Annotated in this window: 58 protein-coding genes (1 of these 58 only partly in view); 31 read left to right on the plus strand and 27 right to left on the minus strand. The window is 70.7% G+C overall.

Annotated elements, in window-relative coordinates:
• Positions 1-237 precede the first annotated feature (237 nt).
• Both FS769_RS06020 and FS769_RS06025 read left to right on the plus strand, forming a co-directional pair.
• Entirely contained in the window at positions 238-489 is a 252-nt protein-coding gene (locus FS769_RS06020; protein ID WP_144830695.1) for a type II toxin-antitoxin system Phd/YefM family antitoxin, read from the plus strand.
• Complete coding sequence (locus FS769_RS06025) at positions 486-881, plus strand: PIN domain-containing protein (protein ID WP_186325436.1); 396 nt, start codon at positions 486-488, stop codon at positions 879-881. Before FS769_RS06020 ends, FS769_RS06025 begins: the two co-directional genes overlap by 4 nt.
• A gap of 108 nt (positions 882-989) precedes the next feature.
• Here FS769_RS06025 and FS769_RS17050 read toward each other — a convergent pair whose 3' ends face one another.
• The 3 genes from FS769_RS17050 to FS769_RS06040 form a co-directional block, all read right to left on the minus strand.
• Entirely contained in the window at positions 990-1,841 is an 852-nt protein-coding gene (locus FS769_RS17050; protein WP_260979704.1) for a molybdenum cofactor guanylyltransferase, read from the minus strand.
• On the minus strand, positions 1,838-3,034 hold the full coding sequence (glp, locus tag FS769_RS06035; protein WP_144830703.1) for a gephyrin-like molybdotransferase Glp: 1,197 nt from the start codon (positions 3,032-3,034) through the stop codon (positions 1,838-1,840). Before glp ends, FS769_RS17050 begins: the two co-directional genes overlap by 4 nt.
• A 68-nt stretch (positions 3,035-3,102) precedes the next feature.
• Positions 3,103-3,567 carry a GNAT family N-acetyltransferase gene (locus tag FS769_RS06040; RefSeq protein ID WP_144830707.1) on the minus strand — a complete coding sequence of 155 codons (465 nt, stop codon included), beginning with the start codon at positions 3,565-3,567 and terminating at the stop codon, positions 3,103-3,105.
• A 38-nt stretch (positions 3,568-3,605) separates the two neighbouring features.
• On the opposite strand from FS769_RS06040, the gene FS769_RS06045 reads away from it, so the two are divergent.
• From FS769_RS06045 to FS769_RS06060, 4 genes are all read left to right on the plus strand, one after another.
• On the plus strand, positions 3,606-4,190 hold the full coding sequence (locus FS769_RS06045) for a DUF1990 family protein (protein ID WP_260979705.1): 585 nt from the start codon (positions 3,606-3,608) through the stop codon (positions 4,188-4,190).
• Between the two features lie 154 nt (positions 4,191-4,344).
• A complete protein-coding gene (locus tag FS769_RS06050; protein ID WP_144830710.1) occupies positions 4,345-5,304 on the plus strand; it encodes a carbohydrate ABC transporter permease in 960 nt (319 codons plus the stop codon).
• Positions 5,304-6,245: a carbohydrate ABC transporter permease gene (locus FS769_RS06055; protein ID WP_144830713.1), complete on the plus strand. Its 942-nt coding sequence runs from the start codon at positions 5,304-5,306 to the stop codon at positions 6,243-6,245. Before FS769_RS06050 ends, FS769_RS06055 begins: the two co-directional genes overlap by 1 nt.
• A 27-nt stretch (positions 6,246-6,272) precedes the next feature.
• Complete coding sequence (locus tag FS769_RS06060; protein ID WP_144830716.1) at positions 6,273-7,634, plus strand: ABC transporter substrate-binding protein; 1,362 nt, start codon at positions 6,273-6,275, stop codon at positions 7,632-7,634.
• A gap of 207 nt (positions 7,635-7,841) precedes the next feature.
• On the opposite strand, the gene FS769_RS06065 is transcribed toward FS769_RS06060, so the two are convergent.
• Genes FS769_RS06065 through FS769_RS06090 form a run of 6 tightly spaced genes read right to left on the minus strand, consistent with a single transcriptional unit; the run spans position 7,842 to position 10,968 of the window.
• Positions 7,842-8,729 carry an Asp23/Gls24 family envelope stress response protein gene (locus tag FS769_RS06065; protein ID WP_144830719.1) on the minus strand — a complete coding sequence of 296 codons (888 nt, stop codon included), beginning with the start codon at positions 8,727-8,729 and terminating at the stop codon, positions 7,842-7,844.
• Between the two features lie 20 nt (positions 8,730-8,749).
• Positions 8,750-9,337, minus strand: a complete 588-nt coding sequence (locus FS769_RS06070; protein ID WP_144830722.1) for a hypothetical protein — start codon at positions 9,335-9,337, stop codon at positions 8,750-8,752.
• Positions 9,334-9,915: a DUF6286 domain-containing protein gene (locus FS769_RS06075; protein ID WP_144830725.1), complete on the minus strand. Its 582-nt coding sequence runs from the start codon at positions 9,913-9,915 to the stop codon at positions 9,334-9,336. The genes FS769_RS06070 and FS769_RS06075 overlap by 4 nt, the downstream gene beginning before the upstream one ends.
• A complete protein-coding gene (locus FS769_RS06080; protein ID WP_144830728.1) occupies positions 9,915-10,307 on the minus strand; it encodes a hypothetical protein in 393 nt (130 codons plus the stop codon). Before FS769_RS06080 ends, FS769_RS06075 begins: the two co-directional genes overlap by 1 nt.
• On the minus strand, positions 10,304-10,492 hold the full coding sequence (locus FS769_RS06085; protein WP_144830731.1) for a DUF2273 domain-containing protein: 189 nt from the start codon (positions 10,490-10,492) through the stop codon (positions 10,304-10,306). Before FS769_RS06085 ends, FS769_RS06080 begins: the two co-directional genes overlap by 4 nt.
• Entirely contained in the window at positions 10,489-10,968 is a 480-nt protein-coding gene (locus FS769_RS06090; RefSeq protein ID WP_144830734.1) for an Asp23/Gls24 family envelope stress response protein, read from the minus strand. Before FS769_RS06090 ends, FS769_RS06085 begins: the two co-directional genes overlap by 4 nt.
• A gap of 299 nt (positions 10,969-11,267) precedes the next feature.
• On the opposite strand from FS769_RS06090, the gene fdhD reads away from it, so the two are divergent.
• A complete protein-coding gene (gene fdhD, locus FS769_RS06095; RefSeq protein ID WP_144830737.1) occupies positions 11,268-12,146 on the plus strand; it encodes a formate dehydrogenase accessory sulfurtransferase FdhD in 879 nt (292 codons plus the stop codon).
• Between the two features lie 50 nt (positions 12,147-12,196).
• Complete coding sequence (locus FS769_RS06100; protein ID WP_144830740.1) at positions 12,197-14,518, plus strand: FdhF/YdeP family oxidoreductase; 2,322 nt, start codon at positions 12,197-12,199, stop codon at positions 14,516-14,518.
• Between the two features lie 37 nt (positions 14,519-14,555).
• Here the strand turns inward: FS769_RS06100 and FS769_RS06105 are convergent, their stop codons facing one another.
• Positions 14,556-15,551 (minus strand): glycerate kinase, encoded by a 996-nt coding sequence (locus FS769_RS06105; RefSeq protein WP_144830743.1) that lies wholly within the window; start codon positions 15,549-15,551, stop codon positions 14,556-14,558.
• 226 nt (positions 15,552-15,777) lie between these two features.
• On the opposite strand from FS769_RS06105, the gene purL reads away from it, so the two are divergent.
• From purL to FS769_RS06120, 4 genes are all read left to right on the plus strand, one after another.
• Positions 15,778-18,117 (plus strand): phosphoribosylformylglycinamidine synthase subunit PurL, encoded by a 2,340-nt coding sequence (gene purL / locus FS769_RS06110; protein WP_144830746.1) that lies wholly within the window; start codon positions 15,778-15,780, stop codon positions 18,115-18,117.
• Positions 18,118-18,171: 54 nt separating this feature from the next.
• Entirely contained in the window at positions 18,172-18,309 is a 138-nt protein-coding gene (locus FS769_RS16780) for a hypothetical protein (protein ID WP_164481587.1), read from the plus strand.
• 94 nt (positions 18,310-18,403) lie between these two features.
• On the plus strand, positions 18,404-19,393 hold the full coding sequence (locus tag FS769_RS06115) for a hypothetical protein (protein WP_144830749.1): 990 nt from the start codon (positions 18,404-18,406) through the stop codon (positions 19,391-19,393).
• Between the two features lie 33 nt (positions 19,394-19,426).
• Entirely contained in the window at positions 19,427-20,200 is a 774-nt protein-coding gene (locus FS769_RS06120) for a hypothetical protein (RefSeq protein WP_144830752.1), read from the plus strand.
• 122 nt (positions 20,201-20,322) lie between these two features.
• On the opposite strand, the gene FS769_RS06125 is transcribed toward FS769_RS06120, so the two are convergent.
• Entirely contained in the window at positions 20,323-20,583 is a 261-nt protein-coding gene (locus tag FS769_RS06125) for a DUF3253 domain-containing protein (RefSeq protein ID WP_144830756.1), read from the minus strand.
• A gap of 47 nt (positions 20,584-20,630) precedes the next feature.
• Here FS769_RS06125 and FS769_RS06130 point away from each other — a divergent pair, with 47 nt between their 5' ends.
• From FS769_RS06130 to FS769_RS06145, 4 genes are all read left to right on the plus strand, one after another.
• The gene (locus FS769_RS06130) at positions 20,631-21,362 is read left to right on the plus strand and encodes a YqjF family protein (RefSeq protein WP_144830759.1); all 732 of its coding nucleotides are present in this window, start codon (positions 20,631-20,633) and stop codon (positions 21,360-21,362) included.
• Between the two features lie 137 nt (positions 21,363-21,499).
• The gene (locus tag FS769_RS06135) at positions 21,500-21,841 is read left to right on the plus strand and encodes a hypothetical protein (RefSeq protein ID WP_144830761.1); all 342 of its coding nucleotides are present in this window, start codon (positions 21,500-21,502) and stop codon (positions 21,839-21,841) included.
• Entirely contained in the window at positions 21,838-22,143 is a 306-nt protein-coding gene (locus tag FS769_RS06140; RefSeq protein ID WP_144830763.1) for a hypothetical protein, read from the plus strand. The genes FS769_RS06135 and FS769_RS06140 overlap by 4 nt, the downstream gene beginning before the upstream one ends.
• A 116-nt stretch (positions 22,144-22,259) precedes the next feature.
• Positions 22,260-22,439: a hypothetical protein gene (locus FS769_RS06145; protein WP_144830766.1), complete on the plus strand. Its 180-nt coding sequence runs from the start codon at positions 22,260-22,262 to the stop codon at positions 22,437-22,439.
• A gap of 62 nt (positions 22,440-22,501) precedes the next feature.
• On the opposite strand, the gene FS769_RS06150 is transcribed toward FS769_RS06145, so the two are convergent.
• The 4 genes from FS769_RS06150 to FS769_RS06165 form a co-directional block, all read right to left on the minus strand.
• Positions 22,502-23,407 carry a glycine betaine ABC transporter substrate-binding protein gene (locus tag FS769_RS06150; RefSeq protein ID WP_144830770.1) on the minus strand — a complete coding sequence of 302 codons (906 nt, stop codon included), beginning with the start codon at positions 23,405-23,407 and terminating at the stop codon, positions 22,502-22,504.
• A gap of 137 nt (positions 23,408-23,544) precedes the next feature.
• Entirely contained in the window at positions 23,545-24,522 is a 978-nt protein-coding gene (locus FS769_RS06155; protein WP_144830773.1) for a proline/glycine betaine ABC transporter permease, read from the minus strand.
• Entirely contained in the window at positions 24,519-25,829 is a 1,311-nt protein-coding gene (locus FS769_RS06160) for a glycine betaine/L-proline ABC transporter ATP-binding protein (RefSeq protein ID WP_144830777.1), read from the minus strand. The genes FS769_RS06155 and FS769_RS06160 overlap by 4 nt, the downstream gene beginning before the upstream one ends.
• A 429-nt stretch (positions 25,830-26,258) precedes the next feature.
• Positions 26,259-26,564, minus strand: coding sequence for a chorismate mutase (locus tag FS769_RS06165; protein ID WP_144830779.1), 306 nt, complete (start codon positions 26,562-26,564; stop codon positions 26,259-26,261).
• A gap of 80 nt (positions 26,565-26,644) precedes the next feature.
• Between FS769_RS06165 and FS769_RS06170 the strand changes: the two genes are divergently transcribed.
• Entirely contained in the window at positions 26,645-27,769 is a 1,125-nt protein-coding gene (locus FS769_RS06170; protein ID WP_144830782.1) for an AI-2E family transporter, read from the plus strand.
• A gap of 28 nt (positions 27,770-27,797) precedes the next feature.
• Here the strand turns inward: FS769_RS06170 and FS769_RS06175 are convergent, their stop codons facing one another.
• Together FS769_RS06175 and FS769_RS06180 are read right to left on the minus strand one after the other, a co-directional pair.
• Entirely contained in the window at positions 27,798-28,997 is a 1,200-nt protein-coding gene (locus FS769_RS06175) for a beta-propeller fold lactonase family protein (protein WP_144830785.1), read from the minus strand.
• Positions 28,997-30,283: an adenylosuccinate synthase gene (locus FS769_RS06180; protein ID WP_144830788.1), complete on the minus strand. Its 1,287-nt coding sequence runs from the start codon at positions 30,281-30,283 to the stop codon at positions 28,997-28,999. The genes FS769_RS06175 and FS769_RS06180 overlap by 1 nt, the downstream gene beginning before the upstream one ends.
• Positions 30,284-30,392: 109 nt before the next feature.
• Here FS769_RS06180 and FS769_RS06185 point away from each other — a divergent pair, with 109 nt between their 5' ends.
• From FS769_RS06185 to FS769_RS06210, 6 genes are all read left to right on the plus strand, one after another.
• On the plus strand, positions 30,393-31,100 hold the full coding sequence (locus FS769_RS06185; RefSeq protein WP_186325438.1) for a Pr6Pr family membrane protein: 708 nt from the start codon (positions 30,393-30,395) through the stop codon (positions 31,098-31,100).
• A gap of 26 nt (positions 31,101-31,126) precedes the next feature.
• Positions 31,127-31,795, plus strand: a complete 669-nt coding sequence (locus FS769_RS06190; protein ID WP_260979706.1) for a peptidylprolyl isomerase — start codon at positions 31,127-31,129, stop codon at positions 31,793-31,795.
• 81 nt (positions 31,796-31,876) lie between these two features.
• Positions 31,877-33,319, plus strand: coding sequence for an argininosuccinate synthase (argG, locus tag FS769_RS06195; RefSeq protein WP_144830791.1), 1,443 nt, complete (start codon positions 31,877-31,879; stop codon positions 33,317-33,319).
• Positions 33,320-33,734: 415 nt separating this feature from the next.
• On the plus strand, positions 33,735-34,340 hold the full coding sequence (locus tag FS769_RS06200; RefSeq protein WP_144830794.1) for a TetR/AcrR family transcriptional regulator: 606 nt from the start codon (positions 33,735-33,737) through the stop codon (positions 34,338-34,340).
• Positions 34,337-34,951 (plus strand): hypothetical protein, encoded by a 615-nt coding sequence (locus tag FS769_RS06205; protein WP_144830797.1) that lies wholly within the window; start codon positions 34,337-34,339, stop codon positions 34,949-34,951. The genes FS769_RS06200 and FS769_RS06205 overlap by 4 nt, the downstream gene beginning before the upstream one ends.
• The gene (locus FS769_RS06210) at positions 34,948-36,885 is read left to right on the plus strand and encodes a YhgE/Pip domain-containing protein (protein WP_144830800.1); all 1,938 of its coding nucleotides are present in this window, start codon (positions 34,948-34,950) and stop codon (positions 36,883-36,885) included. The genes FS769_RS06205 and FS769_RS06210 overlap by 4 nt, the downstream gene beginning before the upstream one ends.
• A gap of 288 nt (positions 36,886-37,173) precedes the next feature.
• Here FS769_RS06210 and FS769_RS06215 read toward each other — a convergent pair whose 3' ends face one another.
• Together FS769_RS06215 and FS769_RS06220 are read right to left on the minus strand one after the other, a co-directional pair.
• Positions 37,174-38,628: a cell wall metabolism sensor histidine kinase WalK gene (locus tag FS769_RS06215; RefSeq protein WP_144830803.1), complete on the minus strand. Its 1,455-nt coding sequence runs from the start codon at positions 38,626-38,628 to the stop codon at positions 37,174-37,176.
• Positions 38,625-39,359, minus strand: coding sequence for a response regulator transcription factor (locus FS769_RS06220; protein ID WP_144831977.1), 735 nt, complete (start codon positions 39,357-39,359; stop codon positions 38,625-38,627). Before FS769_RS06220 ends, FS769_RS06215 begins: the two co-directional genes overlap by 4 nt.
• 122 nt (positions 39,360-39,481) lie before the next feature.
• Here FS769_RS06220 and FS769_RS06225 point away from each other — a divergent pair, with 122 nt between their 5' ends.
• The 3 genes from FS769_RS06225 (at position 39,482) to FS769_RS06235 (ending at position 42,476) form a co-directional block, all read left to right on the plus strand.
• Positions 39,482-40,939 carry an ABC transporter permease gene (locus FS769_RS06225; RefSeq protein ID WP_144830806.1) on the plus strand — a complete coding sequence of 486 codons (1,458 nt, stop codon included), beginning with the start codon at positions 39,482-39,484 and terminating at the stop codon, positions 40,937-40,939.
• Complete coding sequence (locus FS769_RS06230) at positions 40,936-41,679, plus strand: ABC transporter ATP-binding protein (protein ID WP_396652407.1); 744 nt, start codon at positions 40,936-40,938, stop codon at positions 41,677-41,679. The genes FS769_RS06225 and FS769_RS06230 overlap by 4 nt, the downstream gene beginning before the upstream one ends.
• Before the next feature lie 254 nt (positions 41,680-41,933).
• Positions 41,934-42,476 carry an SRPBCC family protein gene (locus tag FS769_RS06235; RefSeq protein WP_144830809.1) on the plus strand — a complete coding sequence of 181 codons (543 nt, stop codon included), beginning with the start codon at positions 41,934-41,936 and terminating at the stop codon, positions 42,474-42,476.
• A 7-nt stretch (positions 42,477-42,483) separates the two neighbouring features.
• Here the strand turns inward: FS769_RS06235 and mnhG are convergent, their stop codons facing one another.
• The 7 genes from mnhG to FS769_RS06270 form a co-directional block, all read right to left on the minus strand.
• Entirely contained in the window at positions 42,484-42,864 is a 381-nt protein-coding gene (mnhG, locus tag FS769_RS06240) for a monovalent cation/H(+) antiporter subunit G (protein WP_144830812.1), read from the minus strand.
• Positions 42,861-43,127 carry a monovalent cation/H+ antiporter complex subunit F gene (locus tag FS769_RS06245; RefSeq protein WP_144830815.1) on the minus strand — a complete coding sequence of 89 codons (267 nt, stop codon included), beginning with the start codon at positions 43,125-43,127 and terminating at the stop codon, positions 42,861-42,863. Before FS769_RS06245 ends, mnhG begins: the two co-directional genes overlap by 4 nt.
• Entirely contained in the window at positions 43,124-43,738 is a 615-nt protein-coding gene (locus tag FS769_RS06250) for a Na+/H+ antiporter subunit E (protein WP_144830818.1), read from the minus strand. The genes FS769_RS06245 and FS769_RS06250 overlap by 4 nt, the downstream gene beginning before the upstream one ends.
• Complete coding sequence (locus FS769_RS06255; RefSeq protein ID WP_144830820.1) at positions 43,738-45,291, minus strand: Na+/H+ antiporter subunit D; 1,554 nt, start codon at positions 45,289-45,291, stop codon at positions 43,738-43,740. Before FS769_RS06255 ends, FS769_RS06250 begins: the two co-directional genes overlap by 1 nt.
• Positions 45,288-45,917 (minus strand): sodium:proton antiporter, encoded by a 630-nt coding sequence (locus FS769_RS06260; protein ID WP_144830823.1) that lies wholly within the window; start codon positions 45,915-45,917, stop codon positions 45,288-45,290. Before FS769_RS06260 ends, FS769_RS06255 begins: the two co-directional genes overlap by 4 nt.
• Complete coding sequence (locus tag FS769_RS06265; protein ID WP_144830826.1) at positions 45,914-48,841, minus strand: Na+/H+ antiporter subunit A; 2,928 nt, start codon at positions 48,839-48,841, stop codon at positions 45,914-45,916. Before FS769_RS06265 ends, FS769_RS06260 begins: the two co-directional genes overlap by 4 nt.
• Positions 48,842-48,937: 96 nt before the next feature.
• Entirely contained in the window at positions 48,938-49,987 is a 1,050-nt protein-coding gene (locus FS769_RS06270; protein ID WP_144830829.1) for a LacI family DNA-binding transcriptional regulator, read from the minus strand.
• Positions 49,988-50,045: 58 nt separating this feature from the next.
• Between FS769_RS06270 and FS769_RS06275 the strand changes: the two genes are divergently transcribed.
• Genes FS769_RS06275 through FS769_RS06295 form a run of 5 tightly spaced genes read left to right on the plus strand, consistent with a single transcriptional unit; the run spans position 50,046 to position 56,012 of the window.
• Positions 50,046-51,287 (plus strand): sugar MFS transporter, encoded by a 1,242-nt coding sequence (locus FS769_RS06275; protein WP_144830832.1) that lies wholly within the window; start codon positions 50,046-50,048, stop codon positions 51,285-51,287.
• Positions 51,288-51,296: 9 nt separating this feature from the next.
• Positions 51,297-51,995, plus strand: coding sequence for an endonuclease NucS (gene nucS / locus FS769_RS06280; protein WP_144783567.1), 699 nt, complete (start codon positions 51,297-51,299; stop codon positions 51,993-51,995).
• Positions 51,996-52,042: 47 nt separating this feature from the next.
• Entirely contained in the window at positions 52,043-52,729 is a 687-nt protein-coding gene (locus FS769_RS06285) for an HAD hydrolase-like protein (protein WP_144830835.1), read from the plus strand.
• Positions 52,722-53,909 (plus strand): hypothetical protein, encoded by a 1,188-nt coding sequence (locus FS769_RS06290; RefSeq protein ID WP_144830838.1) that lies wholly within the window; start codon positions 52,722-52,724, stop codon positions 53,907-53,909. The genes FS769_RS06285 and FS769_RS06290 overlap by 8 nt, the downstream gene beginning before the upstream one ends.
• 39 nt (positions 53,910-53,948) lie before the next feature.
• Positions 53,949-56,012, plus strand: coding sequence for a bifunctional lysylphosphatidylglycerol flippase/synthetase MprF (locus tag FS769_RS06295; RefSeq protein ID WP_144830841.1), 2,064 nt, complete (start codon positions 53,949-53,951; stop codon positions 56,010-56,012).
• A 95-nt stretch (positions 56,013-56,107) separates the two neighbouring features.
• Here the strand turns inward: FS769_RS06295 and FS769_RS06300 are convergent, their stop codons facing one another.
• Positions 56,108-56,283 carry the 3' portion of a cold-shock protein gene (locus tag FS769_RS06300; protein WP_144830844.1) on the minus strand. 31 nt of this gene lie beyond the right edge of the window, so 176 of the gene's 207 nt are visible here — the last part of the coding sequence; the start codon falls outside the window, past its right edge — the gene reads right to left on this strand; it ends in the stop codon at positions 56,108-56,110.

A 56,283-nucleotide genomic window follows, 5' to 3' on the forward strand; every position in this document is an offset into this window, starting at 1 on the left:
GGAGGTCCCCGAGCCTGTCGAAGGGAGGTCCCTGAGCCTGTCGAAGGGAGGTCCCTGAGCCTGTCGAAGGGAGGTCCCCGAGCCTGTCGAAGGGAGGTCCCTGAGCCTGTCGAAGGGAGGTCCCTGAGCCTGTCGAAGGGAGGTCCCTGAGCCTGTCGAAGGGCCCGGCACCAACTGACGGCACCACCGAGGGTTAATTCTCTTCTTCCTCGCCAGGAAGCTGGCTAGCCTGCCGCGATGATCTACAACGTGCTGGAGGCGCGCAACAACCTTTCGAAGCTGATCGCCGAGGCCGAGTCGGGCGTCGAGGTCACGATCGCGCGGCGCGGGGTTCCGGTCGCGCGGATCGTTCCGATCGACGTCCAGCCCCCGCGTCCGCGCAACGCCTTCGCGAAGTGGTTGGAGGAGAACCCCCTGACGCCCGAGCTCGCGCGACCGGTCGAAGAGATCGAGGCGATCATCGCGGAGAATCGCGCGGCAGGGGCGTGATTTACGTCGACAGCTGCCTGGTCATCTATGCGGTCGAGCGCGACGACAGTGTCGGCGACCGCGCGAGCATGGCTCTCGCTGCAGCTCGTGCCCCCTTGGCGGCGAGCCCGCTCGTGATGCTCGAAGCGATGGTCGGACCCATGCGCGAGCGAGGCGCCGAGTCGCAGCTTCACATGTGGAGCGTCTTCGATCGTTTCGAGATGTTGCCGATCGAGCCCCACGCCTATGTCCAGGCTGCACGTCTGAGAGCTCGCAATCCCGGCCTGCAAACGGCAGATGCGCTGCACCTCGCCGTCGCGCAAGAGGAGGGGTGCTCGCTGCTGTGGACGAACGACTCGCGCCTGGCCGCGATCGCGCCGGGATTCGCGGTCGACGTGCTGCGGGCCGCCTGATCTTCACCGAGGGGCGCCGACCAGCGCCAGCAGACTCCGCTACCCTCGGCGGGCCAGTGCCTCTCGGCCCGCGACCACCCCGACGACCACCCCCTCAGGCATCGCGGCTCAGCGGTTCTCCCACCCGCGGGCCATCTCCACCACGGCAGCGACCGCGGCTTCGGTGTCGGCGGGTGAGCCGCCGGCGCGACCGGCCACCAGACCCGCGACGAACGCGCTGAGCGGTGCCGCCGGGCGGGCCACCCCGTTCGCGACGTCGCGCGCGAGGTCGAGGATCAGCGAGATCGGAATGTCGCCCTCGGCCAGATCGAAACGCTCCGCGAGGGCGGCGCTCCAGTCGTTCAGCGCCTCAGGCGGCAGCGTGCGGGATTCGGTCATGACTCCTCCTCGGGCCGTCGGGCGGGTCGACGACCGCGCCTGCGTCAGATCGTCCCACGTGTCGACGTCGCGCGTCAGGGACTCGTCCGCGGCGATCGCCGTGATGCGCAGCCCGCCCAGCAGCGCGCGCATCGAGGCATCTCGTCCGTCGTCGGGCAGGGCGGATGCCGCCTCCCGCAGCGCCCCGGTGCGGTATCGACCGATCAGCCACTGTCGACGCCCGTCGTCGAGGCAGGCGCCGTCGGCATCCGGAGTCATCTCGTCGGGCAGCAGATCGACCGCGGCGCGAGCGGTCGGCAGATCGCACGCGAGCACGTAGACCTCGTCGGCACGCACGCGGCCGAGGGCGGCGACGATGCCGGCGACCGGTCCTCCGAAGGGCGGGTCTTCGCGCACCCACTCGACGTCGGGGTCGTCAGCGAGCACGGGTGCGGCCACGACGATCCGCTGTGCGCCGTGGGACCGCACGGCCGCGATCGCCGCGTGCAGCAGGGTCGTTCCGTTCACCTCGAACAGCGGCTTCGTCGCCCCGTCGACGCGTGAGGCGCGTCCGCCGGCGAGCAGGATCGCATCGACGCTCACCACAGCAGCACCTCGACCGGATCGGCCGCGGCGACACCCCGCGTGCTCGGGGGGATCACGGCGAGACCGTTCGCGTCGCCGAAGCCGCGTGTGCCGCGCTCGACCGGCTCGGCCACCGGATGCGCGGGGTCTGAGCGGTCGATCCGCACGGGAACGTACTGCGCCCGCTCGGGCCGTGCGCGCCACTCGACGGCGAACGGGACCAGGGCGCGGGAACGGCCGAGCTCGCCGTCGCCCTCGAGCGCACGCAGGGCGGGACGCACGAAGAGCTCGAACGACACCGCCGCGCTGACCGGGTTGCCCGGCAGACCGAACAGCAGCGTGCCCGCCGCCGAGCGACCGAAGCCCTGCGGCTTTCCGGGCTGCATGCGCACGGGCTCGAATCGCATGAGGTCGCCGAGGGTGTTCTTCACGACCTCGTAGGCGCCCGCGCTCACCCCGCCCGAGAACACGACGACGTCGGCGCCCGCGGCCTCGGCGGCGGCGATCGCGCGACGCGGGCCGTCGCCGCTGTCGTCGACGCTCGTGCGCAGCACGACCTCGGCCCCCGCCTCCTCGGCGAGACCGGCGAGCAGCACGCTGTTCGATTCGGGGATCTGTCCGCGCCGCAGCGGTGTTCCCGCCGGTCGCAGCTCGGATCCCGTCGACACGATCGCCACCCGCGCGGCGCGCGCGACCGAGACGGTCCCGACTCCGGATGCCGCGATCGCACCGACCCGTCCCGCGGTCAGTCGCACCCCGGCGGCGGCGACGAGCGATCCGGCCCGCACGTCGGAGCCGCGTCGACGGATGTGCGCGCCGGGGCCGCGGGGCGCCGTGAGCACCACCACCGGGCCGAGCCCGCCCTCGAGCCCCTCGGCGGTCTCTTCGAACGGCACCACGGCGGTCGCGTCGGTGGGCACGGGGGCTCCGGTCATGATGCGCACCGCGTCACCAGGCCCGATCGACGGGTCGAGCTCGGAGCCGGCCGGCAGATCGGCGACCACCCGCAGGGTCGTCGGCCCTGCGGTGATGTCGTCGGCGCGCACGGCGAAGCCGTCCATCGCGGAGCAGTCGAACCCCGGCACATCGACCGCGGCGTGCACCGCGGCCCGCAGCACGCGGCCGCGCGCGGCCGCGACGTCACGCGGCTCGGATTCCAGCGGCACGACCGCCTCGAGGATCGCGGCGAGGTGCTCGGCGACGTCGATCACGCGAGCGGACCGGGGACTGTCGAGACCATGCCTTCAGCGTAGGCGTGGCCACCGACACCGCCCGCGCGTCAGAGGTCGAACCGGTGCGGAATGCCGCTCTCGCCGTCGCCCTCGCGATACGGCACGAAGCCCATCGCGACGTAATAGGCGAGTCCGGGGGCGTTGTCGGCGCCGATCGTGGCGTCGATGTGACGGAGTCCGGCGTCCTGCGCCGCGGCGATCGACCGCGCGAAGAGGCTCCGGCCGATGCCGCTGCGCCCCATGTCGGGGTGGATGTGGGTGCCGATGATGCCCCAGCCCTCCTCCACGCCGTACGGGTTCTCCGCCCAGGCGCGCTTGAGCGACTGGAAGCCGATCACCACCCCGTCGCGCACCGCCACCGTGAGGGCGATCGTGTGCTCGTCGTCGAGATAGCGCTCGCGCACGAAGTCGGCGTCGACCGCCCACGCGCGCAGCCCCGCCCGGTGGATGGCGTTCTGCACCTCGACCATGTCGTCGAGATCTTCGGGGCGCGCGTCGCGGAACTCGATCATGCGGTCATCCTTGCACTGCTTCTGATGCGCATGTCGGCGTGCCACGCGCCTCTCACCCGACCGCGACGGCGCTCCGATCGACGCGCAAGCCCGACGGCATCCGGATGCCGCTGCCCTACCGTGATCGCATGGACGGCCTGACGTACGCCGAGGTCGGCGCGACCGGCGGCACCATGCCCGCGGGCTACCACCACGTGCGCGCGCGGCGCGTGATCGGCCGTGGTCACGCGGACTTCGAGCGCGCGGCCGACCTGCTGCTGTCGGGAGCGGCGCAGCGACGCGCGGGGGCGCGGGTGACGCTGTCGGAGACGCCGATGCGCGTGGGCACGCTCGTCACGATGCGCCTGGGTCTCGGCATCCTGAGCTTCCGGATCCCCTGCCTGGTCGTGTGGGCCGAGCGGTCGGCCACCGTCGCGGGTTTCGCCTACGGAACGCTGCCAGGTCACCCGGAGCGCGGGGAGGAACGCTTCACCCTGACTCTTCGGCCGGACCACGAGGTGGTCTTCGAGATCGCCGCCTTCTCGAAGCCGGGCCGCTGGTTCACCCGCATCGGCGCCCCTCTCGGTCGTCGCGTGCAGGCGTGGATGACCGGGCGCTACCTGCGCGCCCTCGACGCGCGCTGAACCGGCCTGTATCCCACGTTCGGCCGCCCTTGGCAACGCCCTGGACCTCTTCTCGCGGCTTCTCGACCCTGGCGAAGCGCTTCTCGACGACGAGGGCGCGCGCGAGAGGAGACCCCATGAGCATCGAGACCACCGCCGCCGACCGGTCCTTCCGGTGACGCTCTCCCCCGCCCGGCCTCGCACTCCCCTCACGAAACGCCGCCCTCCGCGGCAGAAGGTGAAGTACAACCGCCGCGAGGCGATCGCCGGCTACCTGTTCATCTCGCCCTGGATCCTCGGGTTCCTCGTCTTCACGGCGGGGGCGATGATCTACAGCCTCGTCATCTCGTTCTCGAGCTACAACCTCGCGACGGGGGCCGCCCGACCGGTCGGCGTCACGAACTACTCTCAACTGTTCGAAGATCCGCGGGTCGCCGTCTCGCTCGGCAACACGCTGTTCTACGCCGTCATGGCGGTGCCGCTCGAGATCGCGTTCGCCCTGGTCCTCGCGTTGCTGCTGAGCCGGGTCGGCCGCGGGGCCGGCATCTTCCGCACGCTCTACTACCTGCCGAAGATGACGCCGGCGGTCGCCACCGCCGCGGTGTTCTTCCTACTGCTGAACGGCAATTCCGGCGCGATCAATCAGGCGCTCCGAGCCGTCGGCATCCCCGGTCCGCAGTGGCTCGTCGACCCGGCGTGGGTGAAGCCGAGCATCGTCCTGATGGCACTGTGGACCGTCAGCGGCACCATGGTCATCTTCCTCGCGGCCATCAAGAACGTGCCCGTCGACCTCTACGAGGTTGCGCAGATCGACGGCGCAGGTCCCGTCCGCCGCTTCTTCTCCATCACTCTGCCGATGATCTCGGGTGCGATGTTCTTCAACGTCATCGTGCTGACGATCGCGGCCTTCCAGGTGTTCGACCAGGCCTACCTGCTGTTCTGGCGCGACCAGAGCAACGCCTCGCCCGAAGCATCGCTCTTCTACGCGATCTACCTCTTCCAGCAGGCGTTCCGGCAGTTCAACTTCGGCTTCGCCGCGGCGATGGCGTGGCTGCTGTTCGTGATCATCCTGCTCATCACGATCGTGCAGGTGCGCCTCGGCAACCGCTTCGTCTACTACGAGGGGGATCGCTGATGGCCGACACCCTGCAGACCCCGGGCGTCGCGCAGGCCCGGCCCGAGCTGGCGGCATCCGTCACGAGGGCGCCGCGATGGCGCCGTGCGCTGAAGCAGCCCAAGACCCTGGCGGGCCGCGTGGTCCTCGCGGCAGTGCTGGTCGTCTTCGCGCTGCTGTTCCTCTACCCCTTCGCGTGGCTGCTCGCGGCGAGCCTCAAGCCGCGCGGCGAGGTGTTCGACAACGCCCTGATCCCGAAGACCTTCACCCCGGGCAACTACGCCGAGGTGTGGACCCAGCTCCCGCTGCTCAACTGGATGTTCAACAGCGTCGCGATCGCTCTGCTGGCGGCGACGACCGTCGCGGTGATGAGCTCGATCGTCGCCTTCGGCTTCGCGTACTTCCGCTTTCCCGGCCGCGGGCTGCTGTTCGGGCTCGTGCTCGCGACGATGATGCTGCCCGGTGCGGTCACGATGATCCCGATCTACCTGATCTGGAAGGAGACCGGGCTGCTCGGCACCTGGGTGCCGCTGTGGGGCATGAATCTGTTCGGCTCGGCCTTCTACATCTTCCTGCAGCGGCAGTTCTTCCTCGGCGTCCCCCGGGAGTTGTTCGAGGCGGCGCGGCTCGACGGCGCCAGCGCCTGGGGCCTGTTCTGGCGCATCGCCATGCCGCTGTCGATCCCGTCGTTCATCATCGTGTTCCTGTTCGAGTTCCAGGCGAGCTGGAACAACCTCCAGGCCGCGCTCATCTACCTCAACGCCGGCAGCGTCGAGGAATTCACCGCGCCGCTGGGCATCGCATACGCCATGACGAAATACAGCCCCAGCGCGGGCGGTCAGGGCGACTACCAGTACGTGATGGTCGCGTCGCTGCTGGTGACCCTCCCGATGCTGATCATCTTCGCCTTCGGTCAGCGCTACTTCATCGAGGGCGTCGCAACCCAGGGCCGCAAAGGCTGACACTCCCCCCTCTCGAAAGGACACATCATGCGAAAGCGCTCCCTCGCCGGCGCCGCGGTCGTCGCGGCATCCGCCATCGCCCTCACCTCGTGCAGCGCGGGCTCCGACGACCCCGCCGCCGACGTCGACTTCTCCGCCGCACCGACGGGCGCTCTCGCCGCGTGGGGCTTCGAGAACGCGGATGACGTGGGGCAATCGCGCCTCGACTACGCCGCCGGCCAACTCCCCGACGTCGAGGTGACCCTGGATGCCACGGCCTTCGACGCCCAGAAGTTCACGACCCGCATCGCGAGCGGCGACGTCCCCGACGTGGTGCAGATGGACCGCCGCTACGTCACCACCTACGCCGCGCAGGGTTTGCTGATCCCCCTCGACGCGTGCTTCGAGGCCGAAGGCGTCACCCCGAACGAGCGCTGGTACCAGAACGTCGTCGACGACGTGACCTACGACGGCGGCGTCTACGCGGTGTCGCAGTTCTACCAGCCGCCCGCGATCCTGCTGAACATGAACATGCTGAACGAGGCCGGGGTGACACCCGCTGAGTTCGACACCTCGAAGATGGACGGGCTGCTCGCCGCGGTCGGCAAGATCTACCAGGCCTCCGGCGGCACCCCGTCGCGTCTCGGCTTCGATCCCGTCGCGACGGGACAGGGCGGACTCTGGGTTCTCGGCATGGGCGGACAGCTGACGGATGCCGAGGGCAAGCCGACCCTCGACGATCCCGCCAACGCGGCGGGCATCGACGCGCTGAAGCAGATCACCGACGCCCAGGGCGGCTACGCGGCGGTGAAGAGCTTCACCGACTCCTTCGACACGTTCGGCGACGCCAACCAGTTCGTGAAGAACCAGGTCGGCGCGCAGGTGGCCAACCAGTGGTACCCGAACGTGCTCGGCGCCTACCGCGACCAGGTCTCGCTGCAGGCGGTCCCGTTCCGCGATGCAGAAGGGCAGCCGTTCTCGCTCGCATCGGGCACCGCGTTCGCGATCCCCGTGGGGGCGAAGAACCCCGCGGCGGCCTGCGCCTGGATGACCGACCTCACCTCGACCGACGCCTGGATGGCGGCCGGCGCTGCGCGCGCCGCGACGATCGAGAGCAAGGGCGGGCTCAACACCGGCCTGTTCACCGGTTCGCCCGAGGCCGACGCGATGATCCGCGATCAGTTCGTGGTGCCGACCGGCGACAGTGGCTTCGATCAGGTGATCTCGACGTACTACGACGTGGTCGAGAGCGGGAAGTCGTTCGGTTCGTCGCCCGCCGGGCAGGACATCCAGAACGAGCTCAACAACGCGATCACCGCGGTCCTCCTCGGCGACAAGACGACCGAGCAGGCCCTGGCCGACGCGCAACAGGCCGCGCAGCGGGCCTACGACAACGCCACCGCGAACTAGCCGGGCACGCTGGGGGCGGGCGCCGCCCGGCGTCCGCCCCCGCCGCGTGCACGACTCCGGAAGAACCGTCGCCCCGCGCACGTGCCCTCCCGCGATTCCGGCGTCCCGCGCCCCTGGTCGCTGCGGAGTTCCGGAGTTGTTCACGCGGGTAGGCCGGCGGACAGACCGAAGGCCCCGCCGGAGCGGGGCCTTCAGATACCAGTCGGTTCAGGACCGCGGACGCTCGTCCTCGACGACCGACTGCACGCTGTCGGTCGCGGGGGTCTTGTCGTCGGCGCGCACCTCGTCGGCGGCGATCGCGATGTCGATCGCGGCGTCTTCGAGAGCCTCCGCGACGACGTCGCTCACGTCTCCACGGTCATCCGCGGCGGGCGCCGTGCGCTCGGGCTCGAGACCCTCGGTCACGCGATCCGCTGCGGCGATGTCCGACTCCGCGTCGGCGGCGGCCACGCGCTCGCGCGCCTGGCGGACCGTCTCGTCGACGGCGGCGGCGGCTCCGGCCGCGACGTCCTTGGTCTTCGACACGGCGGTGTCGATCGTCTCCGAGGCGCTGGCCGCGAGGTCCTGCGACCGCGTGCGCACCTCGTCCGCCACGTCCGACGCCCGGGCCTTCGCGTCGTCGGCCACGGCCGAGGCGCGATCCGCGACGTCCTTCGCCTTGGCCTTCGCGTCGTCTGCGAGGTCCGAGGCCCGTGCGGCCACGGCATCCGCCCGCTCTTCGGCCTCGGCTACGACATCGCGGTCGTTCGGTCCGAAGACCCCCGTCACCACCACGTCGACGTCGACCCGGCCGCGGCCCATCGGCTCGAGCGCGGTGCGGACGGCCCGGCGGACCTCGTCCGACACCTCGCGCAGCTTGTGCGGGTAGTCGACGACCAGCGAGATGGTCGCGGTGACTCCGTCGGCGCGGTCGGTGTCGATCTTCACGCCCGGGGCGGTGCGGGCGAGGCCGACCCGCTCGCGGACAGCGTCGGACGCGCGGCCGAGCAGGCTGCCGAGCGCGTGAACGCCCGGCACGGAGCTTGCGGCCGTCGCCGCGAGCGTAGCCGCGGCCTCGAGGTCGGGCGGGTCGATGGTCGCATCGATGCTGGACATCACGTCTCCTCGTGGGGGTGTCAGTGCACGCGGGTGTTGTCGCGAGCGAGCTTGGCGCGCAGACCCGAGTGGATCGAGATGTAGGCGCGCAGGTTCTGTCCGGTGAGGGCGGCGAGGTTCGTCACGAGCGTGTCGACGTGCTCGGCCACCTGGCGCGGCGAGGTGTTCTGTCGCGGGGTCACCGCGACGTGCAGCACGGACTCGTGCTGGATCTCGCCGGCGCTGACGCGCGACGACAGGATCTCGTCGCGCTCAGCGAGCGCGTTCTTCAGCGCCTCCGAGGCGAACCCGTCGGTCACCGTGATGCGACCTTCGTCGCTGGCGCTGCCGGTGGACTGCAGGGGCGCCTGACGCCGACCGCGGACGGCGGACGAGGCGATGACGATGAGCACGATGGCGATCACCACGAAGGCGGCGACGGCTCCCCAGCCGGCGGATTCGCGTCCGAGCGACTCGAGCCAGCCCTGGAATCCGCCCATGACGGTGGTCCAGGTGTCGGCGCCGCCGGGCACGAGCCCGACCAGCAGCGCGAGGGTCGCGAGCGCCAGCAGCACGAGGGCGACCACGAAGAGGATGAAGCGGTTCAGACCGCGACGCGTGGCGTTCATCGGGACTCCTTGGTGTCGGGGCGCTCGACGCGCAGGTGAGTGCGCACGGCGGGGGTGAGCTTGTAGGCGGCGACCTCCTCGTCGACGATGCGACGCAGCTGCGCCTCATCGACCGGGATGCCGACCGGGGGACGCACCGTCACGTCGACGGCGCGGTGGGCGACGCCCACGACGATGTCGTCACGGGCGATGCCCGATTCGTTGCTGAGGTGCTGGGCGAGGGCGGATGCCACGACGCCGTTGTCGACGACGACGGCACGGTCGCCCCACTCCATCTCGTGGCGCGAGAGGCGCCCGGGCTTGAGGGCGAGGATCAGCACGATCAGGCCGAGGATGGCCAGCACGACGCCGGCGACGATGAAGGCGACCGGCATGAGCGCAGTCGGAGCCGCCACGAGGGCGTTCAGGGCCTCGCCGGGACCGACCAGCAGCGGCTGGGCTCCCGCGAGGTGGAGGATGATCTCGACCGCGGCGTACGCCAGCGCGAGCAGCAGCAGCACGACCACGATGAGCATGGCCACGGTGCGCGGGGAGTGGGTCTCGCGGCGCACGACGGTGCGGAGCACGCTATCGCTCATCACAACACTCGCTTTCGCTGGGGGGCGCTGGCGCCCGTGATGGTCAGGTCGACGCGCGAGACCTCGCGGCCGAACAGCCGGGTCAGACGCGTGCGCAGTTCGCCCTGGGCCGCGCGTGCTGCGTCGAGCACGGGGGTCGCGGCGCGGACGGCCTCGGTGTCGTCGAGGCGGGGGACGGGGAAGGGCGTCGACACGCGCACCACGGCGGAGTCGCGGGACGAGACGATCTCGACGTGGACGTTCTTGGCATCCACGCCGACGATGTCGGCGGCGGCCCGCTCGGCCGTCTTCTGCAGCACGCGGTCGGCGATGTTCACCCGACCGGCGGGGAGGCCGGGGCCGGCAACCGTGGTGCGGTTGCCGACCCCGGGGGAAGCGGTGACGGTGGTCACGATGTGCTCCGACCCTTGAAGGCGTTGACGACGTTGCGGACGTCGATCTCACCCGCGGTCATGCGGGCGACGACCACACCGATCGCCATGAACAGGGCGACGAGGATGAATCCCCAGAAGCCGAAGATCAGGGCGCTGAGGGCCAGCACCAGGCCGGCGAGCGCGCCCTTCGTGCTGACGCTCACTGGACGCGCTTCTCGGACTCGGCGTCGTTGTTCTCGTCGCCCGGGATGTGGACGTCGTTCACGTCGACGTTGACCTCGACGACCTCGAGGCCGACGAGACGGTTGATCGCACCGGCGACGCGGGCGCGCACCTGGTCGGCGACCTCCTGGATGGGGGCGCCGTACTCGACGACGATGGTGACGTCGGCGGCGGCCTGGGTCTCGCCCACCTCGACCTTGACGCCCTGCGTCAGGTCGGTGGCGTTCATGGCGTCGCGGATGGCGCCGAGGGCGCGGGCTCCGCCGCCACCGAGGGCGTACACGCCGGTGACCTCGCGGGCCGCGATGCCGGCGACCTTGGCGACGACGCCTTCGGCGATCGTGGTCTTGCCTTCGGTGTGGGCCTCCGGGCCGCGTCCGCCGAGGGGGCGGTTCACGCGCGACGCCGCCTGGGGGACGTTCTGCGCAGCGGGAGTGGTGGTGGTGTCGGTAGCCATGTCCGTGCCTTTCGATGTCTGGACCCGGTTGCTCCGGGGTGGCGCTTCGGCCTACATGACTAAGACGTAGTGGGTGGGGGAATCGTCACGCCGCGCTTGAAAAATCTCGAAGAATCTGTATTCGACAGAATGGGAAAGGCCGATTCCCGCAGGATTGCGGAGATGAGCGCGGTCCCACCGCCCGATGCGGTGCGCCGCGGAATCGCGCGGAATCGACGGTCTTTCCGCCGCCCGTGGGGCCCGAACGCGGGCGTACGCTCGACCCATGCCCCCCATCTCGCTCGCGGCCAGGTCCTGACGTGGGCCGCCTCACCGCCTCCCGTCGCGTCACGCGTCTCACCCTCGACGGCGTGAACAGGCAGAGACCGGATGCCGTGGCGGTGGAGGAACCGCTCGAGATCCGCGTCGCCGGCACCCCCCTGTCGGTGACCATGCGCACGCCCGGTCACGACGTCGAACTCGCCGCCGGGTTCCTCGTCTCGGAGGGCGTCATCAGCCGTGGCGACCAGTTCTCTCGCGCGATCCACTGCGGGGGGCCCGGGACGGGCGGCGCCGAGGGCAACACCTACAACGTCCTCGACCTGACCCTCGCGCCGGGAGTGGACCTGCCCTCCCCCGACATCGCGCGCTCCTTCTACACGACGAGCTCGTGCGGGGTCTGCGGCACGGCGTCGATCGAGGCCGTCGAGAAGGTGTCGAGCTACGACGTCGCCTCCGACGGCATCCGGGTCTCGGCCCACGACGTCGCCGCCTTCCCCGATCGCCTGCGCGAGCAGCAGAAGACCTTCGACAAGACCGGCGGACTCCACGGCGCGGCGCTCTTCGACGTCGCCACCGGCGAGCTGCTCGTCGCCCGCGAAGACGTGGGACGCCACAACGCGGTCGACAAGGTGGTCGGCTGGGCCCTGCTGAACGACCGTCTGCCGCTGCGCGGTACCGTGCTACACGTGTCGGGCCGCGTGAGCTTCGAGCTCGTGCAGAAGGCCGTGATGGCCGGCATCCCGATGCTCTCCGCCGTCTCGGCGCCCTCGTCGCTCGCGATCGAGCTCGCCGAGCGCGCGGGTCTCACCCTCGCCGCCTTCGTGCGGGGCAACAGCATGAATCTGTACACGCGGACGGATCGCATCATCGCACCGTCCACAACCCCCGCGACGACCGACCTCGCGAGCGTACGCTGACGACGACCGGATGCCACGGGCCCGGCGCCACGACCATCGGAGGAACTGTTATGGGTGAGTCGTTCGGATTGATGACCGAAGAGCCGCGCCAGGGGGGCCTCGGCCCGCAGGTCGACGGCGACTGGTCGAGCACCGGTGCCTACGAGCACCCGGCCGCCGGCTGGGGCGCCGCCCTCACCGTCGGCAAGGTGCTCTACGAACAGCGCCAGCCGATCGCGGGCACCAAGGCGATGTTCACGATGAACCACCCGAAGAGCGGTTTCGACTGCCCCGGGTGCGCCTGGCCCGACGACAAAGGCGTCACCCTCGACATCTGCGAGAACGGCATCAAGCACGTCACGTGGGAGATGACCCACAAGCGGGTCGGTAAAGAGTTCTTCGCCGAGAACTCCGTGAGCGAGCTGTCGCAGTGGAGCGACTTCGAACTCGAAGACGCCGGTCGCCTCGTCGGTCCGATGGTCTACGACGCCGAGACCGACCACTACGTGCCGATCTCGTGGAATGACGCGTTCCGCATGATCGCGCAGCACCTCACCGCGCTGGAATCCCCCGATCAGGCGGCCTTCTACACGTCGGGGCGCCTCAGCAACGAGGCCTCGTTCCTCTACCAGCTGTTCGCGCGCGAGCTCGGGACGAACAACCTCCCCGACTGCTCGAACATGTGCCACGAGGGCTCGGGTCGTGGGCTCACGGCATCCCTCGCCACCGGCAAGGGCACCGCAGACCTCGAGGACTGGGAGAACGCCGACGCGCTGTTCGTCCTCGGCGTCAACGCGGCCTCGAACGCCCCGCGCATGCTCACCAGCCTCGCCGAGGCGATCGACCGCGGCGCTCAGGTCGTGCACGTGAACCCGCTGCGCGAGGTCGCCGGCACCCGCACGATCGTGCCGCACGAGATCGTCGACATGGCGACCTTCCACTCCACCCCGACCAGCACGATGAACTTGCAGGTGCGCCCCGGCGGCGACCTCGCCCTCATCCGCGGCATGGCCAAGGTGGTCTTCGAGGCCTCGGCGACCGACCCCACCGCGATCGATCTGGCGTTCCTCGACCAGTACACGAGCGGGCTCGACGAGTACCGCGCGATGGTCGAGGCGACGACGTGGGCCGAACTCGTCGAGCAGGCGGGTCTGACCGAGACCGAGATCCGCCAGGCCGCGGCGGTCTACCTCGCCTCGGAGCGCTGCGTCATCAGCTGGTGCCTCGGCGTCAGCCAGCACCAGCACGGCGTCGACACCGTGCGCGAGATCGTCAACCTGCTGCTGCTGCGCGGCAACGTCGGGCGCACGGGCACCGGCCCCTCGCCCGTGCGCGGTCACAGCAACGTGCAGGGCAACCGCACCTGCGGCATCAACCACAAGCCCACCGAGGACTGGCTCGCGAAGCTCGACGAGGTCTGCGGCATCACCTCGCCCCGCGAGCCCGGCCTCGACACCGTGCACACGGTCGCGGCGCTGCACCGCGGCGACCTCAAGGTCTTCCTCGGCATGGGCGGCAACTTCGTGCGGGCCGCTCCCGACACCAAGCTCACCGCCGAGGGCATGGGACGCTGCGAGTTGACCGCGCACGTGAGCACGAAGCTCAACCGCAGCCACCTCACCCACGGCAAGGCGGCGCTTATTCTCCCGTGCCTCGGCCGCACCGAGCGCGACGAGCAGGAGTCGGGGCCCCAGTCGATCTCGACCGAGGATGCCATGAGCTCCGTCATGCTCTCGCTCGGCTCTCGCAAGCCCGCCTCCCCGCACCTGCTGAGCGAGCCCGAGATCATCGCGCGCATCGCCCGCGCGACCATGCCCGAGTCGGCGACGCCGTGGGAGTGGTACGTCGGCGACTACGACCGCATCCGCGACACGATGGCCAAGGCGCTGCCCGGCTTCGAGGGCTTCAACCAGCTGGTGCGCCAGCCCTACGGCTTCCGCATCCCGCAGCCCGCGCGCGAGCGCGACTTCCAGACGCCGTCGGGCAAGGCCGAGTTCTCGCACGCCGAGCTGCCGAACGTCATCCCCGAAGAGGCCGACGTGCTGGTGCTGCAGACCATGCGCTCGCACGACCAGTGGAACACCACCATCTACTCGGCCGACGACCGCTACCGCGGCGTGCGCAACATCCGCGAGCTCGTCTTCATGAACCGGCGCGACATGAAGGAGCGCGGCATCGCCGAGGGCGACCTCGTCGACATCGTCGCCACTTCGCGCGACGGCTCGGTGCGCAGCGTCACGGCGTTCCGCGCACTGGAGTACGACACCCCGCGCGGCAGCGCCGCCGGGTACTTCCCCGAGATGAACGTGCTGCTCGGCCCCGACGACTACAGCCGTCAGAGCGACCAGCCGCTGATGAAGGACATCCGGGTGCGCATCGCGAAGACGGCCTGACGCCGGGAGGGGTCGAGACCGCGGAGCCTGCGACCCCTCAGAGATCGAGCTGCCAGAGCGCCTGGGTCGTCGTGACGCGCAGCGCGTCGGCGGCGTCGGCGAGCGCGCGCTCCGCGCCCACGACCTCGCTCATCGAGAAGACGCGCGATCCGACGGCGTCCGCGCCGACGGCCCCGGCGATGACGACCGCCGGCACCCGGTGGCGAGCGGCGACCGAGAGCACGTGCCCCGGCCCCTTGCCCGCGATGCTCGTGGCATCGAAGGCCCCCTCCCCGGTGAGGGCGAGGTCCGACTCGGCGAGCGCTTCGCTCAGTTCGAGGGCATCCGCGACGAAGGCCGCACCGTCGACGACCTCGGCGCCGGCCGCGAGAAGGGCGCCCGAGAGACCACCGGCGGCCCCCGACCTCGGCACGACCGAGACGTCGAGTCCGAAGCGCTCGGCCCAGTCCGCGGCATCCGCCCGCAATCTCTCCGTCAGGCGCTCGACGAGTTCGGCGTCGGCGCCCTTCTGGGGGCCGAACACCTCGGCCGCGTGCACGAACGTGGTGGTCGTGTCGGTGAGTACCGTCACCTGGCCGGGGGCGAACGGCACGTGGTCGCCGAGCGCCTCGATCGCCCCGCGGCCGCCGTCGGTCGCCGCGACGCCGCCCGTGCCCACCACGATGCGGATCGACCCCGAGTCGAGCGCGAGCCCGATGAGCTCGCCGACGCCCCGCGTCGTCGCGCCCCAGGGGTCATTGGCCTCCGCTCCTCCGGCGAGGACGAGTCCGGATGCCGCTGCCGACTCGATCACGGCGGCTCGACCGTCGAGGCGCCAGGCCGCGTGCACGGGTTCGCCGAGCGGTCCGGTCACCTCGTCGTGGACGTTGGCCCCGCCGAGGGCGTCGAGCGTTCCGTCTCCGCCGTCGGCCATCGGCACGATCGCGATCTCGGCGCCGGGCCATCGGTCGCGCACGGCCAGGGCCATGGCATCCGCCGCCTCTCGCGCGGTCAGCGTGCCCTTGAACTTGTCGGGGGCGATGACGATGCGCATGGGCGTCCTCTCAGCGGACTGCTGACGGCGCAGCCCCGTCCATCTTGCCCCGAGCTGTCGCGCAGGCTCAGCGATCCGCACATCGTCAGCCCGGAGGCCGCGAACCCGACCGATTTTCTGCAGATCGCTGAGGTTGCGCTCCGACGCTGCGGGAGACCCCGGGCATGTCGGCGGTCCCAACTAGACTGACTGGCGTCCGGCCCCTGCGATCTTGGAGCTCAGCCGCGTGACCACCCCGAACCCCGCCGCCCGTACCGCTCTTGCGGACACCGTCGACAACGCGATCGCCACGCCCGAGAAAGAGCAGCCCTACGGCGCTCTCGGTCTGAAGAGCGACGAGTACGCGAAGATCCGCGAGATCCTGGGCCGCCGCCCCACCAGCGGCGAGCTCGCGATGTACTCGGTCATGTGGAGCGAGCACTGCTCCTACAAGTCGAGCAAGATCTATCTCCGTCAGTTCGGCCAGAAGGTCAGCGACGAGATGAAGACCCGCCTCATGGTGGGCATGGGTCAGAACGCCGGCGTCGTCGACGTGGGCGACGGCTGGGCGGTCACCTTCAAGGTCGAGTCGCACAACCACCCCAGCTACATCGAGCCCTTCCAGGGCGCGGCCACCGGCGTCGGCGGCATCGTGCGCGACATCATCTCGATGGGCGCGCGCCCGGTCGCGGTGATGGACCAGCTGCGCTTCGGCGCGATCGACCACCCCGACACCCCGCGCGTCGTGCACGGCGTGACCAGCGGCATCTCGTTCTACGGCAACTGCCTGGGCCTGCCGAACATCGGCGGCGAGACCGTGTTCGACGCGGTCTACCAGGGCAACCCGCTCGTCAACGCCCTCGCGGTGGGCGTCATGCGCCACGAAGACATCAAGCTCGCCAACGCCACCGGCGTGGGCAACAAGGTCGTGCTGTTCGGCGCCCGCACGGGTGGCGACGGCATCGGCGGCGCGAGCATCCTGGCATCCGACACCTTCGCCGACGGCGGACCCACCAAGCGCCCCGCGGTGCAGGTGGGCGACCCGTTCGCCGAGAAGGTGCTCATCGAGTGCTGCCTCGAGCTGTACCGCGACGACCTGGTCGAGGCGATCCAAGACCTCGGCGCCGCGGGCATCTCGTGCGCCACGAGCGAGCTCGCCGCCAACGGCGACAGCGGCATGAAGGTCGAGCTGTCGAAGGTGCTGCTGCGCGACCCCTCGCTGACGCCCGAAGAGATCCTCATGTCGGAGTCGCAGGAGCGCATGATGGCGATCGTCGCGCCCGAGAAGCTCGACGCGTTCCTCGCCGTCGTCGGCAAGTGGGACGTCGAGACCAGCGTGCTCGGCGAGGTCACCGGAGACGGCCGCCTCGTCATCGACTGGTACGGCGAGCGCATCGTCGACGTCGACCCCTCGACCGTCGCGGTCGACGGCCCCGTCTACGAGCGCCCGGTCGCGTACCCTACGTGGATCGACGCGCTCAACGACGACAGCGCCGCGAAGCTGGAACGGGCGACGGATGCCGACACCCTCCGCGACCAGTTCACGACCCTCGTCGCGAGCCCCAACCTCGCCGACACCTCGTGGATCACGAACCAGTACGACTACTACGTGCTCGGCAACACGGCGCTGAGCTTCCCCGACGACGCCGGCATGATCCGCGTCGACGAGGAGACCGGTCTCGGCTTCGCGATCGCGACCGACTGCAACGGCCGCTACAACCAGCTCGACCCCTACAACGGCGCGAAGCTCGCCCTCGCCGAGGCGTACCGCAACGTCGCCGTCACGGGTGCCGTGCCCACGGCCGTCACCGACTGCCTCAACTTCGGCAGTCCCGAGAACCCCGAGGTCATGTGGCAGTTCAGCCAGGCCGTCGAGGGCCTGAGCGACGGCTGCCTCGAACTCGGCATCCCGGTCACCGGCGGCAACGTCTCGTTCTACAACCAGACCGGCGACCAGCCGATCCACCCGACCCCCGTCGTGGGCGTCCTGGGCATCATCGACGACGTCGCGGCCCGCATCCCCAGCGGATGGCAGGACGCCGGCGAGAACCTCTACCTGCTCGGCGTCACCGCCGACGAGCTCGACGGCTCGCAGTGGGCGGGCACGATCCACGATCACCTCGGCGGACGCCCGCCGAAGGTCGACCTCGCCATGGAGCGCAAGCTCGCCGAGCTGCTGCAGGCCGCAGGATCCCAGTCGCTGGTCTCGAGCGCGCACGACCTGTCGTCGGGCGGTCTTGCTCAGACCCTCGCCGAGGGCGTCATGCGCTTCGGCGTCGGTGCCCGCGTCTGGATCACCGAGCTCATGGAGCGCGACGGCGTGGATGCCACGGCCGCCCTGTTCAGCGAGTCGACCGGCCGCGTGCTGGTCAGCGTGCCCCGCGAAGAAGACGTGAAGTTCCGCGGACTCTGCGACGGCCGCGGCTACCCGGTGCTGCGCATCGGCGTGACCGACGTCGAGCCCGGCACCGAGGCCACCCTCGAGATCCAGGACGTCTTCACCGTTCCCGTCTCGGAGCTGCGCCGCCTCTCGAACGAGACGCTCCCCGCGGTCTTCGGGCCCACCGTGTCGGAGCCGGTGGCCTGAGCCCCGGGCCCCGGCCCTGCCCCGCACCCCCGCAACGACGAGAGGAGACGCGCGATGACCGATGAAGACGACGACATGACCGTGTTCAGCGACAAGCGTCAGAAGCGCGTCAAGATCACCGCGTGGGTCGTGATCGGCGCGCTCGTGCTCACCGGCGGCGGCGCGACGGTCATCTCGCTGATCCTGGGCTGAGCCCCGCGATCCCCACATGAGGGCGTTGCGGGTGGCTTGCGGATTCCGGCCTGACGCCCAGCGTGGTGTCGGAGGCCCGTCGTAGCATGGGCACGTGGAACCGCTGATGGCCCTGTTGGTCGACTGGTGGTGGATCGGCCCCGCGGCGGCCGGTGCGGGCACCGTCGGCTGGATCGGCGTGCGCCGCTCACGCCAGCGCGCGCTTCCCGCCGGCACCACGACCACCACCGATCGCGCCGCCCGTGCGTGGGCCTCGCGTCCGCTGGGCAAGTCGGCCGCCCGCCGTCTCGAGCTCGACGCGGCGACGCTCGACCTGCAGACCGCCCGCACGGCGGTCATGCGCGGCCGCGCCGAGATCAAGGTCGCCGACGCCGAGGTCGTGCGCGCGCAGGCCGAGCGCGCGGCATCGCGCGTCTCGAACGACCAGGTGGCTGCCGCCCGGGCACGACTCGCCGACGCGCAGCGCGACCTGCGCGCGGCCATGGCCGAGGTGCGGGCGCGGCGTGCGGGCGTGAAGGCGGCGAAGGCGATGCTCCCGGCGATCCGCTCGGGCAGCGCGCCCCTGCCTGTCGCGCGATTGCTCGCCGAGCACGACGCGATCCTGATGCGCTGGATGACCTACGAGACCGACCCGGCCCTCGCGATCGATTACCCCCAGATGAGCGACTCCCGCTCTCCCCTGCTCGCCGAGTTCCTGCGCGCGCACGAGCGGGCGCAGTGGCTCCGGCCGGCCTCGGTGCAGACGCGCCTGGCTCCCGCCGACTTCCTCGCTTATCGCGACGCCGTGCGTCGCACCGCCCACGCCTTCGATCGCGCCGAGCGTGCCGCGCGCCGTGGCGGAGAGCAGCCGCGGCTCGAGGCCGACGACGCGTGGGGCCGCATGGCATCCGACCTCGCCGAGACCGCGCAGCGCGCTCTCGCACGGTCGATGGAGTCGGTCGGTCGGGCAGCCGCTCGCAGCTGGAGCGAGCGCGGCGCGAAGCGCGCGCAGAAGAAGACTCCGGATGCCGAGGCCCCCCGGCCGCAAGACGGCTCGGTCTGGCCGCCTCCCGCACGAGACCGGCCGCGTCCGCCCGCTTCCTGAGAGGGGCCGAGAACAGCGGCGTAGCATGGCGCCGTGAATGAGTTCTGGACCTTCGCCGGGCACTACTGGTGGCTCGTGTTCCCCGTCTTCGGGATGACGATGGGTGCCATCAACGCGCGCGTGAAGCATCGCGAGGTCACGGCTCGACGCCGCCACCGCGAGCAGCTCGAGCTGCTGAAGGCCCAGGGTGGAACGATGGCCGTCTCGACTGCCGGCGGTGCCGGTGCGGCCGCGCCGATCGGTGCGGCATCCGTCGCCTCCCGCGAGAGTACCCAGAAGCGCGTCGTCGCCGCGCAAGACCAGGTGACCCACCGGTGGCTGGAGTACGAACTCGACGCCGCCAAGCTCATCAGCTACCCCGCGATGAGCGACGGGCGCCAGCCGCTCACGGCCGCCTTCCTGCGCGCGAAGAAGGTCGCCGACAACCTGCGTCCCGCCGACGGCGAGATCCTCTCGCCCGAGCAACTCAAGGAGTACCGCGACGCCGTCACCGACTACGAGGTCGCCTTCGACGTGGCCGAGCGCGACGCCCGCCGCGTGAAGGATGCCGCCTTCACCGCCGATGAGCGCAAACGCCTCGACACCGCGAATAAGCTGCTCACGGTCGCCACCGACCAGGCCGCGACCCGCAACGAGCGACAGCTCGCCTACCGCCGCGTGCGCGAAGAGCTCGACGGCCTCATCCTGCTGTCCGACGACGCCGTCGACGTGCTCGAGAAGAAGGTCGCGCTCGAGCTCCCCCGCGAGCGCTCGACGCCCCCGGCATCCGGACCCTCGGCGGAGGCCGCGCCCGGCTCCGTCGCCTGATCCTGCGGGCGCCAGGCTCACCAGAATCAGACGATCGCGACAGAGTCGGACCGCCCGGCCTGCGGCGTCCCCCCGCGGGTATGCGAACCCGATTCACCGGGTGAATCGGGGCGCCACCCCCGTCAGCGCGCCCGACGAATGCGCACCGGGCCGCGCGCCGTGGTCACGTCGACCACCTCGCCCTTCTGCGTGACCTCGACCTCGCCGAGCTCGACCAACGATCGCGCGGCGTCGCGTGCGGGCTGCATGAGGTCGCGCCAGTCGTCGCCGCCGACCAATCGCGCCGCCTCGGAGGGGCAGATGGTCTTGTCGGCGTCGCGCGCGGCGAGCAGTTCGCGGATGGATGCCACGAGGCGGGGATCCGCAGCAGATGACGAGGCCATGTGTCCAGTGTCCCCCCGCGAAAAGGGGCCGGGGCCAGACTGTCCCGGTGATCACCGAGCGCCACGCCCCCGACCTGCCCGGACGCGCCGTCATCGCGCAGCGCTGGAACCGCGCGATCTTCGTGCACTGGCGCATCGATCCGGCGGAGGTCGCCCCCCTGCTGCCCCCGGGGACGCGTCCCGATGTGCACGACGGTTCCGCCTGGGTCGGGCTCGTCCCCTTCGTGCTGAGCGAGTTCCGGTTCCTCCCGCTGCCCCCGGTGCCGTTCGTGGGCTCGTTCACCGAGATCAACGTGCGCACCTACGCCGTCGACGACGAGGGCCGTCGCGGGGTCGTGTTCCGCACCCTCGAGGCCGAACACCTCGCCCCGGTGCTCGCGGCGCAGGCATTGTTCGGCCTGCCCTACCGCTGGGCGCGCGCGGGGGTACGCGCCGACGGCGCGCGGATCGAGTACCGCTCGCGGCGCCACGGGGGTCGGCATCCGTCGACCCGGGTGCGGGCGACTCTCGGCACCGAGACGGTCGACACCCCGCTGTCGCGCTTCCTCACCGCGCGGTGGGGGTTCCACGAGCGACACCTCGGCCGCACGATCTGGGCGGCCAACGCGCACGAGCCCTGGCCGCTCGTGACCGCCGAGCTCGAGGCGCTCGACGACGACCTCGTCGCCGACTCCGGCTTCCCCCAGCTGGCGGGACGCACGCCCGACTCGGTGCTGGCCATGCCCGCCGGCCACCCCGGTTTCATCACGCGTTTCACGGGGGCGCACGCGATCGCCTGAGGCGAGGACTGGCAAAAGTCTTTCACCCGCCTGCGGGTCAACTTCATCTACCCACCCCAGTGACGGGATGTATACGTTCGAGATGGAAGAAACAGCGACTACAGGCGCTGACACTCCCCTGATATGGAAGGAATGTCATGCCCACTCTCAAGCACACAACACTCGGGATCGTCGTCGCTCTGGCGTTCGTCGCCTTCGCCCCTCATCCCGCCCTTGCCGCTGAAACCGCATCGTCAACTCCGCAGGAGACCTTCAACGAGTTCGTTGACGACCTCGCGCTTGCCCCCGCCGGGAAAGAGGAGATTGAGAACTATTTCGCGTCCCTGCCCGAGGCAACGCAGGAAGCAGCAGCAGCAGACCCCTCGACACTCTTCACCTACCCGGAGCCGAGCTCGACTGTGAGCCAAGTCTCGACTACGTCCTCGGGCGAGCATCGGGTTTCCTGTTCTCGGGCCCGGCTGTCCGAACTCTCCAGGTGAACAACCGGCAGGACGTCGAGATCGCCGGCGTCACGCTGATCACATTCAGTCTGAGCCACACCTACGAGGCGCGCGGTGGCTCTGTCACAAGAAACATCGCGTGCAACGGAGCGGCCTCAGGCGTGATCAGCGCATCGTCCTCTCCTTCGACTTGGATCTCGCAAGGCCGAGGAACATGCGAGATTCGCACGAAGGCAAGCGTCTTCGTGAAGGGGGTGCCCTTCCAGTTCACCAAGGTGCACTCGGTCACCACGCAAGCCGGCAATCCCGCCCGGGTCGACGGCAGAATCTACACGGCATGACAGCACAGAGCCGCGCTAGCGTGACCCGTTTGCGCTGGTGGCCAGTAGGCCTGACTGCCGTCGCGATGGTCGCACTGGTTGCTCCACTGCCCACCGGCTGGAACGGTCTTCTCCAAATGGCGGCCGTCGTCCTCGCTGTCGTGGCCCTCTGCGTCGCTCGCGATCGAACGACGCGTGTGATCGCGGCGGCCGTCATCGTCGTCGTCGGGGCCGTGATCTGCGTCCACCTGACGAGCTACGTCGCCGCTGCGCAGTTCGAAGGCACGTTCTCCGACGACGCCGTCCTCGTCGAGTGAACACCGGTTGACGCCGATGGCCCCCTCCGCGCGACGGCGGAGAGGGCTTCGGGCGGAACGCGTCAGTCGCGCTGCGTCGAGAACGCCTCGGGGTACTTCTCGAGCCAGGCGTCGACGGCTTCGGCCTCGCGGCCCTCGCCGTACTCGTTCACCACGAGGTCTTCGAGCGAGCCGTACTGCTCGTCGTCGAGCTGGATGCCCTCGATGAGCTCAGCGGCATCCGGGTACTTCTCGGCGAAGCCCGACGTGCCGAGGAAGTGCAGCGCCTCCGGGTCGCCCATCAGACCCTGGGGGTCTTCGAGGTCTTTCACGTCGTAGGCGTCGTTGGCCCAGAACGGACGCCACAGCGTGACGGCGATGTCCTTCTGCGCCGAGATGGCGTTGTCGAGCTCGGTGAGCATCGCCGCGGTCGACGAGGTGACGAGTTCGAAATCGCTGTTGAGGCCATAGCCGGGCAGCATGGTCTCCTGCGTCTGCTTTGTCAGGCCCGCGCCCGGCTCGATGCCGTAGATGCGGCCGTCGAAGCGGGCCGCGTTGGCCTTGAGCTCCTCGATCGAGTCGATGTCGACGTAGCTGGGCACCGCGATCGTGAGCTTTGCGTTGTCGTAGTACGCGCCGAGGTCTTCGATCTTGTCGCCGTAGCGGTCCATGTACGACTTGTGCGTGAGCTCGGGCCACGCCGAGGGGTAGATGTCGACGTCACCCTGGGCGAGACCGGTGTACAGGGGGCCGGCCTCGGTGAGCGTCTGCATCTCGACGTCGTAGCCGAGCTTGCCGAGCTGGTCCTCGAGCAGGTACGCCGTGCTCAGACCGTCGGTCCACGAGGGCAGGAAGCCGAGCGTGATCGTGCCCTTCTCGCCGCCGCCGCCGGTGCCGCCTTCGGCCTGGTTTCCGCTGGCGCAGCCTGCGAGGGCGAGGGCGCCCAGGGCGCCGAGGGCGAGGGCTGAGGTGAGGTGTCGCGTGTTCATTGCTGTGTTCTCTTCCGTTTCGTATGTGATTCCGTGGGTGCCTTCCCGCGTGAGGGGTCGATTCCTGTCGCCTATCGCGTGCAGAAGCGACAGAAGATGACCCCTCACGCGGAGAAGAAGGGGGCGGATGCCGGAGCTCAGCGCCCGGCCGACACCGGGGTGCGGCGGGTCGGCGTCTGGTCGCGCTCGATGGAGTCGGCGGCATCCGGAGTCGAGGCCGCGGACGTCGCGTCAGCCGCGCGCGCGGCACGGCGACGGCCCAGCACGCCGAGCAGCGATCCGGTGTTGTCGGCGCGGTTGCCGAGCGCGGCGGTGAGGCGGTCGAGGTAGACCGCGAGCACGACGACGCTGAGGCCGGCTTCGACGCCCTTGGGCAGGTTGACCGTCGAAATCGACTCGACGACTTCCTTGCCGAGGCCGTCGGCTCCGACGATGCCGGCGACGACCGCCATCGACAGCGCGAGCATGATGACCTGGTTGATGCCGGCCATGATCGTCGGCATCGCGAGCGGCAGCTGGATGCCGCGCAGGATCTGGCCCGGTGTGGCACCGAAGGCGTGACCGGCCTCGACGGTCTCGGAGTCGACGCCCCGGATGCCGAGCTCAGTCAGACGCACGCCGGGGGGCAGCGCGAAGATCACGGTCGACACGACGCCGGGCACGACGCCGATGCTGAAGAACGTGATGGCGGGGATGAGGTAGACGAAGGCGGGCATCGTCTGCATGAAGTCGAGGATCGGCTTCAGCACTGCCCGCACCGTGGAGTTTCGCGCCGACCAGATGCCGAGCGGCACCGAGATCGCCACGGCGACGACCGTCGCGACGAGCACGAGGGCGAGGGTCTGCATCGCGGTGACCCACTGGCCCATCGCGAGGATCAGCGCGAAGCCGATCACGGTGCCGAGCGCGAGCTTCCACGAGCGCAGGAGCCAGGCGAGCAGAGCCGCCACGACGATGACGACGACGATGGGGGCGGCGAGCAGCATGTCGCTGAGACCGCCGACGAGGAAGCGCACCACGAGGGCGATCACGTCGAACAGGCCGGAGAGGTTGTCGCGGAGCCAGTCGACTCCGGAGTCGACCCAGACGCCGACGGGAATGCGGAAGCCGTTCATCGGGCGACCTCCTGGTTCTCGAGCGACGTGGCATCCGGCGCATCGAGCACCGCGTCGATCTCGGCGGAGGGCAGGGGCTGGGGCAGCACGGTGAGCTCCTCGGTCGAGGTGGGTCCGGGGCCGAGCGCGGCGAGCAGCGTCACGCGCGGGATGACGCCGCTCAGACGGCCCTCGGTGTCGAGCACGGCCAGCGGGAGCGGCGACTCGACCGAGGGGACGAACAGGTTCATCAGCACCTCGTCTTCGTGCACACTCTGCGGCAGCGGCTTGAGCTTCGACAGCAGCGAGCTCTCGCCGGCGCGCACGAGCTTCATGGCGTCGCGGTCGGTGATGATGCCGAGCGGCTTGCGGTCGCGGTCGGTGACGTAGACGGCCGACATGTAGGCGTCGCGCATCTGGCGCAGCGCCGTGCGCGGGCCGGCCGAGGCCTCGACGCGCGGACGCGGACGCTCCATGACGTTGCCCGCGGTGAGCACGCGGGCACGGTCGACGTCTTGCACGAACTGCTCGACGTAGTCATTGGCGGGGTCGGTGAGGATGTCTTCGGGCGTGCCGATCTGCACGATGCGCCCGTCGCGCATGACGGCGATGCGGTCGCCGAGGAACATGGCCTCGTTGAGGTCGTGGGTGATGAAGACGATCGTCTTCTTCAGCGTGCGCTGCAGCTCGAGCAGCTGCTCCTGCATCTCGCGGCGGATGAGCGGGTCGAGGGCGCTGAACGCCTCGTCCATCAGGAGCACGTCGGTGTCGGCGGCGAGGGCGCGGGCGATGCCGACGCGCTGCTGCATTCCGCCCGACAGCGCCGAGGGGAGCTTGTCGCCCCAGCCCTCGAGGCCCACGAGGTTGAGGATCTCGTTCGCCTTCGCGAGCCGCTCGGCCTTGTCGACGCCGCGCAGTTCGAGCGGGTAGGCGACGTTGGCCGCGACCGTCCGGTGCGGGAGGAGCGCGAAGTGCTGGAAGACCATCGCGAGACGGTCGCGGCGCAGCGAGCGCAGACGCGACGAGCTCACGCCGGTGAGGGCGTCGCCCTGCACCTCGACGGTTCCCGCGGTGGCCTCGTGCAGGCCGTTCAGCATGCGGATGATCGTGGACTTGCCGGAGCCGGACAGGCCCATGATGACGAAGATCTCGCCGGGCTGGACCTCGAAGCTCGCGTCGATCACGGCGGCGGTCCCCTGCTCGGAGACCTCGCTGCGCGAGGAACCGGCGCGGAGTTTCTCGACGGCGGCCTGAGGAGCGCGGCCGAAGACCTTGAACAGGTTCTTCGCCGCAAGGGCGGGTGTCGATAGGGCAGGCGGGTGGGTCACTGTGTGCACCTCAGCGGCCTTCGGGTGGCCGCAGCGGTCACGCCCGGGTGGCAGCCGTCTGCGCTCTCCGGGGGGAGGAGCGCGTCAGCGCCGGACATCGGATCCGGCGCCCAGGCCGCCGACCGTACGCTCACCGGTTCGACTCCCCCGAGTCGTCACCGGCGACCGCGGACTGGTCGGGTGGGCGGCCCCGTCAAGGGCCTCCACCAACGTTTCACGCCCATGGATCGCCTGGCAAATCGCCGGTCGGCTTGAGATCGCGGATGCCGTGTGGCACGCGCGCACGTGTGAATCGGTGCGGTCCGGTGGTGGGGGTCGACCGTCGCTGCTCGAGGCCCGGGCGTGTCGCGACGCCTCTTGCGCGAAGGCTCGGGGATGTGGCATCCGGAACCTTCCGCGCCCGGCGGCAGGGCCAAACCGGGCGGGGCGTCAGTCGGCGGCGGGCTGCTCCGCGGCCGAGCGGTGGTGGCGGATGACCTCGGCGACGACGAAGTTGAACCACTTCTCGGCGAAGACCGGATCGAGGTCGGCGTCTTCGGCCAGACGCATGAGCCGAGCGATCTGCTGCTCTTCGCGGGCGGGGTCGGATGCCGGCATGCCGTGCTTCGCCTTGAGCACCCCGACCTGCTTGGTGCAGCGGAAGCGCTCGGCCAGCAAGAAGATCAACGCGGCGTCGATGTTGTCGATGCTGCCCCGCAGCCCCTGCAGGATGGTCGAAGCGTCGGCGTCGGTCATGTGGCCTCCCAGATCGCTCCGACCCTACCGCGCCGCGCGCGCCCCCGAGCGCGGCTCCCAGGGAGTCCTACAGTGGCACCATGAGCCGATCGACGCGCCCCGACCCCACCGCCGAAGGCGCGGACGCCGGGGCGTCCACCTCGCGCGACCGACCGATGTGGTCGGCGCTGTCACGGCCCTATGCGGCGGGGTTCTTCCTCACGCTCGGCGGTCTGACCGCCCTTCTTCTCGCCCTGGCTCTGGGCAAGCTCTCGACGGTGCTGATCTATATCGCGATCGCGCTGTTCGTGGCCCTCGCGCTCGACCCCCTGGTGCGCCTCCTCGTGCGCCGCGGGCTCTCGCGCGCGTGGTCGATCGTCATCGTGTTCGGCGGCCTGGCCGTCATCCTCGCGGGGGCGCTCTGGCTGCTGATCCCGCCGGTCGTGCGGCAGGTCGAGCAGTTCGTCGGTGACATCCCCTCGTTCGTGAACGACCTGATCGACAGCGAGGCCGTGCGCTGGGTCGAGACCAACTTCGGCGACAGCCTCGGCGACATCCTCAAAGAGATCCAGAACTTCGCCACGAACCCGTCGAACATCGCCGCGATCGGCGGCGGCCTGCTGCAGGTCGGCATCGGGATCGGCGAGTTCATCTCGGGCGCGATCATCGTGCTCGTGCTGAGCCTGTACTTCCTGGCCTCGCTGCCGAAGATGAAGAACAGCCTCGTGCGCCTCAGCCCCGCTCGAAGCCGCGAGACCGTCGCCGACATGACGGGGCAGATCACCGACTCGGTTGGTGGCTACCTCGCCGGCATGGTCGTGCTGGCCCTGTGCAACGCGGTGTTCGCGTTCATCGTGTTGACGATCCTGCAGCAGCCGTTCGCCGCCCTGCTCGCAGCACTCGCCTTCGGCATCACGCTGATCCCCCTCGTCGGATCCGTGCTCTTCTGGGCGACGGCGACGCTGTTCACTCTGCTAGTGAGCCCGACGGCCGGTCTGTGGTTCGCGGTGATCTATCTCGCGTACATGCAGGTCGAGGCATACGTCCTGACGCCCCGCGTGATGAACCGCACGATCTCGATCCCCGGCGCGCTCGTCGTCATCGGCGCACTCGTCGGCGGCACGCTGCTCGGCCTGCTCGGTGCGCTGGTTGCGATCCCGGTGACGGCCTCAGTTCTGCTGATCATCAAGCAGATCGTGATTCCGCGCCAGGACGCGAAGAAGTAGCCCGCGCGCGACCAGAGCGCGCGCAGGCTCAGCGCCGGGGCAGCAGCCGCGTCGGCGACGGCGACGGCGTGCGGTGTCGCACGCGACCGGGCACCCCGGTGCGGGCGTCGAGCGGGAGCGACACGATCTCGTCGGCGAGCTGACCCGCGACGAGCAGCATGTCGTCGACCACCACGTGGTGTCGGGGCCAGTGCGTGCCGGTTTCGGCGAGCGCGAGCAGCTGCAGGGCTTCACCGCCGCCGCGCACCGACAGCACGCCGACGGTGTCGCTGCCGCGCACGCCGGCGTAGAGCGTGGTTCCGTCGCGGCCCATGCTGAGCTCTGCGGCGGTGTCGGTCTCGAGCGAACCGAGCAGCGGCTCCCCCGACACGACACTCCAGCGTCCCTCGCGGTCGGCGCCCAGCACGAAGACCTCGCGACTGAGCTCGGTCACGACGTAGAAGAAGCCCGACGGATGCCACAGACCGTGCCGCGGTCCGCTGCCTTTCGGCAGCACGACCTCTTGCACGAGACGCAGGCCCTGAGCGCCGGAGCGCCAGAACCGCACGAGGTCGAGCCCCATGTCGGTGGTGGCGATGAGGCCGCCCGGCAGGAAGGTGGCCTGGTGGGCCCGCGAGACGCGATCACCCGCGAGAGCCTCTTCCGACTCGGCATCCGTCTCGGGCACGTCGTCGTAGCCGGGCACGAGGTGCGAGAACTCCTCGCCGACCGCTTCGCGCACCGCGCGCGCGGCCGCGGCCAGATCGGGCACGACCGCGCCCGAGACGCGTGCGCCCGTCGACTGGGTCGGCCCCTCGGTCGACGAGCCGTACGGGTCGACAGCCTCCGCGGCGATCTGCGGGCGGGAGGGTCGCCCGGCGGCGTCGAGGTCGATGCGCACGATGCGACCGTCGCCCCAGCAGCTCGCGATGAGGAACGACGCGTCGGGAGAGACGGCCACGTGGCACACCGCGGCACCCGCGTCGACGGGCGCGCTGACCGCCGCGAGCCGCGTCTCGGACGTCCGCCGATAGGCCTGCACCGTGCCGTCGGACTCGAGGGCCGCATAGAGCAGGTCGTGCGTCGGGTGCGCCGCGATCCACGACGGCGAGCCGGGCGCGGCCACGGCCGTGCCGACCATGCCCAGCGGACCACCGGCGCTCTGCGCGTCGGCCTCGCCCGCCTGCAGGATGCCAATGCCCTCGGCCGAGCCCGCGTCGGAGGCGTACGCGCCGACCCAGAAGCGCATCAGTCGATGAGGTCGTGGCGCACGATCACCTGATCGCGGGCCGGGCCCACGCCGATGACCGAGATGCGGGTTCCGCTCATCTTCTCGAGCGCCAGCACGTAGTCCTGCGCGGTCTGCGGCAGGTCTTCGAACGTGCGCGCCGACGAGATGTCTTCGCTCCAACCGGGGAAGTTCTCGAGGATGGGCTTCGCGTGGTGGAAGTCGGTCTGGTTGACCGGGAGGTCGTCGTATCGAACGCCGTCGACGTCGTAGGCGACGCACACGGGGATCTGCTCGAGACCGCCGAGGATGTCGAGCTTGGTCAGCACGAGGTCGGTGATGCCGTTGATGCGCGTCGCGTAGCGCGTGATGGGCGCGTCGTACCAGCCGACGCGGCGCGGGCGACCGGTGGTCGTGCCGAACTCGAACCCGCGCGAGCGCAGCCAGTCGCCGCTCTCGTCGAACAGCTCGGTCGGGAAGGGGCCGGAGCCGACACGCGTCGTGTAGGCCTTGACGATGCCCACGATGCGGTCGAGGCGGTTGGGGCCGACGCCCGAGCCGGTCGAGGCGCCGCCGGCGGTCGCCGACGACGAGGTCACGAACGGGTAGGTGCCGTGGTCGATGTCGAGCATGGTGGCCTGGCCGCCCTCGAACACCACGACGTCGCCGGCCTCGAGAGCGTCGTTGAGCAGCAGCGAGGTGTCGGCGACCATGGGGCGCACGCGCTCGGCGTACGACAGCAGGTCGTCGACGACCTCGTCGGCCGTGATCGACCGGCGGTTGAAGATCTTCACCAACAGGTGGTTCTTGTGGTCGAGGGCGCCCTCGACCTTCTGGCGCAGGATGTTCTCGTCGAAGAGGTCTTGCACGCGGATGCCGACGCGGTTGATCTTGTCGGCGTAGGCCGGGCCGATGCCGCGACCGGTGGTGCCGATCATGCGCTTGCCGAGGAAGCGCTCGGTGACCTTGTCGAGCGTTCGGTGGTACTGCGTGATGATGTGCGCGTTGGCGCTGATCTTCAGGCGGCTCGTGTCGAGGCCGCGCGCGTTGAGCGCCTCGAGCTCGTTGAAGAGCACCTCGAGGTCGACGACGACGCCGTTGCCGATCACGGGGTTGACGCCCGGAGACAGGATGCCGCTGGGGAGCAGGTGCAGCGCGTACTTCTCGTCGCCGATGACGACGGTGTGGCCGGCGTTGTTGCCGCCGTTGAACTTCACCACCCAGTCGGTGCGCTCACCGAGCAGGTCGGTGGCCTTGCCCTTGCCTTCGTCGCCCCACTGGACGCCGACGATCACGATTCCGGGCATGAGTGCTCCTCGCATGTTGTCCGGCGGTACACCCCATCCTATCGAGCGGGTCCGACACGGCCCCGCGCAACCCCGGCCCGCCGGGCGTGCACCTCGCTAGCCTGGGCGCATGATCCGCTCTCGGGGATGGGCCACCGGCTGGAACGCGGCGCGCGTGGTGATCGCCGCGCTCATCGTCGTCGCGGTCGTGGCGCAGTTCGTCTCGACGTTCAACGAGGCCGTCGCCCGAGGTCGCGACACCACGACGGTGGTCGCCAACTTCTTCAGCTTCTTCACGATCCTCTCGAACGTGTCGGCGGCGATCGTGCTGGTGCTGCTGGGCGTGCGGTTCTTCGCCCGACGACGCCGCGTCGAGGTCGATCCCGCGGGGCTCGCGACCGCCCTCGCCTTCGTGTCGACGTACATGATCGTCACCGGCATCGTCTACAACCTGCTGCTGCGCGGGCTCCCCCTGCAGCCCGACACCGTCGGCTGGTCGAACGAGATCCTGCACGTGTGGGGGCCGCTGTTCCTTCTGCTCGACGTGCTCCTCGGGCCCGGCCGACGCCGGCTGGCCTGGGCGGCGGCCTTCGGCGCGGCGATCTTCCCGATCGCGTGGATCGTCTACACGCTGCTGCGCGCGCCCATGATCACGAACCCCACGACGGGTGCGCCCTACTGGTACCCCTACCCCTTCCTCGACCCCAACTCCGGCGGGTGGGGGAGCGTGGTGGTCTACATCATCGTGATCGCGGTCGCCATCGTCGCGTTGGCCTTCGGGGTGGTCGCGATCGGGCGGGCACGCGGCATCCGGATGCCGAGCACGCACGCGACCTGACGGCTGCGACGCCTACCCTGGGACGCGTGCGTACCCGACTGATGTCCGCGGCCCTGGCCGCCTCCGCCCTGCTCCTGCTCGCCGGCTGCGCGTCGGGCACCTCCGGCGATGCGGCTCCCGCACCCGCCTCGAGCGCTGCATCGGGCGACTGCTCGTACGCGGCGTCGGGTCAGGCCGCGGCCGACGCGACCCCGCCCGCCGACGGCGCCGACCGCCCCACCGGCGACATCGCCGCCGCGCTGCAGACCTCCGCGGGCGACATCCCGATCACTCTCACGGGCGAGCGCACCCCGTGCACCGTCGAGAGCTTCGTCTCGCTCGCGCAGCAGCAGTACTTCTCGAACACCGAGTGCCACCGCCTCACCACCGAGGGCATCTTCGTGCTGCAGTGCGGCGACCCCACGGGCACCGGACGCGGCGGTCCCGGCTACCGCTTCGCCGACGAGCTCGACGGCGGCGAGACCTACCCCGCCGGCACGGTCGCGATGGCCAATGCCGGCCCCGACACCAACGGGTCGCAGTTCTTCCTCGTGTACGAGGACACCCCGCTGCCGGCGAAGTACACGGTGTTCGGCACGATGTCGCCCGAGGGCCTCGCCGTCGTGCAGAAGATCGCACAGGCCGGAACGGCGGGCGGCGCCTCCGACGGCGCTCCGGCGAACCCGGTCACGATCACCGGCGTGACGATCGGCTGACCCCTTCTCCCCCGCCCCCGCGGGGGCGCGAGTTCTCCACCGAATCGGGTCTCGGCATCCGCCCGCTCTAGACTTGACGGCATGTCCAAGGTCCTTCAGTCCCTTCCCGTCGGCGAGCGCGTCGGCATCGCGTTCTCGGGTGGTCTCGACACCTCGGTGGCCGTCGCGTGGATGCGCGACAAGGGCGCCGTGCCCTGCACCTACACGGGCGACCTCGGGCAGTACGACGAAGACGACATCGCCTCGATCCCGGGCCGCGCCACGCAGTACGGCGCCGAGGTCTCGCGCCTGGTCGACTGCAAGACCGCGCTCGTCGAAGAGGGCTTCGTCGCCCTCGCGTGCGGCGCCTTCCACATCCGCTCGGGCGGACGCACCTACTTCAACACCACGCCGCTGGGCCGTGCCGTCACCGGCACCCTGCTCGTGCGCGCGATGAAAGAAGACGGCGTCGACATCTGGGGCGACGGCTCCACCTACAAGGGCAACGACATCGAGCGGTTCTACCGCTACGGCCTGCTCGCCAACCCCGCGCTGCGCATCTACAAGCCCTGGCTCGACGCCGACTTCGTCACCGAGCTGGGCGGGCGCAAAGAGATGAGCGAGTGGCTCGTCGCGCACGACTTCCCCTACCGCGACAGCGTCGAGAAGGCGTACTCGACGGATGCCAACATCTGGGGCGCCACGCACGAGGCCAAGACCCTCGAGCACCTCGACGTCTCGCTCGAGATCGTCGAGCCCATCATGGGCGTGCGCTTCTGGGACCCCGAGGTCGAGATCGAGACCGAAGACGTCACGGTCGAGTTCGAGGCCGGTCGCCCCGTCGCGATCAACGGCACGCGCTTCGCCGACCCCGTCGAGCTCGTGCGCGAGGCCAACAGCATCGGCGGCCGCCACGGCCTGGGCATGAGCGACCAGATCGAGAACCGCATCATCGAGGCCAAGTCGCGCGGCGTGTACGAGGCCCCGGGCATGGCCCTGCTGTTCCTGACCTACGAGCGTCTGGTCAACAGCATCCTGAACGAAGACACCCTCGCGACCTACCACGAGCAGGGTCGCCGCCTCGGTCGCCTCATGTACGAGGGCCGCTGGCTCGAGCCGCAGTCGCTCATGCTGCGCGAGTCGATCCAGAAGTGGGTCGGGTCGACCATCACCGGTTCGGTCACCGTGCGCCTGCGCCGCGGCGAGGACTACACGATCCTCAACACCGTGGCATCCGGAATGTCGTACTCGCCCGAGAAGCTCTCGATGGAGCGCGTGGGCGACGCGGCGTTCGGCCCCGTCGACCGCATCGGTCAGCTCACCATGCGCAACCTCGACATCGCCGACTCGCGCGCGCGTCTCGAGCAGTACGCCGCGATGGGCCTGCTCGGCGGACCCACCGGCGAGCTGGTCGGCGACGTGACCGCGGGTGGCGCGCAGGAGATCACCGAGTCGGCCTCGCCGCTCGACGCGGCCGGCGAGCGCCTCGCAGACGCGACGGATGCCGCGGGCGAAGGCGCCGCGTTCGACTCCGGCACCGACTGACGACACCTTTCGATGAGAGCCCGCGGCGCCCGCATCGGCCCGGTGGCTTCGACAGGCTCAGCCACCTCTGCCCCACTGCTCACCGAGGTCCCTGAGCCGCGCACCCAGGTCCCTGAGCCTGTCGAAGGGACCGGACCCCGCACCCGCGAGCACCGAGGTCCCTGAGCCTGTCGAAGGGACCGGGCCCCACTGCAGCCGCCCGGGGGCTTCGACAAGCTCAGCCACCTCCTCGTGCTCACCCAGGTCCCTGAGCCTGTCGAAGGGACCGGGCCCCACTGCAGCCGCCCGGTGACTTCGACAAGCTCAGCCACCTCCGCCCGATCCCCCACCATCCGCCCGGTGGCTTCGACAAGCTCAGCCACCTCCGCGGATAAGTTGCACACCCGCGTGCACTTTCGGCGTACACTGGTCATCCGTGAGCACCCCCACCCGCCGCGACGCCATCGAGAACCGCGCCGGCATCCTCAGCGCCGCCACCGCGGCGATCGGCCACGACCCGCGCGCCTCGATCGACACGATCGCCCGCCGCGCCGGCCTCTCGCGCCGCGCCCTCTACGGCCACTTCGACGACCGCAACGCGATCGTGCGCGAGGTCATCGCCGCAGGCGCCGCCCGCTTCAACGCCATCGCCGACGAGATCGACGACGCCGACTCCCGCGTCGCGCTCGCCCGCCTGGCATCCGAACTCTGGCGTGAAGCCGCCCACGTGCAGGCCGCCGCCGCCCTCGCGCTCGACGACGCGCACCTCGCCGAGACCTCCGCCGCGCTCGCCCCGCTCCGCCGTCGCATCGTGGCGATCGTGCGCCGCGGGCAGGACGCCGGCGAACTGCGCACGGATCTTCCCGCGCCCACCCTCGCGCGCCTCCTCGAAGAGACCGGCCGCATGGTCGTCGCCCGGGTGGACGCCGGCTCCTCGACGGCCCGCTCGATCGCGGTGTGCGCCGTGCTCGGCATCGCCGGGCTCTCGTGGACCGAAGCGCGCGCTCTGCTGGAGCAGCACCCCGACCTGGAGGCGCAATGAGAATCGTCCTGACCGCCGTGGCGAAGGGCCGCGCGCAGAGCGTGCTGCCCGAGACCACCACCGCCTTCGAGACCGGCTCGGCCACGCTCGTCGTCGCCGAGACCGAGCAGCGCCCCACGGTGCTGGGCCTCGTGGCATCCGGCCGCATGAAGATCGACAGCGGCTCCGTCACGATCGACGGACGAGCGGATGCCGGCGCCCTCCGCCGCCGCGTCGCCCTGGTCGACGCCCCCATCGTGTCGGAGCCCGAGGCGAACGTCACCGTCACCGGCGTCGTCGCCGAGGAGCTGATGTTCGCGGGGCACGCGCCCACCCCCTTCGCCGCGGCGCGGTGGCTCGAGGGCATCGGCCTCGACGCGATCGCGGGTCTTCCGATCGGCAACGTCGAGCCCGCGGCCCGTGTGCGCCTGCTGCTCGAGCTCGCCGCGCTCCGCACCGACGTCGAAGGGTTCGTGCTGGTCGCCCCCGACCGCCACGGCGGCGAGCCGCTGGACTGGTGGCGCATCGCACAGGAGTTCGCCGAGCGCGGGTACGCCGTGCTCGTGGTGGCCGGGCACGCCTCGCGCACAGCGATCGACGCCCTCGACGAGACCGCGGAGGCCGCGCGATGAAGATCCCCCAGATGATCACGGCCGAACTGCGACGGCTCACCTCCACCCGCATGTCGGTCATCGCGCTCATCGCGCTGTTGGCCGTGCCCATCCTCTACGGCGGGCTCTACCTGTGGGCCAACCAGGACCCGTACGGCAATCTCTCGAGCGTGCCGGTCGCCCTCGTGGTGAACGATCAGGGCGCCGAGGTCAACGGAGCCGAGCGCAACCTCGGCGACGAAGCGGCCGACCAGCTGCTCGACAGCGACACCTTCGAATGGCATCGCGTCTCGACCGAGCAGGCCGACCAGGGCCTGCAGCGCGGCGACTTCGACTTCGTGGTGACGCTCCCCTCCGACTTCACCGATGCCGTCGCCTCGCTCTCGAGCGACAGCCCGCGCCAGGCCGACATCGAGCTGCGCACCAACGACGCCAACAATTACCTCGCGTCGACGATCGGCACCCAGGCCGTGGCGCGCATTCAGGCCTCCGTCGCGCAGAAGGTCGTCGACGAGGCCGGCCTCACCCTGCTCGACGCTCTGCACACCATCCGCGTGCAGCTCGTCGACGCCACGACCGGCGCGACGCAACTGGTCGACGGTCTCGGCACCGCGAAGAACGGATCATCGCAGCTCGTGAGCGGCTCGACGCAGCTCGCCGACGGATCCGCCCAGCTCGCCGACGGAACCGCACAGTTGTCGGCCGGCGCCGCCCAGCTGAAGGACGGCACCGCGCAGCTGCGCGACGGATCCGCCCGCGTCGCCGACGGCGCCCAGCAGGTCGCCGGCGGTGTGGACCGCATCGACGCCGCCGCCCGCCAGGTCGGCTCGATCGCGGGCGACGCCGCGGCCCAGCTTCCGCAGGCGCGCTCCGACATCGCGAAGGCCCTGACCGACGCCGGGCTCGACAAGGCCCGCGTCAACGAGATCCTCTCGCGCCTCGACCCCGTCGGCGACCGCCTGCAGAGCGCCAACACGCGGGTGCAGGACACCGTCGCGCAGATCAACCAGCTCGACGACGGCGCGCGCCAGGTGGCATCCGGAAGCGCCACCGTGGCCGCCGGAGCCGCCAGCGCCGCCGACGGGGCCTCGGCTCTCGCCGATGGCGCGGCGTCCGCGGCATCCGGAGCCTCTCAGCTGCGCGACGGATCCGCCCAGCTTCGCGACGGCGCGACCCAGCTCGACGACGGCATCGGACAGCTCTCCACCGGAGCCACGCAGTTGCGCGACGGGCTCGCCGCCGGTGTCGACCAGATCCCCGACTCCGACGACGCGACGCGCCAAGCGCAGGCCGCAGCGATCTCCGACCCGGTCGCGGTCGGCACGAGCTCGGTCACCAAGGCGCAGAACTACGGCGCCGGTCTGGCGCCGTTCTTCGCGGCCCTGGCCGGCTGGATCGGCATCTACGCGCTATTCCTCATCGTCAAGCCGGTGTCGAAGCGCGCGATCACCGCTCTGCGCTCCCCCATCCGCGTGACGCTCGCGGGCTGGCTCACGCCCGCGGGCCTCGGGGCCCTGCAGATGGTCGGCCTGTTCACCGTGCTCGCAATCGCGCTGCAGTTCTCGTTCGCGAATCCGTGGGCGGCCCTCGGCATCCTGCTGTTCGCCTCGGCGACGTACGCGGCGATCGTGCTCGCGCTGAACGTGTGGCTCGGTTCGGTCGGTCAGTTCCTCGGACTCGTGCTCATGGTGCTGCAGCTCGTCACGGCCGGCGGCACGTTCCCCTGGCAGACGCTGCCCGCGCCCCTCGCGGCGCTGCACCACGTGCTGCCGATGGGGTACGTGGTGGATGCCATGCGGCAGGTCATGTACGGCGGAGACCTCACGCGGGTCGGCCCCGACCTGCTGGTGCTGGGCGCGTGGATGGTCGGCGGCGTGCTGCTGGCGGCGATCGGCGTGACGCGCATGACACATCACCGCACGCTGCGCGACCTGCAGCCGAGCCTGATCGGCTGAGGCGCGGGGCGGGACCTCGTGCACCGAGGTCCCTGAGCCCACCGAGGTCCCTGAGCCCACCGAGGTCCCTCAGCCCACCGAGGTCCCTCAGCCCACCGAGGTCCCTGAGCCCACCGAGGTCCCTGAGCCTGTCGAAGGGACCGGCCCCGCGTGGTCCCGGTGGCTTCGACAAGCTCAGCCACCTCGCATCCGCCCACCCAGGTCCCTGAGCCACCTATCCCCCGCCCCGCGCGGCACCCCGGTGGCTTCGACAAGCTCAGCCACCTCGCCTCCCGCGCCCGGCCCGCCTCACGCGGGCAGACGCACCTCGAACACCGTCCGACCAGGCACGCTGTCGACCGTGATCGACCCGCCATGGGCGGTCACAATCGCCTGCGCGATCGAGAGGCCGAGGCCCGTGCTGCCCTCGTCGCGATTGCGTGCGTCGTCGGCGCGGGCGAAGCGGTCGAACAGGCGCTCCGCGACGGCGGGGTCGATCCCGGGTCCGGTGTCAGTCACGCTCAGCACCGCGTCGGCGCCGTCGCGAGCGAGTGACAGGGTCACCCGCGTGCCGGCCGGGGTATGCGTCTGGGCGTTGCGCAGCAGGTTCGCCATCACCTGCCGCAGGCGGTTCTCGTCACCGGTCACCTCGATGAGGTCCTCGCTCACGTCGAGCCGCCACTCGTGCGTCGTCGCCGACGCCTGCGCATCGCTCACGGCGTCGACGGCGAGCAGTGTCAGCTCGACCTCGTCGCGGCGCAGGGGCTGTCCGGCATCCAATCGCGCCAACAGCAGCAGATCGTCGACGAGCGAGGCCATGCGCTGCGCCTCCGACTCGATCCGGTCGAACGACCGCGCCTGGGTCGGCGTCATCGGCGCGTCCTCACCGAGGGAGAGCTGGGCGTACCCGCGGATGCTGGCCAGGGGCGTGCGCAGTTCGTGACTGGCATCCGCGATGAAGCGGCGCAGCTGCTCCTCGCTGTACTGGCGTGCGTCGAGCGAGCGCTGCACGTGCGCGAGCAGGTCGTTCAGCGACGCCCCCACCCGGCCCACCTCGGTGGCGGGGTCGGTGTCGGGCGGTTCGACGCGGTCGGCGATGTCGACGCTTCCCGCGTCGAGCGAAAGCGTCGAGACCCGCTGGGCGATATCGGCAACCCGCTCGAGGGGCCGCAGGCTGCGACGCACGAAGAGTGACAGGCCCAGGATCGCGGCGACGAGCACGACGGCCCCGACCGCCGCGAGGATCACCGTCAACGCCGAGGTGGTCGCGCTGACGTCGGCCTCGGACTCCCCGGCGAACACCGTCGTGCCGTCGCGTTGCGCTCCCGCGACGCGAAAGGTGCCGAGGTCGCCGCCGAGATCGACGCTCGAGGGCTGCCGGTCGGTCGCGATCGCGGTGGTCAGACGGGCGACCTGATCGTCGGTGAGGGCGACCTCGGTGCCGTCCGATCGCGTGTAGCCCGACCGCTCGACGGTGCCGTCGGCGGCGACGACGGCCTGCAGTGACCCGATGCGCGGCGCGGGCCCGCCCGACCCGCCCGCGGGCGGCCGCGATCCCGCGTCGAACCGCGACGAGCCCGCCACGAACGACAGGCTCTCGCGCACCTGCTGGTCGAGTCGGTCGAAAGCGAACGAGCGCAGTGCCACGATCGTGGCGACGCTCATGATGACGAAGGCGAGCGCGACGAGCACGCTCGTGCCGACGACGAGCGTGCGCCGCAGCGTCCACCGGCGCGGGCGCGCGGTGCGGGGCGCGACGGTCATGAGGCTTTGATCGTGTAGCCGACGCCGCGAACCGTGTGGATCAGCGGGTCGCCGAGGGTGTCGATCTTCTTGCGCAGGTACGAGATGTAGATCTCGACGACGCTTCCGTCGCCGCCGAAGTCGTAGCTCCACACCTCGTCGAGAATTTGCGCCTTGCTGAGCACCCGGCGCGGGTTCTGCATCAGGTAGCGCAGCAGCTCGAACTCCCGCGCGGTGAGTTTGATCGGGATGCCGCCGCGCTCGACCTCGTACGCGTCTTCGTCGAGGCTCAGATCGCCCACGCGCAGCCGCGGGTCGGCGTCGGCGACGGCCGCCACGTGCCGGCGGGCCATGCCGCGGAGGCGCACGACCACCTCTTCGAGGTTGAAGGGCTTCGTGACGTAGTCGTCGGCGCCGGCCGAGATGCCCGCGATCCGGTCCTCCACGGCATCCTTCGCCGTGAGGAACAGCACGGGGGCGTCGTTGCCGGCGGCTCGCACGCGTGCGAGCAGACCCATTCCGTCGAGCCCCGGCATCATGACGTCGAGCACCATCAGGTCGGGCTCGAAGTCGCGGATGACGTTCAACGCCTCCTGACCGCTCGCTGCCGTGCGGGTGTCCCAGCCCTCGTTCTGCAGCGCCATGCGCAGCAGCTCGCTGAGGTTCGCCTCGTCGTCGACGACGAGCGCGCGGATCGGCGAGCCGTCGGGGCGGGCGAGGGGGGCAGGGCGGGAGGTCACGGATGCCAGCATGCACGCTCCCGCGACGCGGTGCCACCGCGTCATACGTCCTTCATAGAAACCGTGAGGGGGCGGTGAGGGTCGCGTTCCTACTTTCGCTCCGACGGCCGCACCCCGCGTCCGGAAGGAGACCCATGTACGGCACGTACCTCCGGCGCGAACTCGCCGGCCGCACCAAGCAGACCGTGATCGTCGCGGTCGGACTCGCGATCGCCATCGCGCTCGTCATCGTCGTGAACGCCCTCTCGGCGGGAGTGCGCGACGCGCAGACGCAGGCGCTGTCGTCGGTCTACGGCGTGGGCACCGATCTCACCGTCACCGGTGCGCAGACGCAACCGGGCGAGGGTGGCGGAGCCCGCTTCGACTTCGGCGCTCAAGACGGCACCACCACCGACGGCACGACGACCCTCGACCAGTCACGTCTCGTCGCCGAGCGCCAGCGCGCGCCCCTCGACGCCTCGACCGTGACCTCCGTCGCCGACATCGACGGCGTCTCGGCGGCGACCGGTGCCCTGTCGCTGACCAACATGACCTTCTCGGGCGAGATCCCGCAGCGCGGCACCGAGACGGGAACGACAGGATCCGCCCCGACCGACGGCGGCGGGCAACCCCCGGCAGACGGACAGGGCGGCGGCAGCTTCGGCGTCGACTCGTTCAGCGTGCTCGGCGTCGACCCCGCGGCATCCGTCGGGCCCTTGTCGGCGGTCACCGTGAGCGAGGGCCGCGCCCTGACCGGCGACGACGTGGGCAGCGACGTCGCGGTCGTCGATGCGACCTACGCGGCGAGCGCGGGCCTCGCCGTCGGTGACACCGTCGAGGTCGCCGGCACCGCCGTGCAGGTCGTCGGGATCGTCGCCTCGGCCTCGGCCGACGCCGACACCGCCGCGAACGTCTACCTCCCCCTCGACATCGCCCAGTCGCTCGCGGGCGTCGGCGACGTGGTGTCGACCGTGTACGTGCAGGCGGAGTCGTCGGATGCCATCGACGCGGTGCAGAGCCGGATCGCGGCCGCACTCCCCGAGGCCACCGTCAGCTCGGAGTCCCAGCTCGCCTCCACCGTCTCGGGCTCGCTCTCGAGCGCGTCGTCGATGATCTCGAACCTGGGTACGTGGCTCTCTCTGGTCGTGCTGCTGGTCGCGCTGGCGCTGGCCGTGCTCTTCACCATCTCGGGCGTCGCGCGTCGCACCCGCGAGTTCGGCACGCTGAAGGCCATCGGATGGTCGAACGCCCGGATCGTGCGCCAGGTCGCGGGCGAGTCGCTCGCGCAGGGCCTGCTCGGCGGGGTCGCGGGTCTGATCCTCGGGCTCGGCGGCATCCTGCTGGTGAACGTGATCTCGCCGACCCTCTCGGTCGCCGCGAGCACGACGAGCGGGCCGGGCCGCGGCGCGGGAGGCCCGGGCGGCGGGGCCGGCGGCGGATTCGGACAGGCGGCGGCGCAGGCCACCGAGGTCGTGCTGAACGCCCCGATCACCCCCGCGGTCGTGCTTGCCGCGGTCGGCATCGCGGTGCTCGGCGGCGTGCTCGCGGGAGCGTTCGGCGGGTGGCGAGCCGCTCGCCTCAGCCCTGCCGCAGCCCTGCGTTCGGTCGCGTGAGCGGCATCCACCCCCTTCGAAGGAGACAGACCACGAGCCTCACCGTTCCCACCCGCACCGCCACCGCCTACCGCCTCGAGGGCGTCACGCGCACCTACCGTCAGCGCGAGCGCACCGTTCAGGCCCTCGCGGGGGTCGATCTCGAGATCGACGCCGGAGACTTCGTCACGATCCAGGGGCCGACCGGCGGCGGCAAGTCGACCCTGCTGCAGATGCTCGGCGCGCTCGACCGTCCCTCGAGCGGCGCCGTCGTGCTCGGCGAGATCGACATCGCCCGCGCCTCGAACACGCAGCTCTCCCGTCTGCGTGCCGAGGAGATCGGCTTCGTGTTCCAGGGGTTCAACCTCATTCCCACCCTCACCGCGGCCGAGAACGTCGACATGGGCCTCGAACCGCTCGGACTCGACCGGGCAGAACGCCGGCGCCGGGTGACCGAGGCCCTGACGCGGGTGGGTCTCGCCGATCGGGCCGACCACCGCCCCGGCGAGCTCTCGGGCGGGCAGCAGCAGCGCGTCGCGATCGCCCGCGCCACCGCCAAGCAGCCCCGGGTGCTGCTCGCCGACGAACCGACCGGCAACCTCGACGAGGCGATGCGCGACGAGATCCTCGACGTGCTCGAGGCGCTGAACGCGGAGGGGCTGACCCTGATCGTGGTCACCCACGACTCGGCCGTGGCCCGCCGCGCCCGCCGGCGTCTGCGCCTCGACAGGGGTGTCGTGACCGATATCACACGCGCCTGATCAGACCGACCCGGGGCTCCGCCTCCCCCCTGCGCGGGGCCCCGGGTCTTCCCCGTCCTGCCCCGGTCCGGCCGCTTCGACAGGCTCAGCGACCTCTCCCCCCTGGTCCCTGAGCCTTACCCGAGGCCCCTGAGCCTCACCCGAGGTCCCTGAGCCTGTCGAAGGGACCGGCCCCCACCCGCCCCCCGGTCAAGGGGTTCGCCGCGTTCGACGCCCGCCCCCTACAGTCGAACCACGCCGACCGGAGGGATGCCATGGCCGCCCGCAACACCCGCCTCATGCGCTGCACGCCCGACGACCTGTTCGCCGTGCTCTCCGACGGCTGGCTCTATCCCGTCTGGGTGGTGGGGGCGGCGCGCATGCGCGACGTCGACGAGGAGTGGCCCCAGGAGGGGTCGCAGATCCACCACTCCCTGGGGGTCTGGCCCGTGATGATCCACGACGAGACCGAGATCGTCGAGTGGGATCCGCCGCGCCGGATACGTTTGCGGCCCGAGGCCGGCATCCTGGGGCGTGGCGTGATCCGCATCGACGCCCGCCCGCACGAGTTCGGCACCGCCGTCACGATCGTCGAGGAGCCGGTGTCGGGAGCGGCCGCGGTCCTCCCCTCGCTGCTGTGGAAGCCGTTGCTCATCGCCCGCAATCACGAGTGCCTGAACCGGTTGGCCTTCCTCGCCGAGGGGCGGCGCGAAGAGCGCGAGGCGCGTGAGCTCGATCACCGCACGACGACGCCCGACCCGGTCGAGGGCACACCGTCGCCGGGCGCGCAGCGCGACGTGCAGCAGGCCGACGTCTGAGCGGTCGTCAGCTCTCGGGACGCGACTGGGCTCCGGTCGACCCCGGCTGCTCGGTCCGGTGCTGCAGCTCGTCGACGTAGAGGTTCTTCTCGTCGGTGGTGCGGTTGCGGTAGGCCGCGCGGCCGACCATGTGCGCGGCGAGAGGCGCGGTCGCGAACTGGATGAGGATGATCGGGATGCCGAAGGCCACCGCTTCCCACGTGCGCTGCGACAGCGCGATGGCGACCACGATCAGCAGCACGCCGAGCACCTGGGGCTTCGTCGCGGCGTGCAGGCGCGAGGGGACGTCGGGCCAGCGCAGCAGGCCGATGGTCGCGGTCAGGCAGAGCAGCGCGCCGATCAGCACGAGGATGAGCGCGACCGTGTCGAGGACGGACTCGATGGTCATCGCGGGTTCTCCTTCCGCGCCACGAAGCGGGCGACGGCGATGGATCCGAACACGCCGATCGCGGCGATGACGAGCATCGCCGGGAGCGACCGGGTGTGGTGGTTGATCACCATGTCGGCACCCAGGATGCAGAGCACCTCGGTCAGCAGCACGTCGGCGGCGACCGCGCGGTCGAGGATGGACGGGCCGATCACCAGGCGGATGAGCGCCAGCACGGCCGCGACCGCGAAGACGATGAGGATGACCACCACGAGTGCGTTCACGTCAGGGTCCTCCCGTCGCGCGGCGTCTCGACGCCGTGACGGGCGTCGGCCTCGGATTCGGCGATCTTCGCGCGCAGCTCCTGCATCTCTTCCTTCGAGCCGACGGCTCGCGTGATGCGGGCCTCCCACCCGAGCACGACACGGCGCTGGTGCTCGAGGTCGTTCTCGTCGCGCACGCCGATCGTGTGCAGGAAGAGCGTGCGGTTCTCGCGATCGACGTCGACGATCAACGACCCGGGGATGAGCGAGGCGGTGACCGCGGTGTGGGCCATGATCACGTCGTCGTCGACGCGCAGCGGCACGGCGATGATCGCCGCCCCGGGCGGACGCCGGAAGTCGAGCACCTGCCAGGCGACGATGAGCGACCCCTTCACGACCGCTCCGATGAAGGTGAGCACGAAGATCAGGCCGTACCAGAGGTTGATCCGGCCGGAGAGCTCGACCGGGGGCAGGCGGTAGACGCGCGTGACGAAGACCGCCATGACGAGCCCGGTGATGAGGGCGAGCCAGGTGAACTGCCCCCACAGCAGCATCCAGAGCGCGACGAGCCACACCAGCAGCGGCAACTGGTGCAGAAAGAGCGACATCTGCGCGCGACGCGTCGGGCTCATCATTCGCCCTCCGCATCCTGCAGCTGAACGAGGGTGACCCCGCTGTAGATCCGCTCACCCGCGCGGAGGCAGGCATCGAGAAGGGGCCCGGCGAACACCGTCAGCGAGATCGTCACGATCACCATGCCCGCCGTCGCCATGGTCATGATCTTCGGGATCGTGCGCCGCTCGGTCGAGATGGCGGCCGCGGGGGCGTTGCCGAGGTACGCGATGCGCTCCGTCGTCTCGGCGGAGTCGTCGTCTTCGCGCCAGAACGAGAGGTTCCAGGCCCGCATGAGGGCGTAGAGCGTGAGGATCGAGGTGACGATGCCGCCGACGATGAGCACCATCATCACGGGCGTCCCGACTTGGGCTGCGGCGTCGAAGAGGGCGTACTTGCCGATGAACCCCGAGAACGGCGGCAGACCGCCCAGGTTGATCGCCGGAATGAAGTAGAGCACGGCGAGCAACGGCGCCGCGCGCATCAGGCCCTTCACCTTGAGGATCGAGGTGCTGCCCGCGCGGCGCTCGATGAGCCCCACGGCGAGGAAGAGGGTCGTCTGCACGATGATGTGGTGGACGATGTAGTAGATCGTCGCGCCCACCGCGAGCGGGGTGTTGATCGCCAGGCCGAAGATCATGTAGCCGATGTGGCTCACGAGCGTGAACGACAGGATGCGCTTGAGCTCTGCCTGCGCGACGGCACCCAGGATGCCGACGATCATCGTCGCGAGCGCCACCATCATCAGCAGGAAGTTGATGTCGTTGTCGACGAAGAGCTGGGTCTCGGTGCGGATGATCGCGTAGACGCCGACCTTCGTCAGCAAGCCCGCGAAGACCGCCGTGACGGGCGCGGGCGCCGTCGGATACGAGTCCGGCAACCAGAACGACAGCGGGAACACCGCCGCCTTGATCGCGAAGGCGAGCAGCAGCATCAGGTGCAGGATCGTCTGCGTGTCCTGCGGCAACAGCGCCATGCGCTCGCTGATCTGCACCATGTTAACCGTGCCGAGGGCGCCGTAGACCATGGCGATCGCCGCGAGGAACAGGATCGACGACACCAGCGACACCACGATGTAGACGACGCCGGTGCGGATGCGCGACTCGGTGCCGCCGAGGGTGATCAGCACGTACGAGGCGACCAGCAGGATCTCGAAGCCCACGTAGAGGTTGAACAGGTCGCCGGCGATGAACGCGTTGAAGATGCCCGCGCCCAGGATCAGATACGCCGGGTAGAAGATCGAGACCGGGGTGTCCTCGTCGTTGTCGGCCGCGCCCTGACCGATCGAGAACAGCAGCACCGCGAGCAGCACGATGCTCGTCACCACCACGAGCAGCGCCGCGAGCACGTCGACGTAGAGCACGATGCCGAGCGGGATCTGCCACGCGGCGATCGCGACGGCGATCGGTCCGTTCGTGTCGACCGCGACCAGCAGGATCGCGCCCAGGATGAGCACCGCGGTGAGCGAGGCCACCGAGACCACGATCTGCGTCCTCTTGCGGCGGCCGAAGATGAGGTTGATCGCGGCGCCGATGAGGGGGATGCCGACGAGCAGGGGCACGAGGGCGCTCATGAGCGATCACCGTCCTGGGGGTCGCGGGGGGCGTCGCTCTCGTCGACCTCGACCGTTTCATCGCCCTCTCGGGCGAGCGGCTCGGTCGGACGGCCCGCTCGATCGCGGCGCACGGCGACGCGGTCGACGGGGGCGTCGTCGACGAGCTGGGAGAGGTCGCCCTGGTGCAGCACGCGGATGGGCGAGGCGACGTCGCCGACGAAGTCGGTGGTGACGTCGTCGTCGTCGGACCGCGACTCTTCGTCCATCGCGTCTTCCGGCTCGTTCGCGACGCGCGTGCGCAGCGCGATGTCGTCGGCGTCGTCGACGAGGGTGTCGGCCTGGCCGAGCTGCCACGAGCGGTAGATCAGCGCGAGCAGGAACGCGGAGATGGCGAACGTGATGACGATCGCCGTGAGCATGAGGGCCTGAGGGAGCGCGTCGGACATGTCCGCGGCATCCGTCTCACCGTCGTAGAAGGGAGCGAGGGCCGGGCGGCCCATGACGATCAGCAGCAGCAGGTTGGCGGCGTTGCCCAGCAGCAGGAAGCCGATCAGCACGCGGGTGAGGCTGCGCTCGAGCATGGCGTAGACGCCGCACGCGAAGAGCACGGCCATGACGATGACGAGGACGAGGGAGATGCTCACGGCGTCTTCACCTCCGCGTCCTCGGGGAGCTGCGACTGGCGGTCGACCTCGGCGCCGAGGCTGCGGAGCACGTCGAGCACCAGGCCGATCACGACGAGGTAGACCCCGACGTCGAAGATCGTGCTGGTGACGAACTCCCAGTGACCGATGAGGGGCAGCTCGCCCTCGAAGGTGAAGCTCTGCAGGGGCGCGAACCCGAAGAACATCGGCACCATGGCGCACAACACCGCGATCGCCATGCCCGCCCCGAGCAGACGGCCGGCGTCGGTCGGTGCGGCGGCGCCCAGCTCCCAGCGGCCGCCCGCGATGTAGCGCATGACGAGGCCGAGACCGGCGACCAGGCCGCCCGCGAATCCACCGCCGGGCAGGTTGTGGCCGGCGAACAGGAGGTAGAGCGACACGACCATCACCGAGTGGAAGAGCACCCGGATGATGATCTCGAGAAGGATCGACCGGTTCTCGGGCTGCACCTTCGCGCCCGACACCAGCCAGGCGCGCGGGGCGTCGGTCTCACCCACGCGCTGCGCGCGTACGCCGCTGTCGGTCTCGACCAGGGGGCGACGCCGGCCGAGGCCCACGCGCGCGCGAGCGGTGCCCGAGCGGCGCGCGAGGTTGTCACTGCGGTCGGTGATGAAGACGAGGGATGCCACGCCCGTGGCCGCCAGGACGAGCACCGACAGCTCGCCCATCGTGTCCCAGCCGCGCAGGTCGACAAGCGCGACGTTCACCACGTTGCGACCGTGGCCGATCGCGTAGGCGAGGGGCGGCCACTCGAGCGAGATGGGGGCGTCCTGGCGGGCACCGGTGGCCACGATCGCCACCAGGGCCATCGTGAGACCGACACCCGCGCCGAGCACGGCCCGGGCGAGCGGGGCCACGGAGGCGTTCTGCTCGCCCATGCGCGCCGGCAGTCGTCGCAGCACGAGGGCGAACACCACGAGGGTGACCGTCTCGACCAGGATCTGCGTGAGCGCCAGGTCGGGGGCCCCGCTGGTGGCGAAGAGCACGACGAGACCGAGGCCGGTGACCGAGACGAGAGCGACGCCGGTGTAGCGCTTGCGGGCGCGCACCGCCAGGATTCCCGCCGCGATCATCAGGGGGGCGGCGATCAGCTGCGTCGGGGTGTGCCAGGCGTCGAGCTGCGCACGCCATTCCGCAGAGGCGAAGAGGGCCGTGCCCTCGGCGACGACCAGCACGATGAAGATCGTGCCGACGTAGAAGGGCAGCGAGCCGCGCTGGAAGCGGGCGGTGACCCACTCGGAGGTGAAGTCCACGCCGCGCAGTGTGGCGTTGTAGACGTCGTTCGCGGTGAACGGCAGCACGCGGGGGCGCTTGTGCAGCTGCGTCTTGCGCACCAGCCAGAAGATCCCGGCGCCGAGGGCCAGCGTGCCGAGGGAGATGAACAGCGCCGGCTCGAGACCGTGCCAGAGCGCGAGGTGGTACGGGTATTCGGGAGCCTCGACCCCCGCCGTCGCCTCGGGCAGACCGTCGGCATAGGGCGCAAGCCAGTGGTCGACGATCGGCGCGAGGAAGCCGAGGGTGAGCGAGGCCGCCGCGAGCAGCACGGGAGCCGACAGGAAGCCGATGGGCGGGTCGGGCCAGTCGGTGGTCTCGACATCGCGCTTGGTCCAGTAGGCACCCCAGAGGAAGCGGATGCCGTACGCCGCCGTGAGCGCGGAGCCCAGCACCACGCCGAAGAGCGCGACGAGACCCCACGGAGCACCGGCCTCGGCCTCGTGCAGCAGGGCCGTCAGCGCCGTCTCTTTCGCGACGAACCCGAGGGTGGGGATGACGCCCGCCATCGAGAAGATCGCGATGAACGATGCCGTCGCCATGACCGGCGCCTGTCGGCCGAGGCCCGAGAGCTGGCCGATGTCACGGGTGTTGAGCTGGCGGTCGATCACGCCGACGACGAGGAAGAGGCACGACTTGAACAGGGCGTGACTCAGCAGCAGGGCGACCCCGGCCAGGGCGGCGTCGCGAGTGCCGTAGCCGAGCATCACGGTGAGGAAGCCGAGCTGGCTCACCGTGCCGAAGGCGAGGATGCGCTTGAGGTCGCGCTCGCGCAGAGCCTGGAACCCGCCCAGCAGCATCGTGAAGACGCCGAGGGCGATGAGCGTGGGGCGCCAGAACGGCGTCTCGGCGAACCCGGGGGCGAGGCGCGCGATGAGGTAGATGCCCGCCTTCACCATCGCGGCCGCGTGCAGATACGCGCTGACCGGAGTGGGGGCCGCCATGGCACCGGGGAGCCAGAAGTGGAAGGGGAAGATCGCCGACTTGCTCAGCGCGCCGACGAGCAGCAGCAGCACGGCGATGTCGACGACGGTTCCCACCGGCGGGTTGGCGAGGATCGCCGACAGGCTCGAGGTGCCCGCCTGCACGACCATGAGCACGACGCCGATCAGCATGACCAGCCCGCCCAGGGTCGTCACCAGCAGGGCCTGCAGGGCGGCGCGGCGACTCGAGGCACGACCGTGGTAGTACCCGATGAGCAGGTACGACAGCACGCTCGTGACTTCCCACAGCATGACGAGCACCACGATGTCATCGGTGAGCACGAGCCCGTACATGGCACCGGCGAAGCCCAGCAGCACGGCGGAGAACTGCCCGACGCCCGCGGTCTTGCCCCGGAAGTACCAGCGGCAGTAGAGCATCACCAGGGCACCGACACCCGTCACGACGAGCGTGAGGAGCCATCCGAGCACGTCCATGCGCATCGACAGCGACACGTTGATCGCCGGGATCCAGCGGTATTCCTCGAACGGAATGTCACCACCGAAAACAGAAGGAGCGGCGACGATGGCGTGGGCGAACGCCAGAGCGGGGAGAGCGGCGGCGACGTAAAACGCGCGAGCGCCGATGCGCGAGACGAGCCACGGCAGGAGCAGGGGGACGGCCGCGAAGGCGCCGAGGAAGATCAGCATGGTCGGGCCTCCTCGGGTTCGACGGGCGGGTGCCCGGGCTCTCGGGGTGTCGGACCTATTCTATGCGGCGCATGAGACTTTCCGCGCCGCCGGCGATCATCTGGTAGGCGGCGGGGCGGTCGTCGTGCCCTCGCGGAACGTGCACGATAGGGCGAGTCCCGAGGGCTCGGCGTCTTCGAGCATCGCTGCGACCGCCTCCCCGGCGGCCCGACCTTTCGCGGTCGCGGGCTGCACGAGGGTCGTGAGCACGTGCGGCGCGAGACCGTCGACCACGACGCCGTCGAAGCCGGTGACGCTGACGTCGTGCGGCACCCGCAACCCGGCCTCCTCGGCCGCCCGGATGACGCCGGCGGCCAGCAGGTCGCTCTGCGCGATGACGGCGGTCGGTCGTCGGGCGGGATCGGCGAAGATCGTGCGCCCCGCGATCGCCCCCTCGTCGATCGAGCTGGTCGCCGCGGCGAGCGCCGGGGCGTCGGGGAAGACCTGCCGCGCTCCCGCCAGGCGGTCGGCGGTGACGTCGACGCGCACCTCGGCGCCGTCGGCGATCCACCCGCGTCGGCGGGCGGTGTCGGTGGGGAGGGTGACGATCACGACGTCGCGGTGGCCGAGGGCGGAGACGTGCAGAGCCGCTTCGCGCTGGGCCTCGGCGTTGTCGAGCAGAACCTGGGGGATCCCCTCGCCCGCATCTCCCTCGACGACCACGACCGGGATGCCGCGGCCTCGGACGATCTCGAGCGAGTCGCGCATGCGCGGGCTGCAGCCGATCAGCACGGCGGCGTCGATGGGCGCGGTGTGCAGCGACGGCTCGCTCACCGTGACCCCGTCGTCGCGCAGCAGCAGGAGGGCCGCTCCGAGGCGCGAGACCCCGTCGGCGAGCCCGTCCATCATGTGCGTGGTGACCGGGTCGAGGAACGCAGTGCCGAGGTGCTGGTCGAAGACCACGCCGACGATCCCGGAGCGCCCGCGGCGCAGCGAGGCCGCTCGCGGGTCGGGGCCGGTGTATCCGAGCGACTCGGCGGCGGCGATCACGCGGGCCCTCGTCGCCTCCGAGGTGGGGGTCTTCCCGCTGAACACGACGGACGCCGTCGATGCGGAGACTCCCGCCTCGCGGGCGACATCGCTGATCGTCGCGCGTCTGGTGCTCACCGCCCGATCGTAACCTGCGCGATCCCGCGGCGCCGAATCGATTCGATAGGGTTCTCCCATGCACTCGACGCTCACCCGGTCCCAGCTCGTCCGCTGGCACATCGCGATCTGCGCCATCTTCCTCGCGAGCGGGTTGAGCATCTCGACCTGGGCTTCGCGGGTGCCGGCCATCCGAGAATCCCTCGGCATCGAGAACTCCGGCGTCGGGCTGCTGCTGCTGGGGATGGGAGTGGCATCCATCATCGGCCTGTCGATCGCTCCGGCCGTCATGGCCCGCATCGGCGCCCGCAGCGGCATGCTCGTGGCCCTGCTCCTCGTCGGCGTCGGCCTGATGATCATCGGCTTCGGCGCCGACTCCCTCCAGCTCTTCGGCGTCGCCCTGGTGGGCCTGGCGTTGTTCGGCTTCGGCAACGGCGCCGTCGACGTGATGATGAACGTCGAGGGCGCAGCTCTCGAGAAGGCCACCGGCCGCACGATCATGCCGCTGCTGCACGCCTTCTTCAGCTTCGGCACCGTCATCGGCGCCGGTCTCGGCTTCGTCGCGGTGAGCCTCGGCATCCCCGTCATCGCGCACAGCGTGGCGATGGGCGTGGTGATCATCGTCGTCGCGTTCGTCGCGGTGGCCAACGTGCCGCGCGCTGAAGTCGCGATGGACGCCCCGGCCGACGAGGAGCGCGCGCACTGGCGCGAGCGCCTCGCGGTGTCGCTGCAGGCCTGGCGCGAGCCGCGCACCTACACGCTCGGCGTGATCATGCTGGGCATGGCCTTCGCCGAGGGCAGCGCGAACGACTGGCTGCCGTCCGCGGTGGTCTACGGCCACGGTGCCCCTGAAGAGGCCGGCCCGGCAGTGCTCGCGGTGTTCTCCGTGGCGATGACGGTCGGCCGCATCGCGGGCGGTCCCGTCGTCGACCGCCTCGGTCGCGTGCTCGTCCTGCGGGTGCTCGCCGGCACCGCCGCCGCGGGACTGCTGCTGTTCATCCTGGCGCCCTACGGACCCCTCGTCTTCATCGGCGCGGCACTGTGGGGCCTCGGCGCCTCGCTCGGCTTCCCGATCGGCATGTCGGCGGCCGCCGACGACCCCGCCAAGGCCGCATCGCGCGTTGCCGCCGCCGCCACGATCGGGTACGTCGCATTCCTGTGCGGCCCTCCGATCCTCGGCTGGATCGGCGACCACATCGGCCTGCTCAACACACTGCTCATCGTCGTCGGCCTGATCGTGGCATCCGGTCTCTTCTCCGGCGCCGCGAAGCCGCTCGTCGTCGCCGAGAAGGCGGAGGCCGAGCCCGCGCGACGCGATTAGGCTCGTCGGGTGCGTCTCGTCATCGCCCGTTGCTCCGTCGACTACACCGGCCGCCTCAACGCGCATCTCCCCCTCGCCACCCGGCTGCTCGTGCACAAGAACGACGGCAGCCTGCTGGTGCACTCCGACGGCGGCTCGTACAAGCCGCTCAACTGGATGAGCCCGCCGTGCAGCCTGACCCTCGAGCAGCCCGACGAGGTCGACGTCGAAGACGGGGTGATCGAGCGCTGGCGCGTCCTGCACGCCAAGACCGGTGACGCCCTGCTCGTGCGCATCCACGAGATCATCCACGACACCGCCCACGAGCTGGGTGTCGATCCCGGGCTCATCAAGGACGGTGTCGAGGCCGACCTGCAGCGGCTCCTGGCCGAGCAGGTGTCGGTCGTGGGCGAGAACCTCACGCTCGTCCGCCGGGAGTACCCGACCGCGATCGGCCCCGTCGACCTGCTGCTGCGCAACGACGACGGCACGGGCACCGTCGCGATCGAGGTCAAGCGCCGCGGCGACATCGACGGCGTCGAGCAGCTCACCCGCTACCTCGAGCTGCTCAACCGCGACCCGCTCCTGGCTCCGGTGACCGGGGTGTTCGCGGCTCAGGAGATCAAGCCGCAAGCGCGCGTGCTCGCCACCGATCGCGGCATCCGGTGCCTCACCCTCGACTACGACGAGATGAAGGGCGTGCAGTCGGGCGCCCCGCGTCTGTTCTGACCGCGCCGCATCGAGCCGGGCGGATGCCGCGCCGGTAGCGTGGACGCATGTCTGCACGCTCTCCCTTCTCCTGCGTCCTGTGGGACGTCGACGGCACGCTCGTCGACGCTTCGGAGGGCATCCTCCGCCGATTGACCACCACGCTCGATCACTTCGGTCGCACGCCGCCGACGCGTGGCGAGCTGTCGAAGTGGATCGGTCCGCCCATGCGGGAGTCGTTCCAGGTCAACACCGGCATGACCCTCGAGCAGGCGGATGAGGCCGTGGTGTTCTACCGCGCGCTCAACAAGAGCGAGGGCTACACGGGCAGCGCCCAGCTGTATCCCGGTGTCGCCGAGCTCGTGCACGACGTGCATGCGGCGGGGGTTCCGCAGTCGACGGCGAGCTCGAAACCCGAGGTGCAGGTGGTCGCCCTGATGGACCACTTCGGCCTCGCCCCCGACCTCGAGGCCATGGTGGGTGCGAGTCTCGACGAGCGCGCGCTGAGCGCCAAGTCCGACATCGTGCGCGAGGCGTTGCGCCGCCTCGAGGCCGCCGGTGCCGACATCTCGCGCCCCGTGCTCATCGGCGATCGGCATCACGACGTCGAGGGCGGGGCGGATGCCGGGGTGCCGGTCATCTTCGTGCGGTGGGGCTTCAGCTGGCCCCACGAGGCCGACGGTGCTCAGGCGGCCGTCGACGACGTCGACCAGCTGCGCGCCCTGCTCCTCGTCGACGACGACGCCGGTGTCTGACATCGACGGGGCGGTGCCCGCGCTCGTCGCGCTGATCCTCGCGGCCGTGGCCGTGGCGATCGTCGTCTTCGTCGTGCGGACGATCCGTCGGTCGGCGAAGACCCGCGCGGCGGCCGATGCAGCGGTCGCCGAAGCCGCCGACGCCCTGCTGCGTCTCGATGACGCCGTCGTCGAACTCGACGTGGCCTTCGAGGCGGCGAATGCCGATGACTCCGGCGATGCGCCCACCGAACTGCGCCGCGCGCGTACGTCGGCGCACCGCGCCCGTGACCGCGGTTTCGTCGACGTCTCGGATCTCGACGATGCGTCCCTGATCCCCGCGACGCGGCGCGATCTCGCCCGTCGCACCCGGACCGGTCTCGAGGGACAGCTCGCCCGCACGTCCGACACGCGCGCGCGGCTCGCGGAGTGGGTCCGCGCACACCGTTCGACCGACCGGTTGGCGGCGGCGGCGCGCGAGCGTCGCGAGGCGGTCGTGGCGGCGGCGGGCGACCCCGAACCGCTGCTCGATGCGCTCCGGCACCGCTTCGATCGCTCCGACTGGGCCGAGGCCGAGGCGTCGGCCGCGGCGGCATCGGCAGCGCTTTCCGAGGCGGACGAGGCCCTCTCCGCAGCGCCCGACGACGAGGCGCTACTACACGCGGCGCGCGAGATCCGCCGGGCGGCGCGTCACCTGCGGGCGGTCGAAGACGCCCATCGCATCGCCTTCCAGGCTGCCGAGAACGCCGAGGCCGAGCTGGCCGCGGTGCGCGCGGAGCTCGACGACGCCGTGCAGATCGCCACGACCCGCGGCGGGCAGTGCGCGCCCGATGCGCTCGACCGCCTCCGTGCGGCGCGGCAAGACCTCGAGCGCGCGGCCGCCGAGGCGGGTGGCCGGCCGCGCGAGGCGATCGTCGCCGTCGCTCGCGCGCGCGAACTGCGCGATGAGATGATCGGCGACGCGGTCAGCCCGCGTCTGCGGCTCGAGGCGGCGCGTGCCGCCCTGCCGGGCACCCTCGCGTGCGCGCGGGCCGCCCTGGCTCAGGCCGACACCCGCGACGAGGTGCGTCCGATCGCCGATCGTCTGCGGCTCGAACGCGCGCGCCGCGAGCTCGCCGCCTCGCGCGCGGCCACCGATGCGGGTCGGGCTCTGGCCGACGCTCGAGCCGCCTGGCATGCGGTCCCGCCCCCGCAGAACTGATCCCCGACCGCCGCTCACGAGTGCCCTATCGTGAGCGGCATGGGGAAGAACACGACGCCGAGCCGTGCTCTGGGAGCAGCGAGGCGCATCCCGGTGACCCTGGGGTTCGCCGCCGCTGTGCTGGTCATCGGCCTTCTCACCGGGAGCCTCTGGCAGCCGTTCACGGCATCCGATCTCTTCCCCTCCGTCGCCTACGGACTGCCGGCGCTCGGGGCCGGGCGCTGGTGGACTCCGGTCACGGGCACGTTCTTCGTCGGCTCGCCCTGGCTGTTCCTCGCCGGCTTCCCCGCCCTCGCCGGGATCGGCTTCCTCGAGTACCGCCGCGGCAGCCGCGTCGCCGCCGCGACCTTCGCCGTGGGGCAGCTCTTCGCCGTGCTCGCGGCGGCGCTGCTGCTGTGGGGGGGCTCTCTGCTGCCGTGGACGTGGGCACAGCAGCAGGCGGATGTGCTCTCGGTCGGCCCGTCGGCCGGACTCTTCGCGTGCATCGCCGCCGCCGTCGCCCTGCTGCCCTCGCCCTGGCGCCTGCGCGCGTGGACGGTGCTGCTCGCCTGCCTCGCGGTCGCTCTCTTCTACTACGGCTCGCTCCCCGACCTCGAGCGACTGCTCGCGGTGGGGCTCGTGCTCGGGGTGACGAGGTCGCTGCGCCCGCAGCGGGTGAACGTGCGCGAGCAGCGGCTTCTCGCCTTCGTCGTGCTGTGCGCGCTCGGCGCGATCGAGATCCTCGGCTACCTCGCCCCGATGACCGGCCCCTTCGGCTTCTCGGCCGCGACGTCGGGGTCGTGGATCGACGTGGCCGTCAACACCGTGATCGTGCTCGTCGTGGCCACCGCGCTGCGGCGCGGTCGTCGGTGGGCGTGGATCATCGTGATCGTCTACGTGGCGCTGAACGCCGTGCTGGTGCTGCTGCTGATCATGGTGCTGCTGCTGGCGGGGCTCCCGCGCGTCGAGGCCGACCTCGGCGCCGACGTCACGAGCGTGCTGGCCTCGTCGGCGCTGTGGATCGTGGCGGGGGCGTACTTCGTGCTCGTGCGGGGCGCGTTCCGCGCCCGGCCGCGGGCCCAGCTCGGCGCCTCTCCCGCGCCCACGGCGCAAGAGGTGAAGACCGCGCTGCACGCCGACGGGGGCGGCACCCTGTCGTGGATGACGACGTGGGAGGGCATGTCGTACGCCCGGTTCGGCAGCGGGATCGTCGCCTACCAACGCCGCTCCGGCGTCGCCCTGGCCCTGGCCGACCCGATCGGCCCCGAAGCGGAGCGCGCGCAGACCGTGCGGGCGTTCATCGAGGCCGCCGAGGCCGCGGGACTCGCCCCCTGCTTCTTCAGCGCCGGTGAGGCCACGCACGCCGCCGTCCCCGACGGGTGGCGCAGCATCGTCGTCGCCGACGACACCGTGGTCGACCTCCCCGGGCTGCAGTTCACCGGCAAGGCGTGGTCGGCGGTGCGCACCTCGCTCAACCGTGCGCAGCGCGAGGGCATGACGTTCCGCCTGTCGCGCCTGTCCGACGAGAGCTGGGGCGTCCGGCAGCAGCTGAGCGCGATCTCCGACAGCTGGGTCGGCGAGAAGGGCCTGCCCGAGATGGGCTTCACGCTCGGAACCCTGCACGAGGCCGCCGATCCCGAGGTGCGCCTCGCCCTCGCGGTCTCACCGGCGGGCGACGTCGACGGGTTCCTCTCGTGGCTGCCGGTCTACGGCGAGGGCGCGATCAGGGGCTGGACGCTCGATCTCATGCGTCGCCGCGAGGGCGGCTTCGGCCCCGTGATGGAGTACCTGATCGGCGCGTCGGCGCAGCAGTTCTCGAACGAGGGCGCGGCCGTCATGTCGCTGTCCGGGGCTCCGCTCGCGCACGAGTACCCCGCGGATGCCGGCGTCATCGCCGACCTGCAGGAGCGCATGGCTGCGATGCTCGAGCCCGTCTACGGCTTCGCGTCACTGCACCGCTTCAAGCAGAAGTTCCACCCGCGCTACGAGACGATGTACCTGCTCTACCGCGACGAGGCCGATCTCACGCGCATCGGCGCCGCCCTCACGCGCGCGTTCCTGCCGCACGCGACGCTGCGACAGTTCGCGGCCGCCGGCGTCGACCTCGTGCGACAGGAGCACTGACGAATCCCGGATGCCATGGCATCCGGAACCGTGAGATGCCCCGACCGGCGCGAGGCGCACGGTCGGGGCGGATCCGGCCGAGGGCCGGACACGGATCAGAGGGGGCGGATGTTCTCCGCCTGCAGACCCTTGGGGCCCTGCGCGACCTCGAACTCGACGCGCTGGTTCTCTTCGAGCGAGCGGTAACCGCCCGACTGGATCGCGCTGTAGTGCGCGAAGACATCCTGACCCCCGTCATCGGGAGCGATGAAACCGAAGCCCTTCTCCGAGT

The sequence above is a fragment of the Microbacterium sp. BH-3-3-3 genome, from assembly GCF_007679045.1.
GTDB classification, from domain to species: Bacteria; Actinomycetota; Actinomycetes; order Actinomycetales; family Microbacteriaceae; genus Microbacterium; species Microbacterium algihabitans.

Coding starts and splice junctions, on each gene's coding strand:
- FS769_RS06165 (WP_144830779.1), bottom strand. CDS start 26,564: ATGACCGACGCCGACGCTTCGACCATCCTGCAGGGGCTGCGGGGCAGC.
- FS769_RS06285 (WP_144830835.1), top strand. CDS start 52,043: ATGTCTGCACGCTCTCCCTTCTCCTGCGTCCTGTGGGACGTCGACGGC.
- FS769_RS06220 (WP_144831977.1), bottom strand. CDS start 39,359: ATGCTGGCATCCGTGACCTCCCGCCCTGCCCCCCTCGCCCGCCCCGAC.
- FS769_RS06185 (WP_186325438.1), top strand. CDS start 30,393: ATGATCCGCTCTCGGGGATGGGCCACCGGCTGGAACGCGGCGCGCGTG.
- FS769_RS06180 (WP_144830788.1), bottom strand. CDS start 30,283: ATGCCCGGAATCGTGATCGTCGGCGTCCAGTGGGGCGACGAAGGCAAG.
- FS769_RS06055 (WP_144830713.1), top strand. CDS start 5,304: ATGGCCGACACCCTGCAGACCCCGGGCGTCGCGCAGGCCCGGCCCGAG.
- mnhG (WP_144830812.1), bottom strand. CDS start 42,864: ATGACCATCGAGTCCGTCCTCGACACGGTCGCGCTCATCCTCGTGCTG.
- FS769_RS06100 (WP_144830740.1), top strand. CDS start 12,197: ATGGGTGAGTCGTTCGGATTGATGACCGAAGAGCCGCGCCAGGGGGGC.
- FS769_RS16780 (WP_164481587.1), top strand. CDS start 18,172: ATGACCGATGAAGACGACGACATGACCGTGTTCAGCGACAAGCGTCAG.
- FS769_RS06065 (WP_144830719.1), bottom strand. CDS start 8,729: ATGTCCAGCATCGATGCGACCATCGACCCGCCCGACCTCGAGGCCGCG.
- FS769_RS06275 (WP_144830832.1), top strand. CDS start 50,046: ATGCACTCGACGCTCACCCGGTCCCAGCTCGTCCGCTGGCACATCGCG.
- FS769_RS06145 (WP_144830766.1), top strand. CDS start 22,260: ATGGCGGCCGTCGTCCTCGCTGTCGTGGCCCTCTGCGTCGCTCGCGAT.
- FS769_RS06225 (WP_144830806.1), top strand. CDS start 39,482: ATGTACGGCACGTACCTCCGGCGCGAACTCGCCGGCCGCACCAAGCAG.
- FS769_RS06020 (WP_144830695.1), top strand. CDS start 238: ATGATCTACAACGTGCTGGAGGCGCGCAACAACCTTTCGAAGCTGATC.
- FS769_RS06265 (WP_144830826.1), bottom strand. CDS start 48,841: ATGCTGATCTTCCTCGGCGCCTTCGCGGCCGTCCCCCTGCTCCTGCCG.
- FS769_RS06295 (WP_144830841.1), top strand. CDS start 53,949: ATGGGGAAGAACACGACGCCGAGCCGTGCTCTGGGAGCAGCGAGGCGC.
- FS769_RS06215 (WP_144830803.1), bottom strand. CDS start 38,628: ATGACCGTCGCGCCCCGCACCGCGCGCCCGCGCCGGTGGACGCTGCGG.
- FS769_RS06155 (WP_144830773.1), bottom strand. CDS start 24,522: ATGAACGGCTTCCGCATTCCCGTCGGCGTCTGGGTCGACTCCGGAGTC.
- FS769_RS06210 (WP_144830800.1), top strand. CDS start 34,948: ATGAAGATCCCCCAGATGATCACGGCCGAACTGCGACGGCTCACCTCC.
- FS769_RS06125 (WP_144830756.1), bottom strand. CDS start 20,583: ATGGCCTCGTCATCTGCTGCGGATCCCCGCCTCGTGGCATCCATCCGC.
- FS769_RS06070 (WP_144830722.1), bottom strand. CDS start 9,337: ATGAACGCCACGCGTCGCGGTCTGAACCGCTTCATCCTCTTCGTGGTC.
- FS769_RS06040 (WP_144830707.1), bottom strand. CDS start 3,567: ATGATCGAGTTCCGCGACGCGCGCCCCGAAGATCTCGACGACATGGTC.
- argG (WP_144830791.1), top strand. CDS start 31,877: ATGTCCAAGGTCCTTCAGTCCCTTCCCGTCGGCGAGCGCGTCGGCATC.
- FS769_RS06135 (WP_144830761.1), top strand. CDS start 21,500: ATGCCCACTCTCAAGCACACAACACTCGGGATCGTCGTCGCTCTGGCG.
- FS769_RS06235 (WP_144830809.1), top strand. CDS start 41,934: ATGGCCGCCCGCAACACCCGCCTCATGCGCTGCACGCCCGACGACCTG.
- FS769_RS06075 (WP_144830725.1), bottom strand. CDS start 9,915: ATGAGCGATAGCGTGCTCCGCACCGTCGTGCGCCGCGAGACCCACTCC.
- FS769_RS06250 (WP_144830818.1), bottom strand. CDS start 43,738: ATGAGCCCGACGCGTCGCGCGCAGATGTCGCTCTTTCTGCACCAGTTG.
- FS769_RS06170 (WP_144830782.1), top strand. CDS start 26,645: ATGAGCCGATCGACGCGCCCCGACCCCACCGCCGAAGGCGCGGACGCC.
- FS769_RS06105 (WP_144830743.1), bottom strand. CDS start 15,551: ATGCGCATCGTCATCGCCCCCGACAAGTTCAAGGGCACGCTGACCGCG.
- FS769_RS06205 (WP_144830797.1), top strand. CDS start 34,337: ATGAGAATCGTCCTGACCGCCGTGGCGAAGGGCCGCGCGCAGAGCGTG.
- FS769_RS06150 (WP_144830770.1), bottom strand. CDS start 23,407: ATGAACACGCGACACCTCACCTCAGCCCTCGCCCTCGGCGCCCTGGGC.
- FS769_RS06060 (WP_144830716.1), top strand. CDS start 6,273: ATGCGAAAGCGCTCCCTCGCCGGCGCCGCGGTCGTCGCGGCATCCGCC.
- FS769_RS06090 (WP_144830734.1), bottom strand. CDS start 10,968: ATGGCTACCGACACCACCACCACTCCCGCTGCGCAGAACGTCCCCCAG.
- FS769_RS06255 (WP_144830820.1), bottom strand. CDS start 45,291: ATGAGCGCCCTCGTGCCCCTGCTCGTCGGCATCCCCCTCATCGGCGCC.
- FS769_RS06175 (WP_144830785.1), bottom strand. CDS start 28,997: ATGCGCTTCTGGGTCGGCGCGTACGCCTCCGACGCGGGCTCGGCCGAG.